At 64.7% G+C, this 57,187-nt stretch carries 49 protein-coding genes and 1 pseudogene (1 of these 50 cut by a window edge); 11 read left to right on the top strand and 39 right to left on the bottom strand.

Going from position 1 to position 57,187, the window contains the following annotated elements; genetic code table 11:
• Positions 1-309 precede the first annotated feature (309 nt).
• Complete coding sequence (locus ACVWZM_RS02700) at positions 310-684, top strand: hypothetical protein (RefSeq protein WP_141339930.1); 375 nt, start codon at positions 310-312, stop codon at positions 682-684.
• A 62-nt stretch (positions 685-746) separates the two neighbouring features.
• Here ACVWZM_RS02700 and ACVWZM_RS02705 read toward each other — a convergent pair whose 3' ends face one another.
• Positions 747-1,010, bottom strand: a complete 264-nt coding sequence (locus ACVWZM_RS02705; RefSeq protein WP_018270873.1) for a hypothetical protein — start codon at positions 1,008-1,010, stop codon at positions 747-749.
• A 115-nt stretch (positions 1,011-1,125) separates the two neighbouring features.
• Here ACVWZM_RS02705 and ACVWZM_RS02710 point away from each other — a divergent pair, with 115 nt between their 5' ends.
• Both ACVWZM_RS02710 and ACVWZM_RS02715 read left to right on the top strand, forming a co-directional pair.
• A complete protein-coding gene (locus tag ACVWZM_RS02710) occupies positions 1,126-1,443 on the top strand; it encodes a helix-turn-helix domain-containing protein (protein WP_456851753.1) in 318 nt (105 codons plus the stop codon).
• Positions 1,434-2,519, top strand: a pseudogene (locus ACVWZM_RS02715) (ISNCY family transposase); the annotation flags it as partial. The gene ACVWZM_RS02710 and the pseudogene ACVWZM_RS02715, both read left to right, overlap by 10 nt.
• A gap of 142 nt (positions 2,520-2,661) precedes the next feature.
• On the opposite strand, the gene ACVWZM_RS02720 reads toward ACVWZM_RS02715, so the two are convergent.
• Genes ACVWZM_RS02720 through ACVWZM_RS02735 form a run of 4 tightly spaced genes read right to left on the bottom strand, consistent with a single transcriptional unit; the run spans position 2,662 to position 7,152 of the window.
• Entirely contained in the window at positions 2,662-3,432 is a 771-nt protein-coding gene (locus ACVWZM_RS02720; protein WP_456851755.1) for an SDR family NAD(P)-dependent oxidoreductase, read from the bottom strand.
• 53 nt (positions 3,433-3,485) lie between these two features.
• Positions 3,486-4,283: an SDR family oxidoreductase gene (locus ACVWZM_RS02725; RefSeq protein ID WP_456851757.1), complete on the bottom strand. Its 798-nt coding sequence runs from the start codon at positions 4,281-4,283 to the stop codon at positions 3,486-3,488.
• Positions 4,283-5,671 (bottom strand): transaminase, encoded by a 1,389-nt coding sequence (locus tag ACVWZM_RS02730; protein WP_456851759.1) that lies wholly within the window; start codon positions 5,669-5,671, stop codon positions 4,283-4,285. The genes ACVWZM_RS02725 and ACVWZM_RS02730 overlap by 1 nt, the downstream gene beginning before the upstream one ends.
• Positions 5,668-7,152 (bottom strand): aldehyde dehydrogenase, encoded by a 1,485-nt coding sequence (locus ACVWZM_RS02735; protein ID WP_456814237.1) that lies wholly within the window; start codon positions 7,150-7,152, stop codon positions 5,668-5,670. The genes ACVWZM_RS02730 and ACVWZM_RS02735 overlap by 4 nt, the downstream gene beginning before the upstream one ends.
• A gap of 217 nt (positions 7,153-7,369) precedes the next feature.
• Here ACVWZM_RS02735 and ACVWZM_RS02740 point away from each other — a divergent pair, with 217 nt between their 5' ends.
• From ACVWZM_RS02740 to ACVWZM_RS02750, 3 genes are all read left to right on the top strand, one after another.
• Positions 7,370-8,632, top strand: coding sequence for a Tm-1-like ATP-binding domain-containing protein (locus ACVWZM_RS02740; RefSeq protein ID WP_076826172.1), 1,263 nt, complete (start codon positions 7,370-7,372; stop codon positions 8,630-8,632).
• Positions 8,629-9,294: an HAD family hydrolase gene (locus tag ACVWZM_RS02745; protein WP_456835211.1), complete on the top strand. Its 666-nt coding sequence runs from the start codon at positions 8,629-8,631 to the stop codon at positions 9,292-9,294. The genes ACVWZM_RS02740 and ACVWZM_RS02745 overlap by 4 nt, the downstream gene beginning before the upstream one ends.
• A 119-nt stretch (positions 9,295-9,413) precedes the next feature.
• Positions 9,414-10,766, top strand: coding sequence for an aminotransferase class III-fold pyridoxal phosphate-dependent enzyme (locus ACVWZM_RS02750; RefSeq protein WP_076826168.1), 1,353 nt, complete (start codon positions 9,414-9,416; stop codon positions 10,764-10,766).
• On the opposite strand, the gene ACVWZM_RS02755 is transcribed toward ACVWZM_RS02750, so the two are convergent.
• From ACVWZM_RS02755 to ACVWZM_RS02800, 10 genes are all read right to left on the bottom strand, one after another.
• Positions 10,752-11,069, bottom strand: a complete 318-nt coding sequence (locus ACVWZM_RS02755) for a hypothetical protein (RefSeq protein WP_076826167.1) — start codon at positions 11,067-11,069, stop codon at positions 10,752-10,754. The two genes, ACVWZM_RS02750 and ACVWZM_RS02755, sit on opposite strands and share 15 nt — an antisense overlap.
• Positions 11,066-13,021, bottom strand: coding sequence for a copper amine oxidase (locus tag ACVWZM_RS02760; RefSeq protein ID WP_456851761.1), 1,956 nt, complete (start codon positions 13,019-13,021; stop codon positions 11,066-11,068). The genes ACVWZM_RS02755 and ACVWZM_RS02760 overlap by 4 nt, the downstream gene beginning before the upstream one ends.
• 126 nt (positions 13,022-13,147) lie before the next feature.
• A complete protein-coding gene (locus ACVWZM_RS02765; RefSeq protein ID WP_076826677.1) occupies positions 13,148-14,167 on the bottom strand; it encodes a branched-chain amino acid ABC transporter permease in 1,020 nt (339 codons plus the stop codon).
• A 5-nt stretch (positions 14,168-14,172) separates the two neighbouring features.
• A complete protein-coding gene (locus ACVWZM_RS02770) occupies positions 14,173-15,039 on the bottom strand; it encodes a branched-chain amino acid ABC transporter permease (RefSeq protein WP_456851763.1) in 867 nt (288 codons plus the stop codon).
• Between the two features lie 16 nt (positions 15,040-15,055).
• Positions 15,056-15,754: an ABC transporter ATP-binding protein gene (locus ACVWZM_RS02775; protein ID WP_076826162.1), complete on the bottom strand. Its 699-nt coding sequence runs from the start codon at positions 15,752-15,754 to the stop codon at positions 15,056-15,058.
• A complete protein-coding gene (locus tag ACVWZM_RS02780; RefSeq protein ID WP_076826160.1) occupies positions 15,741-16,472 on the bottom strand; it encodes an ABC transporter ATP-binding protein in 732 nt (243 codons plus the stop codon). The genes ACVWZM_RS02775 and ACVWZM_RS02780 overlap by 14 nt, the downstream gene beginning before the upstream one ends.
• Before the next feature lies 1 nt (position 16,473).
• A complete protein-coding gene (locus ACVWZM_RS02785) occupies positions 16,474-17,787 on the bottom strand; it encodes an ABC transporter substrate-binding protein (RefSeq protein WP_310884971.1) in 1,314 nt (437 codons plus the stop codon).
• Between the two features lie 42 nt (positions 17,788-17,829).
• Positions 17,830-18,918 carry a CobW family GTP-binding protein gene (locus tag ACVWZM_RS02790; protein WP_456851765.1) on the bottom strand — a complete coding sequence of 363 codons (1,089 nt, stop codon included), beginning with the start codon at positions 18,916-18,918 and terminating at the stop codon, positions 17,830-17,832.
• The gene (locus tag ACVWZM_RS02795; protein WP_076826155.1) at positions 18,918-20,585 is read right to left on the bottom strand and encodes an amidohydrolase; all 1,668 of its coding nucleotides are present in this window, start codon (positions 20,583-20,585) and stop codon (positions 18,918-18,920) included. Before ACVWZM_RS02795 ends, ACVWZM_RS02790 begins: the two co-directional genes overlap by 1 nt.
• A 331-nt stretch (positions 20,586-20,916) precedes the next feature.
• Positions 20,917-22,494 (bottom strand): gamma-glutamyltransferase family protein, encoded by a 1,578-nt coding sequence (locus ACVWZM_RS02800; protein ID WP_456851767.1) that lies wholly within the window; start codon positions 22,492-22,494, stop codon positions 20,917-20,919.
• Positions 22,495-22,990: 496 nt separating this feature from the next.
• Between ACVWZM_RS02800 and ACVWZM_RS02805 the strand changes: the two genes are divergently transcribed.
• A complete protein-coding gene (locus tag ACVWZM_RS02805) occupies positions 22,991-23,917 on the top strand; it encodes a D-alanyl-D-alanine carboxypeptidase family protein (protein ID WP_456851769.1) in 927 nt (308 codons plus the stop codon).
• A gap of 916 nt (positions 23,918-24,833) precedes the next feature.
• Here the strand turns inward: ACVWZM_RS02805 and ACVWZM_RS02810 are convergent.
• Positions 24,834-25,508, bottom strand: coding sequence for a helix-turn-helix transcriptional regulator (locus ACVWZM_RS02810; protein ID WP_028345120.1), 675 nt, complete (start codon positions 25,506-25,508; stop codon positions 24,834-24,836).
• A gap of 234 nt (positions 25,509-25,742) precedes the next feature.
• On the opposite strand from ACVWZM_RS02810, the gene ACVWZM_RS02815 reads away from it, so the two are divergent.
• Complete coding sequence (locus ACVWZM_RS02815; protein ID WP_456851771.1) at positions 25,743-26,945, top strand: serine hydrolase domain-containing protein; 1,203 nt, start codon at positions 25,743-25,745, stop codon at positions 26,943-26,945.
• Between the two features lie 22 nt (positions 26,946-26,967).
• Complete coding sequence (locus ACVWZM_RS02820; RefSeq protein ID WP_456851773.1) at positions 26,968-28,557, top strand: ABC transporter substrate-binding protein; 1,590 nt, start codon at positions 26,968-26,970, stop codon at positions 28,555-28,557.
• A 6-nt stretch (positions 28,558-28,563) separates the two neighbouring features.
• Here the strand turns inward: ACVWZM_RS02820 and ACVWZM_RS02825 are convergent, their stop codons facing one another.
• The 9 genes from ACVWZM_RS02825 to ACVWZM_RS02865 all read right to left on the bottom strand — a co-directional run bounded on the left by ACVWZM_RS02825 (position 28,564) and on the right by ACVWZM_RS02865 (position 38,035).
• Positions 28,564-29,967, bottom strand: coding sequence for an amidase (locus ACVWZM_RS02825; RefSeq protein WP_456851775.1), 1,404 nt, complete (start codon positions 29,965-29,967; stop codon positions 28,564-28,566).
• A gap of 86 nt (positions 29,968-30,053) precedes the next feature.
• Positions 30,054-30,815 (bottom strand): SDR family NAD(P)-dependent oxidoreductase, encoded by a 762-nt coding sequence (locus tag ACVWZM_RS02830; RefSeq protein WP_038376099.1) that lies wholly within the window; start codon positions 30,813-30,815, stop codon positions 30,054-30,056.
• Between the two features lie 63 nt (positions 30,816-30,878).
• Positions 30,879-31,589, bottom strand: coding sequence for an ABC transporter ATP-binding protein (locus ACVWZM_RS02835; RefSeq protein WP_456851777.1), 711 nt, complete (start codon positions 31,587-31,589; stop codon positions 30,879-30,881).
• On the bottom strand, positions 31,579-32,298 hold the full coding sequence (locus ACVWZM_RS02840) for an ATP-binding cassette domain-containing protein (protein ID WP_456851779.1): 720 nt from the start codon (positions 32,296-32,298) through the stop codon (positions 31,579-31,581). The genes ACVWZM_RS02835 and ACVWZM_RS02840 overlap by 11 nt, the downstream gene beginning before the upstream one ends.
• Before the next feature lie 3 nt (positions 32,299-32,301).
• A complete protein-coding gene (locus ACVWZM_RS02845; protein ID WP_038382048.1) occupies positions 32,302-33,375 on the bottom strand; it encodes a branched-chain amino acid ABC transporter permease in 1,074 nt (357 codons plus the stop codon).
• A 13-nt stretch (positions 33,376-33,388) separates the two neighbouring features.
• Positions 33,389-34,255 carry an ABC transporter permease subunit gene (locus tag ACVWZM_RS02850; RefSeq protein WP_456851782.1) on the bottom strand — a complete coding sequence of 289 codons (867 nt, stop codon included), beginning with the start codon at positions 34,253-34,255 and terminating at the stop codon, positions 33,389-33,391.
• Between the two features lie 93 nt (positions 34,256-34,348).
• Positions 34,349-35,563, bottom strand: coding sequence for an urea ABC transporter substrate-binding protein (locus tag ACVWZM_RS02855; protein ID WP_141339913.1), 1,215 nt, complete (start codon positions 35,561-35,563; stop codon positions 34,349-34,351).
• Positions 35,564-35,621: 58 nt separating this feature from the next.
• Positions 35,622-36,617 carry an acetamidase/formamidase family protein gene (locus tag ACVWZM_RS02860; protein WP_057015930.1) on the bottom strand — a complete coding sequence of 332 codons (996 nt, stop codon included), beginning with the start codon at positions 36,615-36,617 and terminating at the stop codon, positions 35,622-35,624.
• Positions 36,618-36,634: 17 nt separating this feature from the next.
• Entirely contained in the window at positions 36,635-38,035 is a 1,401-nt protein-coding gene (locus ACVWZM_RS02865; protein WP_229189292.1) for an amidase, read from the bottom strand.
• A gap of 423 nt (positions 38,036-38,458) precedes the next feature.
• Between ACVWZM_RS02865 and ACVWZM_RS02870 the strand changes: the two genes are divergently transcribed.
• Positions 38,459-39,622, top strand: a complete 1,164-nt coding sequence (locus ACVWZM_RS02870; RefSeq protein WP_028345130.1) for a transporter substrate-binding domain-containing protein — start codon at positions 38,459-38,461, stop codon at positions 39,620-39,622.
• Positions 39,619-40,206, top strand: coding sequence for an ANTAR domain-containing response regulator (locus tag ACVWZM_RS02875; protein ID WP_057015927.1), 588 nt, complete (start codon positions 39,619-39,621; stop codon positions 40,204-40,206). Before ACVWZM_RS02870 ends, ACVWZM_RS02875 begins: the two co-directional genes overlap by 4 nt.
• A gap of 10 nt (positions 40,207-40,216) precedes the next feature.
• Here ACVWZM_RS02875 and ACVWZM_RS02880 read toward each other — a convergent pair whose 3' ends face one another.
• From ACVWZM_RS02880 to hutH, 14 genes are all read right to left on the bottom strand, one after another.
• Entirely contained in the window at positions 40,217-42,505 is a 2,289-nt protein-coding gene (locus ACVWZM_RS02880; RefSeq protein WP_456851785.1) for a VWA domain-containing protein, read from the bottom strand.
• Positions 42,506-42,519: 14 nt separating this feature from the next.
• Positions 42,520-43,347, bottom strand: a complete 828-nt coding sequence (locus ACVWZM_RS02885; RefSeq protein WP_456851787.1) for an AAA family ATPase — start codon at positions 43,345-43,347, stop codon at positions 42,520-42,522.
• A 34-nt stretch (positions 43,348-43,381) separates the two neighbouring features.
• Positions 43,382-44,401: an alpha/beta fold hydrolase gene (locus ACVWZM_RS02890; protein ID WP_057015925.1), complete on the bottom strand. Its 1,020-nt coding sequence runs from the start codon at positions 44,399-44,401 to the stop codon at positions 43,382-43,384.
• A gap of 34 nt (positions 44,402-44,435) precedes the next feature.
• A complete protein-coding gene (locus tag ACVWZM_RS02895) occupies positions 44,436-45,770 on the bottom strand; it encodes a purine-cytosine permease family protein (RefSeq protein WP_225647403.1) in 1,335 nt (444 codons plus the stop codon).
• Between the two features lie 94 nt (positions 45,771-45,864).
• A complete protein-coding gene (locus ACVWZM_RS02900; protein WP_028331418.1) occupies positions 45,865-46,902 on the bottom strand; it encodes an aliphatic amidase in 1,038 nt (345 codons plus the stop codon).
• A gap of 33 nt (positions 46,903-46,935) precedes the next feature.
• Positions 46,936-47,628 carry an urea ABC transporter ATP-binding subunit UrtE gene (gene urtE, locus ACVWZM_RS02905; protein ID WP_057015923.1) on the bottom strand — a complete coding sequence of 231 codons (693 nt, stop codon included), beginning with the start codon at positions 47,626-47,628 and terminating at the stop codon, positions 46,936-46,938.
• The gene (urtD, locus tag ACVWZM_RS02910) at positions 47,621-48,373 is read right to left on the bottom strand and encodes an urea ABC transporter ATP-binding protein UrtD (protein WP_253624090.1); all 753 of its coding nucleotides are present in this window, start codon (positions 48,371-48,373) and stop codon (positions 47,621-47,623) included. The genes urtE and urtD overlap by 8 nt, the downstream gene beginning before the upstream one ends.
• Positions 48,370-49,509, bottom strand: a complete 1,140-nt coding sequence (urtC, locus tag ACVWZM_RS02915; protein ID WP_057015921.1) for an urea ABC transporter permease subunit UrtC — start codon at positions 49,507-49,509, stop codon at positions 48,370-48,372. The genes urtD and urtC overlap by 4 nt, the downstream gene beginning before the upstream one ends.
• A gap of 16 nt (positions 49,510-49,525) precedes the next feature.
• Positions 49,526-50,395, bottom strand: a complete 870-nt coding sequence (gene urtB, locus ACVWZM_RS02920) for an urea ABC transporter permease subunit UrtB (protein ID WP_057015920.1) — start codon at positions 50,393-50,395, stop codon at positions 49,526-49,528.
• A gap of 129 nt (positions 50,396-50,524) precedes the next feature.
• Positions 50,525-51,775, bottom strand: coding sequence for a transporter substrate-binding domain-containing protein (locus ACVWZM_RS02925; protein ID WP_057015919.1), 1,251 nt, complete (start codon positions 51,773-51,775; stop codon positions 50,525-50,527).
• Between the two features lie 127 nt (positions 51,776-51,902).
• Positions 51,903-52,544 carry an ANTAR domain-containing response regulator gene (locus ACVWZM_RS02930; RefSeq protein ID WP_456827289.1) on the bottom strand — a complete coding sequence of 214 codons (642 nt, stop codon included), beginning with the start codon at positions 52,542-52,544 and terminating at the stop codon, positions 51,903-51,905.
• Positions 52,541-53,695, bottom strand: coding sequence for a transporter substrate-binding domain-containing protein (locus tag ACVWZM_RS02935; protein WP_028331424.1), 1,155 nt, complete (start codon positions 53,693-53,695; stop codon positions 52,541-52,543). The genes ACVWZM_RS02930 and ACVWZM_RS02935 overlap by 4 nt, the downstream gene beginning before the upstream one ends.
• Positions 53,696-54,058: 363 nt before the next feature.
• Positions 54,059-55,726 carry a urocanate hydratase gene (gene hutU / locus ACVWZM_RS02940; RefSeq protein WP_456851790.1) on the bottom strand — a complete coding sequence of 556 codons (1,668 nt, stop codon included), beginning with the start codon at positions 55,724-55,726 and terminating at the stop codon, positions 54,059-54,061.
• Positions 55,727-55,753: 27 nt separating this feature from the next.
• A protein-coding gene (gene hutH / locus ACVWZM_RS02945; protein ID WP_456851792.1) for a histidine ammonia-lyase crosses the window boundary here: on the bottom strand, positions 55,754-57,187 show its 3' portion. It continues 126 nt past the right edge of the window; only the last 1,434 of its 1,560 coding nucleotides appear in the window; its start codon lies beyond the right edge, outside the window — the gene reads right to left on this strand; it ends in the stop codon at positions 55,754-55,756.

Consider the following 57,187-nt stretch of genomic DNA (forward strand, 5'->3'; position numbering starts at 1 on the left):
CGAATGCGTTCGTGATGCGATCCGGTCAGCGCATTGAAGCAATCTCCGGAATACGACTCAATACATCACACCACTTGCAGGGCGAATTGTGGCCAGTAAAGGCGCATTAACGCTACCGGGCAGCTTGCAGCCGAATTCAGACTTACTGCAGCAAACTTGCAACACCTGACACGCCATTCGCGATGGCGCCGGCCGATCTCCCCCGCACCGCATTGGGCAGAGAGGTTTGACCTCAGAGGTTTTTTTTGCTCATTTAGCGCGAGATATTTTCTTCAATTACTTAGCCTATCGCTGGACGAGGGGGCACTGATGCGTATTCGGTTTGGCTACACGGTCGCAGGCATTTTGGCGTTGGGTGCAACGTCGTTCGGCAGCTCCGGGCCGGCGGCGGCAGCGGACCTTGGCCTGGTCACAAAAGCACCGGTCGGCACCTGCACCGAGATCGTCTTCACCTGCGAGAACGGCCATCAATATCCGCTGTGCCCGCGCGCTGTGTCGGTCGAGGGCGAAGTGGTCACGGCCTCCCTGCTCACCGGCCGTGGCGGCATCCATGTACGGCACGTTCCGATGGGCGTCGGCTATCGCTATGCGGGCCGCGGCGTCTGGCTGGACGGCTTCCGGGAAAACGCGCTGCTCAACTTCGGCAAGCGCCACCAGGTGGCGTGCACCATCGCGCATTCATGAGTGCGCGCTCTGCGTCGCTGCAACGGGCGCGACGCAGAGCACCTCAAGCAGCCGAACTCTCCTCACCCCTTGGTGCGGAGCACGGCGCGCGACGAGCGCGAGAACATATATGCCTTCGGATTGACGTAGACCGGGCAGTAGTCCTGCCACTGGTACAGCTGCCAATTCCATTTCCAGCAGCCCGATACGATCTGGGGCTCTTGCACGTAGTCCAGCCGGTACGGCGGATCGCCAAACGGATAGTAGTCGCCGCATCGCGCCGCCGTCGAAGACAGAACGACGATTGAAGCGGCCGCGGCAATGATCACAGAAAATGACTTGTTCATAACGCCCCTCGATCGAATGACGTGACCGCGCGAGAGTGCCAAATCCGCCGGTCGTTATCAAGGTGGCGGCCGCCTGCCTGTCAGTAGCTCGTGATCTGTCGCCTGTTTGTAGCTCGTGAAGTGTCGTGTTTTCGGTGCTCCGGAACAAGGGGGGCACGATGGGCACGGCATCCATTCACGAGGGTGTACGACGGATGCGGTTTTCAGATTTGCTGGATCGGACGGAGGCGAAGGAACTGACGCAGGAGGCAGCATCGGAGGTTCTTGGGATAGTGTTCGGACGTTTCAACGCTGGGCGGAGCGCTATGAGGCGGAGGGCGACGACGGGCTTGTCGACCGCCGGCTGGGGCGTCGTTCGCCACGGCGGGCGCCGGAGGAGGAGCTGGAACGGATGCTTGCGCTGTACCGGGACAGTACGCGGACTTCACGGTGAAGCACTTCCACGAGCAGATGCAAAAGCGGCACGACTATGTGCTGGGCTATACGGTGACGAAGCTGGCGCTGCACGCGGCGGGGCTGGTGCGGAAGGCTCCGAAGCGTTCGGCGCACCGCAAGAAGCGGCCGCGGCGGCCGCTTCGGGGCATGCTGCTGCACCAGGACGGATCGCGCCACGTTTGGATCGAAGGCCTGCCCGCGAGGGACCTGATCGTCACGATGGACGATGCGACCAGCGAGATCTACTCGATGGTGCTGGTCGAGGAAGAAGGAACGGCCTCGACCTTCCAGGCCTTGCGCGAAGTGATTGGCGAGCATGGCCTGTTCTGCGCGCTCTACACCGACCGCGGCAGCCATTATTTCCTGACCCCAAAAGCTGGCGAGAAGGTCTCGAAGACGCAACAAACCCAGGTGGGACGGGCTTTGTCGCATCTTGGGATCGAGCATATCGCAGCCTATTCGCCGCAGGCGCGCGGGCGTTCCGAGCGGGTGTTCGGCACCTTGCAGGATCGGCTGCCGAAGGAGCTGCGGCTTGCCGGGATCACGACGGTTGAGGCTGCCAACGCGTGGCTGAAGGCGCATTACATCCCCGGGCACAACGCCGCGTTTGCGATCAAGCCCGAACAGGAAGGCACGGCATTCGTGGCCGATCGGCATGAGGCCTGGCGCGAGGCGCTGTGCGTGATCGAGGAGCGAACCGTCGCCAACGATAATACCGTTGCATGGAACGGTCGGCGGCTGCAGCTGCCGCAGAGCCGGCTCAGGCCTCACTTCGTCAAGGCTGTGGTGCGGCTCCATGAGTATCCCGATGGCACCGTCAGCGTGTTCCTTGGACCGCATCGGTTGGCGATGTTTAGCGCCAACGGACAGCAGATCAGCCCCGACGCGCTTCAGCCTGGCGGCGTGCTCGGAGCCGTCAAGGACAAGCCCTGGCGGGCGCGCAAGCGCGCGTCCTTGACCGCTCCTGCGCGCGCCGCCGTCGAGAAAGCGCGGGTCGGGACGGAGAAACGGGCTTCAAGTCGAACAAAGAAACTCACCCACAGGGCTAAAACCGCCACAACAGCCGTGGCATGATCAATCAGGGAAAGCCGTCCCCGCCTTCCGGCTCCCCTGCAAATCAGAAACGAAGGCGACAGATCACGAGCTACAAAAACACGACATCTTCACCCGCTACGGACAGGTGGCGGCCGCCTGCCCCGAGACGCCAACCGGCCGCCTACACCGCGCGATTCTGCGTCGGCGCGCGGCCGCCGCCATCGGCGACCAGCACTGCGCCCGTCACGAAGGACGCCTCGTCGGAGGCCAGGAACAGGCAGCACGCGGCGATCTCGGCAGGCTCGGCCATCCGTCCCAGGGCAATGCGTCGTTCGACGCCGCGAATCTCGGCATCGGGCGTGGTGCCATTCTGGTCCGCAAGCAGCTGCATTTCATGGGCGCTCATCGGCGTGCGCACCCAGCCCGGCGCCACCGCATTGGCGCGGATGCCGTCGGCGCCGTGCGCATAGGCCAGCGAGCGCGTATAGGCGACGACGGCCGCCTTGCTGGCGGCGTAGCTTGCGCTGTCCGGGCTGGCATTGAACGCGGCAACCGAGGCGACGTTCACGATCGCGCCGCCGCGCTGCCGGAGCAGCGGCAGCGATGCCCGGCAGACCCGCATGGTCCCCGTGAGGTTGACATCGAGCGTCCTGACCCAGACCTCGTCGGAGACGCTGGCGGGCTGATCCGGCACGATCAGACCTGCGGCGTTGACCACGATGTCGAGCCACGCCCCGCAGGCGGCGACGGCGTTGGCGATGTCGTCCGGACGCGTGACGTCGCCATGGACCGCCTGCCCTCCGCACTCCGCCGCGGCGGTCTGGAGCTCTGCCTCACCGAGCCCGAACAGCACGACGCGCGCGCCGCTCAACGCCAGCAGCGCCGCCGTCGCCCGGCCGATCCCCGTGGCTGCGCCGGTCACCAGCGCCGTCTTTCCGTCGAGCCGCGGCATCAGGGCATGATCGGGAAAAGTGGAAACCGGTTTTCCGAAAAGACCATGCTCATCTAGACTCCCCACTGCCGTTCGACGGCAAATCCGGTCTCCGGCAGCGTCGAGCCGCCATCGACGACGATGGTCTGCCCGGTGACGTATTTGGCCTCGGTGGAGGCGAGGTAGAGCATCGCGCAAGCGATGTCGTCGGCGCTGCCCATGTGCCCCATCGGAATGAAGCGCTCGAGCTTCGCCTTGTTCTCCGGCGCGCTCATGGTGCCGCGGCCCGGCTTTTCGATGAAGCCGGCCTCGACGCCGTTGACCGTGATGCCGTCGCGCGCGAGCTCGAAGGCGGCGCCGCGGATGAATGCGTTGACGCCGGCTTTCGCCGCCGAGTAATGCGCGCCGCCGCCCATCGCGACGCGCGCGGAGACCGAGGATGTCACGAGGATGCGCCCGAACCTGACGGCACGCATGTGCGGAATTGCGGCCTGTGCGAGCCAGATGCTGGCGTTGAGGTTAAGCGCCAGCGTGTCCTCGAGCTTGGCTTCATCGAGCTCCTCAAGCGATGACCACGGACAGCCGCCGGCATTGTGCACGACGATATCGAGCCGGCCGTATCTCGCGGCCACACCGTCAACCAGCGCCCGCAAGCTGCCCCGATCGAGCCTGTCGAACGGAACGCAATGCGCCGCCCGTCCATCGGCCGTCAGTTCGCGCGCCAGCGCCTCGGCCACATCAAGCGTCCGGTTGGCGATCACCACGGTCGCGCCGGCCTCCGCGAGCCGTCTCACGATGGCGGCGCCGATCCCCCTGCCCCCGCCGGTGACGATGGCGATGCGGCCGTCAAGATTGAACGGAGGCACCTGCATCAGATCGCTCCTGCGCCGCGCAGCAAGTCGATGAACCGCGCCAACACCGCCGTGTGTGTGTCGACGTCGCGCGCGGACGTCGCCGGACACATCAGCAGCATGGTGTGGAACGGGGTCACCAGAATGCCCTCGTTGATGTAGAACGCATGCAGCAGGGTCTCGAGATCGGGTTGCCGGCCGGCAATGACGTCGGCGCCGCTGCGTGGCGGCTGCGGCATGAACATGATCTCGGCGCGCGCGCCGATCTGCGTGACGTGCCAGGGCAGACCGGCCGCCGCGATCGGCCGGCGCGCTTCCTGCGCAAGCCAGGTCGCGGTTCCGATCATCCGCTCGTAATTCGCAGAGGTCAGCACCTTCTCCAGCACCGCGCGCATGGTCGCGACCGTCAGCGCGTTGCCGGCAAGCGTGCCGCCGAATCCAAGATGCGCCGACTGCCGCTCGCGCGGATTGACGTGGGGAACGAGTTTCCAGAGCCGCTCGGCGATCTCCTGGCTGAGACCGAATACGCCGGCAGGGATGCCGCCCGCGATCGCCTTGCCCGCGACGAAGATGTCGGGCTCGAGTCCATGGCTCTTCGTGTAGCCACCCGGCCCGCAGGACAGCGTGTGGGTCTCGTCGATAATGAGGACGGTGCCGGCGCGGCGCGTCAGCTCCCGCAACGCTTGGTGAAAACCGGGATCGACCGGGATCATGCCGAAATTTGTCATCAGCGGCTCGGTCAGCACGCAGGCGACGTCGCCATGGGCAAGTGCCGCCTCAAGGCCCGCGACATCGTTGAACTCGACGACCCTGCTCACCGCATCATGATCGATGCCGTTGGGATGGATCATGTTGCGCAGGCCGACCCGGCCGTCGCGGATCTCGACATGCGCCTCCTCGACGCCGCCATGATAGCAGCCGGAGAACACCAGCACCTTGCGCCGGCCGGTGATCATGCGCGAGATGCGGATCGCGGCACGGTTGGCGTCGGTCGCCGACGTCGTCAGCGTCCAGTATTTCGGGCCGAAGCGCCGCGACAGCTCAGCGCCGACCCAGATACTGTCTTCCGTCGGCAGCATCATGGTCGCGCCACGCTTGAGCTGAGCGAGCGCCGCCTCGGTCACCGCCTCGGGCGCGTGCCCACACATGCCGCCGGTGTCGCCAAGGCAGAAATCGATGTAGTCGCGTCCGTCGATATCCCTGATATGCGCGCCCTGCGCCTCCTCGGCATAGACAGGGAAGCCGCCGGCCCAGCGCCGCATCCAGTGCGACGGGCCGCCATAAAGATAATGCTGCCTTCCCTCCTGCCAGGCCGCGGCCGAGCGCGGGTGCAGCGCGCGAAAGCGCTCCTGCTCGGCATCGAGCAATCGGTTCAGAACGCCCGTGCGTTCGGCAGTTGCAGCTGTCATAGCGCGATCCAGGCGGTCTTGAGGTCGGTATAGGCGTCGAGGGCGTGCAGTGACTTGTCGCGTCCGAAGCCGGATTGCTTGAAGCCGCCGAGCGGCACCGTGATGTTGGCGCCGCCATAGGCGTTGACGTGCACGACGCCGGCCTTGATGGCGCGCACCATACGATGCGCCGTCGACAGACTTGCGGTCCACACCGCCGACGCAAGTCCATAGGGGGTCGCATTGGCGAGCGCTGTGGCATCTTCCTCGCCCTCGAACCGCGTCACTGCCAGCACCGGGCCGAACACCTCATCGCGCCAGACCTGCATCGACGGCGTCACGTCGGTGAGGATCGCGGGCGCCATGAAATTGCCGCCGCTCTCGACGCGGATCTGCTCGCCGCCGATCAGCCGCGTCGCGCCCTGCGCTTCCGCGCCGGCAACGGCATCCAGGTTCTTGCGCAACTGCGGCTTGCTCGCGATGGCGCCGATATCCGAGGTCAGTTCGAGGGGATCGCCGACGCGGAGCTTCGCGGTGGCGTCGCGCAGTTCGGCCATGAAGCGATCATAGATCGAGGACTGCACCAAGAGCCGCGATCCGGCCACGCAGACCTGGCCGGAGTTTCGGAAGATCCCGCTCGCGGAGACCTTGGCCGCATGCTTGATGTCAGGCACATCGGCGAACACGATGTTGGGCGACTTGCCGCCAAGCTCCAGATGGACGCGCTTCAAGTTCGATCGCGCCGAGCATTCCAGGAGACGACGGCCCACCGCACCCGAGCCGGTGAAGGCAAGCACATCGACATCCATGTGCAGCGCAAGCGCCTCGCCGGCCGATGCGCCGCGGCCGGTGACGACGTTGAGCACGCCGTCGGGCAACCCCGCCTCGGTCGCGAGCTCGGCAAACCGCAACAGCGTCAGCGAGGCAAGCTCCGGCGGCTTGACCACGACCGAATTTCCGGCGGCGAGCGCCGGGCCGATCTTCCACGCTCCGATCATCAGCGGGAAATTCCACGGCACGATCACGCCGACGACACCAAGCGGCTCGCGATGCACGAGCCCGAGCACATCGCCTGAGGTCGGCGCGATCTCGCCATAGACCTTGTCGATCGCCTCGGCGTAGTACCGGATGGTGCCGGCGGCCGAGAGCGGCTCGGCCTTGTAGGCCATGCTGATCTCGGTGCCGTTGTCGCGCACGCCGAGCACCGCAATCTCGAGCGCGTGCCGCTCGATGAGATCGGCGAACCGAAGCAACACCTTCTTGCGTTGCGCCGGCGCGGCGCGCGACCAGCTGCCCTGATCGAATGCCTGCCGCGCATGTCTGACCGCGGCGTCGACATCGGCCACGTCGCCGTCAGCTATGCTGGTCAATACCTTGCCGTCGATCGGCGACACGACATCAAGCCGTGCCTCGCTGATCGCCGGTGTCGGCCGGCCGCCGATGAAGAGCTGCTGGGCCGGAATGATGGCCGCGCGTAGTCGATCGATCTGGGCTTGCTGCATGCGAGACAATTATGACGATGACAAAGGCGGCTTCCGAGCGAGACCGCTGGCACCGCGCAATCCTCGCCAAATCAAGGCTTTGGCAGCAATCAACCGATAGGTGGATGTCACGGCAAGGCACGCCCCAATAGCGTGATCGCACGATGGCCGAGCGCTCCGCCTGCGTTATCCAAACCGGTTGTCACCATCCCTTACGCCTGCCGGCGAGCCGAAGGTCATGCCTGAGATGACGCAGCCCCGCATTCTCCTGATCGGAACGGGAGACACCAAGGCCGACGAACTGCTGTTCATGAGCGAGTGCATCGCCCGCGCCGGTGGCCGAACCATCATGATGGACATCAGCGTGCTCGGCGATCCGCCGTACCAGGCGGCACATGACAAGCACGCGGTGGCGGCCGCCGCACAGACCACGATCGAGGCGATCGCATCGAGCGGCGACGAGAATTCCGCGATGTCACTGATGGCGGTTGGCGCCGCCAATCTGGCGCGCGCGCTCGCGGAGCGCGATACCATCGACGGCGTGATCGCGATCGGTGGCACGATGGGCACCGACCTTGCGCTCGACGTCGCGCAGGCGCTGCCGCTCGGCCTGCCGAAGCTGATCGTCTCGACCGTCGCCTTCTCACATCTGATCCCGCCCGAGCGCGTCGCCGCCGATCTGATGATGATCCTGTGGGCCGGCGGTCTCTACGGCCTCAACGGCACCTGCACCGCCGTGCTGTCGCAAGCCTGCGGCGCGATCGTCGGCGCCGCCAGAAGCGCAATCAGGCCGCGCAAGGACCGGCCGGTCGTTGCGATCACCTCGCTCGGCAAGAGCTGCCTACGCTATATGGTCGAGCTCAAGCCGCAGCTCGAGCGGCGCGGCTACGAGGTGGTCGTCTTCCACACCACCGGCATGGGCGGCCGCGCGATGGAATCGATCGCCGCGCAAGGCGGCTTTGCCGCGGTGCTGGACCTCAGCCTGCAGGAGGTCGCCAACCAGCTCACCGGCTCGGTGGTCAATTCCGGCGCTGACAGGCTGGAGAATGCGGGCAGAGCCGGCATTCCACAGATCGTCGCGCCGGGGGCGATCGACATGGTCGACTTCCCGGCATGGCTTGGGGTTCCGAGCGAGCTGTCGGATCGTCCATTCCACGCGCATAACCGGCTGCTTGCGTCGGCAACGTCGGGATCCACCGATCGCCAACGGATCGCCCGCGCGATTGCCGGGAAACTGTCCCAGGCCAACGCTCCCGTTGCCTTCGTGCTGCCCGCCGGCGGCATCCAGCAATGGGATCGCGAAGGCGAAGCGTTGCACGATCCTGACGCTCTCGCCGCCTTCGTCGACGCCATGCGATCGGCGATCAAGGCGCCGGTCGAGCTGCACGAGATCACGGATCACATCAACAGCGCCGCATTCAACGAAACGGTGCTCGGCGTCTTCGACCGATGGGTCGCTGCCGGCATTGTTCCTCGCGGCCGCACCACGGTTGCCGCATGAGGAGGCCGCTTGCCCAGGCGCTGGTGCTCGACTTCGGCGGGGTAATCTCGAAGACATTGTTCGAGACCCACGACCTGACCGAGCGCACGCTCGGACTCGCCCCCTGCACACTGAAATGGCTCGGACCGTTCGCGCCCGACAGCGATCCGCTCTGGACGAGCATGCAGCTCGGCGAGATTTCGGAACGCGACTACTGGCTGACCCGCAGCCGCGAGGTCGGGCGCTTGGTCGGCGAGGACTGGCGCGACATGGAGACCTTCGTGAAACGCGCGCGCGGCGCCGATCCCGACACCGTGATCCGCCCTGAGGCAGCGCGCGCGATCACCCTCGCCGCCGATGCCGGGTTCCGGCTCGCTATCCTCTCGAACGAGCTCGACCTGTTTTACGGCACCGATTTCCGCAGCCGCCTCTCCATCCTCAAGCGCTTCGATACCATCGTCGATGCCACGCATACCGGCATCCTGAAGCCCGACCCCCGCGCTTATCAAAGCGTGCTGGACGAACTGGCGCTGGAGGCAGACAATTGCGTCTTCGTCGACGACCAGCGCCGCAACATCGCAGGCGCCGCCGCATGCAACATGCGCACGGTGCTGTTCGATGTGCGCAATCCTGCCACGTCCTACAGCGAGGCGCTGCGGCATTTCGGGCTGCAGTTCGACTAAAGCGCTTTCGAGCGAAGCGGGTACCGGTTCGCGTGAAGAAAACGCGTCAAGACCAGAATCTGGAGCTCGGTCCCGATTCCATCGGAACGAAAAAGGCTCCAACCGGACAGGGAACGATCATGCGCGACAGAAACTTCCTGGTTGAGAACAACGCCAAGCCGATCTGGCACCCGATGGCTCATCCCGCCGAGATGCGGGCGCAGCCGCCGCGGATCGTGATGAAGGGCGAAGGCGTCGAAGTCACCGATATCGACGGCAAGACCGTGATCGATGCGGTCGGTGGATTGTGGAATGTCAATCTCGGCTACAGCTGCGATCCGATCAAGCAGGCGATCGCGGACCAGCTCAGCGCGCTGCCGTATTATTCGGGCTTCCGCGGCACCTCATCCGGCCCCTCGATCGAGCTCGCCTACGAGCTCACCGAATGGTTCAAGCCGGAAGGCATGGTGCGCGCTTTCTTCACCTCGGGCGGATCGGACTCAGTCGAGACCGCGCTACGGCTCGCGCGGCAATACTGGAAGATCAAGGGCCAGGCTGATCGCACCAAGTTCCTGGCGTTGAAGAAGGGCTATCACGGCACCCATTTCGGCGGTGCCTCCGTCAACGGCAACGCCAATTTCCGCCGCAACTACGAGCCGATGCTGCCCGGCGTGTTCCATATCCCCGCGCCGTCGACCTATCGCAATCCCTTCAACGAGACCGATCCCGCAAAACTCGCGCAGCTGTGCGGGGCGACGATGGAAGAGGAGATCGCGTTCCAGGGCGCCGACACCATCGCGGCCCTCATCATGGAGCCGGTGCTCGGGGCCGGCGGCGTGATCGTGCCGCCGGACAGCTTCATGAAGCTGGCCCGTGAGATCTGCAACCGTCACGGCATCCTGATGATCGCGGACGAGGTCGTCACCGGTTTCGGGCGCACCGGCGCATGGTCGGGTTCGCGGCTCTGGGGCGTGAAACCCGACATGATGACGATGGCCAAGGCGATCACCTCGGGCTATTTCCCACTCGGCGCGACGCTGATCGGCGAGCAGGTTGCGGAAGCTTTCGAGGCCGACACGACCACGTTCGGCTCGATCGGCCACGGCTACACCTATTCCGGCCATCCGGTCGGCTGCGCCGCGGGCCTTGCGGCGCTCGCCGAGACCCGCCGCCTCAAGCTGGACGAGAATGCCGCCGCACGCGGCGAGGACCTTGCGCGGGCACTTGCCGCGCTCAAGGCGAAGCACGCGCTGGTCGGCGACGTCAGAGGCAAGGGTTTGATGGCCGCACTCGAGCTGGTCGCCGATCGCGACAGCAAGAAGGCCGCCGACAAGAAGACGATGGCGAAGGTCGCCGATGCGGCCTACGAGGCCGGGGTGATGCTGCGCGTCTCCGGCAACAACCTGATCCTGTCCCCGCCCCTGATCCTGACGTCGGCCGACGTGCGGCGGATCGCCGAAGGAATCGACGCCGGCCTCTCAGCGGCCGGTTGACAGCACGCTGACGCAAGCCATGGCGCGCTCAAACAGCGCGCCATCCGCCTTGTCGCGGTCGAGGCAATCGGCCAGCGACGCGGCCGACATACTCTGGTCGGTGCAGAAGATGCGCATGAAATCGGCCGCCAGCGCGACCTTGCGCGGCTCGGATTGGCGCTCCCAATCGTTGCTGCTCAGATAGAGCAAGGACGCATCGTCAACGCTGCTTTCAGCCGCCACGCCACGCGCGACCGGTCCGGTCGCCAATAGCGCCAGCAGCGCGCCGGCCACCGCTCCGATGCGATGCGCGCGGCCGCTCATTTCGTCTCCCTGGCATTCACCATCGGCGGCACGTCGAGCGCGGGATTGCGATCGAAGAAGTTGAACGGACGCAGCCGGAAGCCATGCCACAGGCCGGGCATAACCGGCCAATCCTCGGCGCGCGGCACGTGGCGGAAGCCGACCGTGTACCACAGCACGAGGTCGCGGTCCTCGATCGGCCGCTTCGCCGCCGTCCATTTCGGCAGGCCGTCGACCTCGGGGTTTCCGTTCGGATACATGCCCGCGGCGTAGCGCTCGTCCTTGGCGTAGGCCGAGGTCCATAGCGTGTAGGCGCTGAAACCCGCGCGCAGCTGGATCGGATCGTCCTTGGCGAGCAGCGAGACGTCGGAGTGACCGGGCATCAGCTGATAGCTCGTGCGATAGCCGCGGCTGTTGGTCTTGCCTGTGCTCTCGATCCTGAACTGTGCCGCGTTCAGCGGCATGGTGATCGGCCCTTCGGTCGCAACCGGCCTGGTGTCGACCTGCCAGAGGCTCTTGCGCTGACCCTGCTCCAGCCTGCGGACATTGAAGCGATCCTCGACCAGCCGGTTCGAGGTGCCGTCGACGTCCATGTCGATCCGGAACGTCATGTAGTGATCGTGATTGACCGCGAGCAGCCGTTCGTCGACCAGCGTCCCAAAGGCGGTATCTTGCGCCGCCGTCGGGTCGCTCAGTGTCTTGCTCGCGACGCCCTTGGTCGCATCGATGCCGTAGGCACCGAGCCGCACATCGATATTGCCGGCACGGTCGAACACGTAGTCCACCAGATAGTCGTAATTGCCGACCACCGGCGCCATCCGCACCACCAGCTCGTTGTTCGGCCGCACCTCGGCGGTGTTGTTGATCAGCTCGCTGTGGCGCCAGATCGGATCGCCGGTCGGGCGCTCGAAGATGCAGACCGCGCCCTTGGAAACGACCGGCGCACCCTTGGTATCCGAGATCGTCAGGTCGAGATAATGCGCGCCTTCGGGACAATCCGCGCCGCGCTGCAATTCGCTGGAGAGCACGCCAAAGCCATACTCACCGATGTCCATATAGGCGCGGAACGACCAGGTCGGCGCCGGATCCATATAGGGCACGAACATCTCGCTCGCCGAAATCTGGTAGGCGATGTCGCGAAGCGTGCCGTGGTCGTCGTAGCGGATCAGCGACAGCACGGCGCCGACGCGCGGCTCGAGACGGACATGGAACAACCAGTTGTCCCAGTGGACCTGGCCGCCCTCCACCTTCACGTTGCTGCCTTCAGGCGCGGTGATTTCGATCGGCTTCGGTGGCTTGCGATATGTTCCGGAGTCGGCATAGGCGTGCGAGGGCGTCTGCGGCGGTGGCGGCACCACGCCGAGATCGGTCACCGACAGCACCGTTTTGCTCTTGAGATCGACCTGAGCGAACAGGTTCTCGATCGGCTTGCCCCAGAGATTGTTGGCGGCGCCCGTGGTGTCGACACAGGGAACGTTGAGCAGGCGGCGGCCTTTCAGGACCGGGTCGCTCACCGGACCGACCGTCAGCGGCAGACACATGACGTTGCGGAAATCGGTGATGCCGCGCTTGGCCATCGCGGCGATCCAGCGCGGGTCCTGCTTCGGCAGGTCGCCGGCGGAGATCAGCTCATCGATGGTCAGCGCAGCCTCGTGATCCCTGACTTCCTGCCAGCCGAGCAGGCTGCGCGCGGCGAGATCGACATGGGCCTCGTAGAGATGCGCGCCGCTCAGCAGCGTCGCGCTGGCCCGCCGCGTGAAGGGCTGTCCGGGCTTCCACGCCCGTACCTCGTCCTTGGGATCCTCCTCGACCGACATCGAGACGACCCGCGCCGAATCGTCGAGCTTGCCGGCGCCGCGCAGGATATCGGAGACCGAGCGGATTTCGTCGGTGGTGAGCCCGTCCATCGGGTGCGTTGCGGCCGCTTGCGGCCACATCCGCCGCTCGGCCTGCGCCGGCAGCGGCGCCGCCAATGGTCGCGACCATCAGACCGGCCACTGCCCACACGCCATGCCGGGATATCAGAGCCATTCCGCCCTCCACTCAAAGCCAGAACTGTCAGAATACAAGCAACGGTGGCGACGTGAAGGCCCGCTTCTTCATCCGGTAACCTGTTCCGACGCCGCCGGCAGGATCGCGGCGGCGGCCGGGCGTGGCGCGGCGCGGTGTACATCGAGCAGCCGCACGCCGAAGCGATCGCGCAAGGCCGGCCAGAGGCCGCGCGGCGCCACGATCATCACCACGACGGCGATGATGCCGAGCCCCACCAGATACCAGCCGCCGGACAGGCCGAGTGGGCCGGTCATCAGCTCACGCAGGCCGAAGAAGATGATGACGCCGAGGATAGGGCCTTCCAGGGTTCCGATACCGCCGATGATCACGATGAACATCATGTAGACGGACCAGTTGACGTCGAAGGCCGCCAGCGGCGCGATGAACAGATTGCCCATGAAGCTGAGCGCGCCGGCTAGCCCGCATCCCGCCGCCGAGAGCACGAAGGCGACGAAACGATTGTGCCGGACGTCAACGCCGACGCTCATCGCGGCAAGATCATTGTCGCGCACGCTCATCAGCCCGAGCCCGAAGCTCGACGTCATCATCCTGTACAGCGCCGCGATGGTCACGAGCGTCAGGCCGCCGGCGAGCCAGAACATCGTCGGCTCGAACCAGTCGAAATCGATCAGCTTGCTGGTCGCGAGCGGCACGCCCGACGTGCCGCCGACGGCCTGCGACTTCATCGTAAACGCGCCGATGATCTCGGCGAACACCCAGATCGCAATCGAGAAATAGGCGTCGCGAAGCCGAAACAGCGGAAAGGCGATGATCGCTGCAACGGCGCCCGCCACCAGCGGCGCGACCGGCAGCACCCAGATCGGCGTAACCTCGAGCCAGCCCGAGGTCAGGAACAGCGCATAAGCGCCGAAGGCGATGAAGACCTGGTGGCCAAGCGAGACCAGCCCGGCATAACCCGCCAGCAGGTTCCACATCTGCGCCATCGTCAGCAAGAGTAGGCACTCGGTCGCGAGCCGCAGGAATCCCTCGTTCAGCACGAAGGGCGCGCCGGCAATCACCGCGACGAGCACGATGGCAGAGGCCGCAAGAATGGTACGTGTCGGCATCGGCATCACACCCTGCTCGACACGAGACCCGACGGGCGGATCAGCAGCATGATGAAGAACAGGAGGTGCGCATAGAGCAGCCCGGCATTCGGATCGATTTTCAGCCCGATCAATTGCGCCATGCCGAGCGCGATGCCGCCGAGCAGCGCGCCCCAGAACGAGCCGAGCCCGCCCAGCACCACGACCTCGAACGCGATCAGGAGCCGCTCGGCACCCGAGAACGGCGTGAAGCTCGAGCGCACCGCCAGCAGCACGCCGCCGATCGCGCCGAGCGCGAGCGACAGGCCCATGACATAGTTATAGACCCGGTCCGGCTTGACGCCGGACAGCCGAACGATATCGCGGCGGTCGGCGGTGGCGCGCACGATCCGGCCGAACTCGGTATGACGCAACACGCGCTGCAGCGCCATGAACAGCAGCGCGGCCAGCACCAGTGTCAGCAGCGGCATGATGCCGATATTGAGGCCCGCGATCTCGAGGCTGGCGCGCGAGAGCTCGCCGACCTGGAGGCTGCGCACGTCGGCGCCGAACACCTCGACCATCACGTTACGCAGAATGACAGAAACGCCGAAGGTCAGCAGCAGCGGCGATAGCGGATCGGGCGAGGTCACCACCCGGTTGACGATGGCGGCCTGGTAGAGCCATCCGACCGCAAAGGACAGCGCGATCACTGGGATCAGCATCAAGAGGGGCGAGACCTGCGGAAACAGGTTGGCCAGCAGCACGGCGCAGAACGCGCTCAGCACCATGAACTCGCCATGGGCGATATTGACGACGCGCATCACGCCGAACACCAGCGCGAGCCCGATGCCGAGCAGCCCATAGAGCCCGCCGAGCAGAGCCCCGTTGATCAATGTCTCAACCCAGATCATGTCGTGCCAATCCTGGCTAGTTACCGAAATAGGCGTGCGTTAGCTGCTCCGGCTGCAACCCTTGCGCCGGGCCGGTCAGCGACACCCGCCCCTTCAACAGGCAATAGATCCGCTCCGAGGTCGCGAGCGCACGCTTGACGTCCTGCTCGACCAGCACGACCGCGGTGCCCTCGCGGCGGATGTCGGCAAAGGAGCGGTAGATCTGCTCGACTACGACCGGCGCGAGCCCGAGCGAGATCTCGTCGCACAGCAGGAGCCGCGGGTTCGACATCAGCGCGCGGCCGATCGCCGCCATTTGTTGCTGGCCGCCGGAGAGCTGGCCGGGAAACATCCGCCGCCGCTCCTCGAGGATCGGGAACAGGTCGAACACCCGCCGCAGGGTCCAGCTGCCTTTGCGCCGATTGACGCTGCCCATCAAGAGGTTCTCCTCGATCGTCAGCGAGTCGAACAGCAGGCGGCCCTCGGGCACCATGATGAGGCCGAGCCGCGACACATCTTCGGCCGGCATCTGCGAGATATCGATGCCGTCGAACTGCACGGCCCCGCGCCGCTCCTCGTTGAGACCGACCAGCGCCTTCAGGAACGTCGACTTGCCGGCGCCGTTGGCGCCGACCAGCGCCACCGCCTCGCCGTCCGCGACGGTGAAGTTCATGTCGAACACGGCTTGCAGGTCGCCGTAGAAGATTTGCAGGCCGTTCACATTAAGCAACGCCATCGGCCTTCAATCCCATGTAGATCTCGCGCACCACGGCGCTGTCCATGACCTCGGCCGGCGGTCCCTCCAGCACCTTGCGGCCGAAGTCGAGCACCAGGATGCGATCCGACACCGCGCGCAGCGCGTGCGGAATGTGCTCGATCCAGATCGTGGCATGGTCGGCCTTCACCGACTGGATGATGGCAACGAGGCGCTCGACCTCGGGCTCCGTGAGACCGGCCGCGATCTCGTCGAGCAGGATCAGTTTCGGCTTCGAGGCCAGCGCCTTGGCGAATTCCAGCCGCTTGCGGTCGATCAGCGGCAATGCGCCGGCGAGCTTGTCCGCCTTGGCGTCGAGCCCGGTGCGCTGCAGCACCTCCATGGTCCAGCTCGATGCCGCCTCGCCGGTGAGGCCGGCGCCGTAGGATGCCGCGACCAGCGCGTTCTCATAGACCGACAGATGCGGGAACGGCTGCGGAATCTGGAACGCTCGCCCGAGCCCCATCCGCGCCCGGCGGTGCGGCGGCAGGCCTGATATCTCCCTGTCGTCGAGCATGATCGAGCCGCCGTCGGCCGTGAGCAGGCCGACGATCAGGTTGAGCAGCGAACTCTTGCCGGCGCCGTTCGGGCCGATCACGCCGAGGCACTCGCCGCGCGCCAGCGCGAAGCTGACATTGTCGGCGACCACGATCTCGCCGAAGCGCTTGGACAGCCCGCTGACGCGCAGAAGCGGTGCCATCTCAGGCCAGCTTGGAGAGCAGCTGGAGATCGGCCTGCTTCGGGATGAACGGTGCCGTTCCGTTGTGCACGATCAGGAGCTCGTATTTCGACTTGCCGCCCTTGGCCTTGCGCCATTGCCCGCCCGACAGCGAGGTCACCGCGACGTTCTTGATCGGGCTGTCCTTGAACTTGACCCGGCCGACCACGGTCTCCATGTCGAGGCCGGCGATCGCATCTCGCAATGAGTTCTTGTCCTTGGGATCGCTGTTCTGCAACGCCGCGAGCCCGACCTCCCACAGCGCATGGGCGTAGCCGATCGGCTGGGTCCACTGCTTGCCTGTCGTCTTCTCCCACTCCGCGGCGAGCTCGCCAGCGCTCTGCCCGGTCAGCGAGGACTTGAACGGATAGGCCGGCGTCCACCACACCTCGGTCGACATGCCGTCGCCGCGATCGCCGAGCGCATTCACCGCAGCCGGGAACAGGAAGGCCGCCGCCACCGTGCAGATCTGCGGCTTGAAACCGGCCTGCGCCGCCTGATTCCACAGCGTCACCCAGTGATTGCTGAAGGTGAAGCCGGAGACGATGTCGACGCCGTTGTTCTTGAACAGCGCGATCTGGTTGGTGAAGTCGTCGGTCGCGATCTGGAATTTGCCGGCCGAGAACTCCTGATAGCCCGCTCCCGAGATGCCCGCCGGCAGGCCGAGCTTCGGATCGGAGAACGCCTGGCCCGGCGGGTTGTCGATGTAGAGCGTGCCGACCTTCTTGTTGGTGTCGACCGACTGCCACATGCCCAAGAAATTTTTCGCAACGTCGTCGGCGCCCCAGAAGAAATGGTAGCTGTAGGGAAAACCCTTGTCCGGCGTCGACTTGCGCGGGAACATCCAGCCCTGCCACGGCACCATGGTCGAGATGGTGGGAATGCCGCGGGCGTCGGCGAGCTCCTGCACCGGCGGCTGGGCGTCGCCGTCCTCGATCAGGATCAGGTCGCACTTCTCACGCAGCACCAGCTCGCTCGCGATCACCGACGAGCGGTTCGGATCGGATTGATTGTCCTTGAACACCAGCTCGACCTGATAGGTCTTGCCGCCGATCTTCAGACCATCCTTCAGCCGCGCCTTGATGCGCTCATGGATCCAGGGATCGGGCTCGGCGAACTGCGCGCGGACGCCGGAGAGGCAGCCGACCCAGCCGATCTTGATGGTGTTGCCGGCAGCCCGCGCGACATTGACCAGCGGCACGTTCATCGCCGATGCCAGACCGGTGGCACCGGCCGCTTTCAAGAGCGTGCGCCGATTGAGCCGGCCGGATGCCGTATTGTTCTTTGTCTCAGTCATGTCCCTCTCCCTCCACAACCAATGAAAATGCCTGACCGCGGCTCACGCAGCAGATCGCTGGATCGCCGCACGGCTCACCGCGGCGAATTTGCACAAGGTGTTTTCGATGATCTGGCGCGGGATGCCGCGCACGATGAAGACGAGCCGCGAGCGCCGGTCCGCCGACGGCCAGCCGGCAAGCGCGATCGGCGGATGGAACACGTGCTGCACGCCGTGCACCACCATGGGCGCGTCGGGCTGCCCGGCGACATGCACGATCGCCTTGAAGCGCAGCAGGTCCTCGCCTCTAAGCGCCGCGACATAATCGAGCCAGCGCGCGAACGCCTCCCGCTGGATCGGCTCGTCGATGATCAGGCTGTAGGACGATACGCCGGTGTCGTGCGCGTGGTGACTGTGGTGGCTGCACGCCTCGCCGTCGCAATGGTGATCCCCGTGATGGTGCGGCGTGTTCGCCGCCTGCGCTGCCAGATCGAACCAGCGCACCACATCAGCGGAGCGCGCCGCCGGATCGAACAGCCCGGCATCGAGGACTTTTGCCGGATCGACGATCCCGTTCCGCACGTGTGAGCGCGTTGCGACCGGATTGATCGCCGCAAGCTGCGCATCGAGCCGCGCCAGTGCATCATCGGCGGCAAGGTCGGTCTTGGTCACGAGCAGCCGGTCGGCGACGGCGATCTGCCTGACGGCTTCGCTGTGCGCCGCAAGAGTGTGCGTACCATTAACCGCATCGACGGTCGCGACCACGCCGTCGATCCGGTAGCGGCCGACGATATCGGACGCCGTCATCAGCGTGTGCAGCACGGGCACGGGATCGGCGAGCCCGGTGGTCTCGACCAGCACCCGGTGGAATGGCTGGATCGTGCCGTCAGCGCGGCGCGATGCGAGGTCGGCCAGCGTCTCGATCAGGTCCTCGCGCACCGAGCAGCAGATGCAGCCATTGTCGAGCAGCGCCAGGCGGTCCTCGCTGCTCTCGACCAAAAGGTGATCCAACGCCACCTCGCCGAACTCGTTGATGATGGCGACGACGCCATTGAGCTCTGGCTGGCGCAGCAAATAGTTCAGCACCGTGGTCTTGCCGCTGCCGAGGAAACCGGTCAGCACCGTGACCGGGATCTGATCCGCCGTGCCCATCACGAGCCCCGCTCGTAAACCTTGCGGCCCTCGAAGAAGGTCAGCTCGACCCGCGTATCGGCCAGTTGATCCGGCGGGATGTCGAAGATCATCTGGTCGAGCACGATGAGGTCGGCGGATTTGCCGACCTCGATCGAGCCGATCGACTGGCCGAGGCCGGCCGCGCGCGCGGCGTCGATTGTGTAGATGTCGATCACGGTTTTGAGGTCGAGCGCCTGCTCCGCCCACAGCGACTTGCCCGGAAAATCTCCGGTCGGATTCTGCCGCGTCACCATGCCCTCGATGCCCTGCCAGGGGTCGGGGATCGGGATCACCGGCCAGTCCGAGCCGCCGGCCATCAGTGCGCCGGCTTCCTTCAAATCCTTGTTCGGCCAGAAGCGCTGCGCGCGCTCCTCGCCCATCGCGGCCTTGTGCGCCTCGAGGAAGATGGTCGGATACCAGATGATCGGCGACAGGTCGGCGGCGACGCCGAGCTCGGCGAAGCGCTTGACATCGTCGGGCGCGATATAGCTCGCATGCGCGATCTGATGGATCAGATGGGTCGGGCCGTTGAAGCTGCGCACGACATCGATGGCGTCGAGCGCCTGCGTCACCGCGGCGTCGCCCGCGCAATGGATCTTCGCGGCAAGGCCGAGCTTCTCGCAGCGCCCGAGCCAACGGATCAGGTCCGGCACGGTCAGCATGGTGGAGCCGCGGAAGCAGCAGCCGCGCACCGGGTCGGCCACATACGGCTCGTGGAAGGCCGCGGTCTTGGCGCCCGGCACGCCGTCGAGGAACACCTTGACATAATCGGGCTTCACATGCGCACCGCGGTAATCCTCGCGCAGCGCGAACAGCTCCTCGCCAGCCTTGCCGAACATGAAGCCCGGCTCGACCACCGGCATCGCGCACACCGCCCAGGCGGTCAGCTCACCGCGGTCGTCGAGCCCCTTCAGCGCCGCCATGATCGGCTGCATGCTGGCAGCGTCGATGAAGGCGGTGACGCCATAGGCGTTCAGCACCGAGATCGAGCGCGCCACCGCCGCGCGGTCCATCTCGGCCGTGTAGTGGCCGGAGGCCGCGAGCGCCCGCTCGACCAGGCCGGAGGCGGCCTCGATCATGATGCCGGTCAGCGTTCCGGTCTTGAGGTCGCGGCCGATTTCGCCGTCGGTCGGATCAGCCGTGTCGGCCGCAACGCCGGCCAGCCGCAGCGCCGCCGAGCTCGCCCAGCGATTATGATAGGTGTCGTCGCGCAATACGACGGGATGCCCGAGGCAGGCAGCGTCCAGCAGCGCGCAGGACTCCGCGGTGTTCATCTCGTTCAGGAGATTATTGCCGAACTGCCCGCCGACGATCCAGGCGCCCGGCGCAGCCGCTGACGCGGCCTTGTGCAGGGTTTCGGCGATCCTTGGAATGCTGTCGGCGTTGGAGAAGCGCAGCTCGTAAAGATCGGCCTGTCCACCCATCATGATGTGATTGTGGATGTCGACGATCCCCGGCATCGCCATGCGTCCGCCGAGATCGACGGTCGCCGTTTCCTCGCCGATGAGCGCCGCGACGTCGCGTTCCTCGCCCACCGCGATGAACCGGCCGGCCTTGACGGCTGCGCAGCTTGCCCAGGGCTGCCCGCGGTTCGACGTGTAGATCCGGCCGTTGCGGAAGACCGTGTCGGCGAATGTCCTGTTCATACAGATCAAACTTCTCGATTGGGAAAGCCTGGAGCGATCAGCCTCTCACCGTGCGGTGCACAAGGCTGAACCGCGCACGACGCCGGCATGATGGCCAAACGTTCGGCATGTCGGCATTTGGAACAATCCACCGTCCGGTGGATGCTCCGCCGCTTCCCCGCGAGCGCAGGGCTATTGCGTATTGCCTGCCTCCGCAGGGGCGCACTGCCAAAACATCGAAAACAACCCCATGCACAGTAGCCGGCGGCGTGCCGGCACTCGACATGGCGACTTTGACATGTCGGGCAAATCAGCGTTACTATTCTATTATTCCGAAACCGCGCGACGCGCCTCAGAACCCTAGCGCCAGTCCGTCCTTGCGGTGGTCCGAAGCGCCGAACAGGACGCCGCGGGCGTGGTCGATGCGGATCGCCTGGCAGCCGCCGATCGGCTCCTCCGAGAACCGCGCATCGTGGCCGCGGGCGCGAAGGTCGTCGCGTATCCCGGGAGAAATGGTCGTCTCCAGCGACAGCGCGCCGTCGAAGGCAAAGGAGCGCGGCGCCTCGGCCGCGGCCTGGATGTTCATCTTCATGTCGAAGATGTTCGACAGCAGATTGGCGTGGCCCGCGGCCTGGTAGTGCCCGCCCATCACGCCGAACGACATCACGGTCTTGCCGTCCTTGCGCAGAAGGCCCGGAATGATCGTATGCATCGGCCGCTTGCGCGGCCCGAGCGAATTGGGATGTCCCGGTTTGGCGCGAAAGCTCCAGCCGCGGTTGTGCAGCAGGATGCCCGATTTCGGCGCGTAGATGCCGCTGCCGAACGGATAGAACAGCGAGTTGATCAGCGAGACGGCGTTGAGATCGCGGTCGACCACCGTGACATAGACGGTGTCGCGATGCTCGATATCGTCCCAGGTCGCGGGCGCGGATGCGCGGCGCATGTCGATTTTTCCACGGATTCTCTCGATATAGTCGTCGGCAAGGAATGCGGCCGGATCGACCTTGCTGGTGGCGGGATCGCAAAAGAAGGCGTCGCGCGCGCGGTAGGCCGCCTTGGTGGCTTCAGCCAGCAGATGGATGCGATCGGCCTCTCCGAGCTTGCCGACATCGAAGCCTGCAAGCGTCCGCAGGATCATCAGTGCGGCCAGGCCCTGCCCGTTCGGCGGGCACTCGACCACGTCGTGGTCGTGGTAGCGCGCCGAGATCGGGTGCACATAGTCGGAGGCTTGGGCGGCGAAATCGTCGGTGCTGTGGGCGCCGCCCAGGGCACGCAAGATAGCCACCATCTCGTCGGCAGCCTCGCCCGTGTAGAACGCGTTGCGTCCGTGCTGCGCGATCCGGCGAAGGGTGCGGCCGAGCGCGGGTTGCGTACGGATGTCGCCGACCTCAGGCGCCTTGCCGCCGGGCAGGAACTGCGCCGCCGCATTGCCGTCGATCTCGATCCGGGCCCGGAAGCGGCGCCAGTCCTCCGCGACGCGGGGCGTCACGCAAAAGCCCCGCTCGGCAGCCGCGATCGCCGGTCGGAAGATCTCCTCCAGGGACCTGCTGCCATGATCGGCGACCAGCCGGCACCACGCATCGATCGCGCCGGGCACGGTGACGGCCTCGGGCGCGGTCGGCGGAATGTCGCGCGCGCCGCTTGCGGCAAATTTCTCGGCATCGGTTGCGGCCGGCGTGCGGCCCGAGCCGTTCAGCGCGATCGGCTCGCCGGCGTCAGGTGAATACAGCGCGAAGCAGTCGCCACCGATCCCGGTCATCTGCGGCTCGACGACGCCCTGCACCGCGACCGCCGCCACCGCGGCATCGACGGCATTGCCGCCGGCCTTCAGCATCTCGACCGCGGCCAGCGTCGCCTGCGGGTGCGAGGTCGCGGCCATGCCACGCTCCGCAACCGCCACCGAACGGCCGACGGCCATGAAATCGCGCATGTCGTTTCCTTCAATGTTGTGAGCGGCCGCCGCTCGCCAACATTGTCGAAAACGACACCGGTCCTCGCGGAGGACTCTCGTTTGGCCACCGGGCAGGCAGCAATCCACCCAACGGTGGATCGGTGAATACGGACGAGGGTTGTCACACCTCTCGGACGCGGCGAATTGATCCGGCGGCAACCGGGCAAAACCTGTCAAACCTGCGCGTGAGGAATTCTTTCGGCCTATCTGAATAGTTGCGTGCTCGGCGGCAATTCTGTGGTGGGTAACTGGTTGCCAAGCCCGGAGCGCGATGGCACGCTGCCACGATCAATTTAGCTCATGTCGATTGCCAATGCCGATGTCATCTCTCAGAGAGCTTCATGGCGCCAGGCGAAGTCGGTTCGGTTGGGGGGCTGGTTGGTTACGCATTGCCTCGTCTCTGGTCTCACTGTCATGCTGCGCCGTCGTTCACGACGTGCGTGCGGCGTCGCCCAATGAGGAGTCGAGCCGACCCGTGACGGCATCCGAACCGTCGGCTCAATCCGATGCCGACGGAGGTGTATTGCCGGACGCGGACCGAGCGTCGCCCGAGGCTCCGTCGACGACGCCAGGCGAGAAGCAACCTGAGCAGGTATCCACGGCCAACGTTGCCGGCTCGTTCAAGGTCGCCCCGGACAATATTGATACAGTTCTGGTCCTGGACGAATGCTTTGTTGCCGAGGCGTGCATCGACCGGTTCCTTGGCGCGCTCTACACGCGAGCGCCGAAGACCGACTGGATCGTCGTGTACGAAAAAAAGGACGTGATCATCAAACGGAAGCGCAAGCTGATCACGGTCACGCGCAGCATCCCGAAGCGGGTCGAAAATGACTTCGGATGGAAGGACCCCAAGGCGGCAGAAAGAGCCCGCATGCCTCTGATGGATTACGTGATCGGAGGGATGGATCGAGCCTTCAAGCAAAAGCTGTTCTATATGCTCCACGCAGCGGAGCAGGCCGGACTGGCACCCGGGATCACAAGCGGATTTCGCGATGACTACCGCCAATCGATTGCAAGCGGGCTGAAGGCCGCAAATGACAAGTCCTATCACGGCGGCAGCTCGCGTGGAGGCTATGGTCACGGGCTCGCCGCAGACGTCGTCAGCATGAATGGCGGGAGCAAGGAGGAGCGTGCAACCGAGACCAAGCGATTATGGAAATGGATCGACGAGCACGAAAAGCAGTTCGGAGTCGGACGTCCATACTTGAATGGAGACCCAGCGCATCTCGCACCGGTCGATGGTCGGGAGTATGCTGCTCATCGTACGGTATCAAGGCACACAAAGCTGGCCGGCAAGCGACATACCCGAATCGCAGCATCTTCCAGACATGGCGTGACGACGCGCGCAAAGTCAAAGGCAGCGTCGAAGGCCGCGACGACGAAACTCAGCTCGCGCCTCTGATTGGCCTACCCCTCCTGCGCTTCGTGCGCTCCGGCGCCCCAGCTCAGGGGGTGAGCTGGGGCTGACGGCGGCTTCGGAGGCCGTAGCGGCCAGCCTCCACCCATGACGTTATGCCTCTCTCCGGACTCTCATCTACCAGGAACCGCGATTGCTGCGCCGCGCTACTACTTCTGCGCTGTGGAGCATGCTTGCCGCTGAATCTGTCACTCGGGGCTAGTCCAGAATGGCAATTGCCGCGTGCGCTTGTCGATCTATCATGTCCCCAGTCGTGCGGATTGGCCGACATTTTGCCCACACCCGACCATGCACCTCGCGCGATCAGGGATCGCCGCTTCGGCCCACGGAGCGACGGTCCCGCCCAATTCCGGAAGCGACAGATCAGTTCGACGGGCAACTCAGCAAATCCTGTCAAACCTTCACGCGAAGAATATTTCGCTTTGTCAGAAGCGCCACTCGATCACCCGCATGCGCATGCGCGGGTGATGACACCGAAGAAGGGTGCGCAGTAGCGGTGCGTTGTCTCGCGCGAGAAGCATCCTTATCGGCGTCCCGGCGCAGGCCGGGACGACACGTGGAGGGAGCTGTGTGCTGGCATATTCTTCGGCGTCATCGCCCGGCTCGACCTGGCGATTCAGTGTGCCGCGGCCTCTCGATTCAAGCACAGGCATCTCTGGAATACTGGATCCCCCGCATGCGCGCATTCGCGGGTGATGACACCGCGCCGTTTGACATCTTGAATTGCGATTCATCCTCATCGACGTCCCTGCGAAAGCAGGGACCCATAACCACCGATGTTTATCGTTTCACGACGCTGGAGTAACGAATCCCGTTCACAATCCGCCGCAGCGTATGAGTCCCTGCTTTCGCAGAGACGACGTGCTGGAAGAGCCGCGGGCTCTAATCGACAGCCCGCGCCTCAATGCGGCCGCGACATCATCGCCACGACGGCGGAGCGGGTCTCGACGCCGAGCTTTTCGAAGATATGGATCAGATGCGTCTTCACCGTCGCGAGGCCGATGTTCAGGCACTCGCCGATCTCGCGGTTGGTTCGGCCGCAGCACAACAGCTCGACGACTTCCATCTCGCGCGAGGTCAGGCCAAAGCGCGCCGGCTCGTCGGCATTCGACGACAGGCGACTGGTCAGGTTGAACTCGAGATAGTCGTGGATCTTCTCCGCAATGTGCATGCTGCCGTCGGGGATCGCGCAGCCCGGCGCCCACAGCACGCTCATTCCGGCGACGATGCGGTCGTTGCGGCGGAAGAAGAACTCGATCATGTCGGCGACGCCGCATTGGCCGGCGAAGGCGCGGTAGGTCGCCGCCTCCTGGGTCGCGCATTGGTCGAGCGCCGTGCTCAGCCGCGCAATCGGCCGGTTGCTCGCCGAGCGCGGATGCAACGGATCGAGCCGGTTCATGCCGGCAAGATACTGGTCGTGGAAACTCGGCGGCACGTTGCTAGAGAGCACGAAGCGGTTGAGGGTCAAATTGCCGTCGACCTCGTAGAACGCGGTCGCCGACCCCTCGAGAATGCCGCGCGCGAACTGAATGGCCTGCGTGGTTGCCGGATCCGGTCGGCCCAGAAGCGCGATCATGACCTACCTCCCGATGTTTCCCGATGGCGAACGTCTGCGCGTCGCGTAACCGTCACGCTGAGGCACGCGCGAGCCATAGTCAAGCAAATTGCGGGCCAAACGCACGAAGCGCACATCCGGGGAAACGGTTACGCCGAAGTAACCCAACGGCCCCCTCCACCATCCGGTTGATTGCGAGCGACGCGAGCCATGCGGAACTTTCGCGCATCATCCGATGTCATTGCTGGATCAAGAATGAATTCGCGTCGCATCATGGCCGCCTTCCCGTCGGCGGCCGACGAACAGGTCACGCTCGCCAACTGGCGCCAACATCCCTTCAACGAGTGGGCATTCCGCAATGTCCGCGAATTGCTGCCCACCGCGAACATCGCGCGCGCCGCAGCGCCGGCGCCACTGTCCTTTGCGCCGCGCTATCTCGACGACCTCAGCTTCGCCAACCCGCGCGGCGAGACGGTCGGCGTCGGCGAGGCGCTGCGCGCCAGCCACACCGACGGCATCGTGGTGTCGCATCGCGGACAGGTCGCGTTCGAATGGTATGCCCATGGCCTGACGCCCGATACCCCGCACCTGATCTTCTCCGTCAGCAAGTCGGTCGCCGGAACGCTCGGCGGCATCCTCGCCGATCAGGGCAAGCTCGACCCCGACGCGCCGGTGATGCGCTACATCCCGGAGATGGAGGGCTCGGTCTATGGCGGCAGCTGCACGGTGCGGCATCTGCTCGACATGAGCGTCGGCATCCGCTTCGACGAGGATTACATGGCGCGCGACGGCGACGTCATCAACTACCGGCGCTCGACCGGCTGGGAGCTGCCCGATCCGGCGATTCCGCCGAGCAATCTGCGCGACTATCTGCGCACGCTGCGGCCGAACGGCGCACCGCATGGAGAGACCTTCCACTACGTCTCGACCAACACCGACGTGCTCGGCTGGGTCTATGAGCGCGCCTGCGGCATGTCCTACGCAAAGATCCTCTCCCACTATCTGTGGCAGCCGATGGGCGCCGAGCACGACGCTTACATCACGGTCGATTCACGCGGTGCCGGCCGCGTCGCCGGCGGCATCTGCGCGACACTGCGGGATCTCACCCGGTTCGGCGAGATGATGCGCAATCACGGCATCAGCAACGGACGACAGGTCGTCCCCGGCTGGTGGATCGACGACATCAGGCAGAACGGCAATGCCGAGGCCTGGTCGCGCGGCGACCTGACGAAAGTGTTTCCAAACGGCAATTACCGCAACAAGTGGTACACGCTCGATCGACGTGAAACGCCGTTTGCCGCGGTCGGCATTCATGGCCAGTGGATCTACATCGATCCGGCCAATGAGACCGTGATCGCACGCGTCTCCTCCCAGCCGCTGCCGATGGATCTCGATCTCGATCACATGTGGATGCGCGGCTATCGCGCGATCGCGGCCATGCTTGCCGGCAAGAGCTGACCGATTGCGACAGGGGGACACCATGGGACCACCGATCAACCGCCGCCGTCTGTTGCAGATCAGTGCGGCAGCAAGCCTCGGCATTGCGATGCCGCGCATCGCGCGGGCCAGTTCGAAGACGATCACGGCCGTCATGCACGCGCCGCTGCGCGCCACCGACCCGATCATGACGACGGCGTGGACCGCGCGCAACCACGGCTACATGATCTACGACACGCTGTTCTCGACCAATTCGAAATTCGAGATCAAGCCGCAGATGGTCGAGGCCTGGGAGGTCTCCGCCGACGGCCTGACCTACACTTTCCGCCTGCGGCCCGGCCTCAAATTCCATGACGGCAGCGCGGTGACGTCGGCCGACGTCATCCCTTCGCTGCAGCGCTGGGCCAAGCGCGACACGATGGGCCAGAAACTGTTCGAATTCGTTGCCGAACTGAAGGCGGTCGACGAGCGCAGCTTCCGCATGGTGCTGAGGGAGCCATGCGGCTTCGTGCTGGCGGCGCTCGGCAAGCCAACCGCCAACGTGCCCTTCATCGTGCCGGCGCGGATCGCCGCGACGCCCGCCGACCAGGCCATATCAGATCATCTCGGCTCCGGACCGTTCCGCTTCGTGACGGCGGAATTCCAGCCCGGCGTCAAGGCCGCCTATGAGAAGAACCCGGACTACGTTTCCCGCGACGAGCCGTCCGACGGCACCGGCGGCGGCAAGGTCGTCAAGATCGGCCGCTATGAATGGATCAGCGTGCCGGACTTCCAGATCGCGACCAACGCGCTTGTCAACGACGAGATCGACTATTTCGAGGTGCCGCCGCACGACCATCATCCGATGCTTGCGCGCGCCTCCAATGTCGAGCTGACCGATTACAACACGCTCGGCTTCTCCGGCATGTGCCGGATGAACTGGCTGGTGCCGCCGTTCGACCGGCCGGAGATCCGCCAGGCCGTGCTGCACGCGGTGAACCAGAAGGACTGGCTCGACACCCAGATCGGCAATCCCGATTACTACAAGATCACGCCGGCAATCTTCGTCGCCGGCACGCCGTTCGAAAGCGCGGTCGGATGGTCGACCAAGGCGGACACCGCGAAAGCCAGGGAGTTGCTCAAGCAGGGCGGCTACAAGGGCGAGCAGATCACGATCCTGCACGCGACCGACGCCCCGATCATCACCGCGCTCGGCACGGTCACGGCCGAGGCGCTGCGTTCGATCGGCATGAACGTCAGCCTGCTGGCGATGGATTGGGGTTCGGTGGTGGCACGCCGCGCCAAACAGTCGATGCCGGCCGAGGGCGGCTGGTCGCTCTACCATTCGACCTGGGCCAGCGCCGACCTCGTCAATCCGATCGGCAACGCCTGCGTCAACGGCAAGGGCAAGAACGGCGGCTTCTTCGGCTGGGTCGAGGACGCCGAGCTCGAGCGGCTGCGCGACAGCTTTGCCCGAACCGCGGCGCCGCCGGACCAGAAGGCGCTGGCCGACAAGATCCAGGCACGCGCCTACGAGGTGGTCACCCACGTCCCGACCGGGCAGTACAATCAACCGGCCGCGACGCGCAAGGCGCTGAAGGACATCGTCCGCGCGCCGGTGCCGCTGTTCTGGAATGTCGACAAGACAGGCTAGCGGTGCCTATTCGATCGGCGGCCGCCGCGCATGCCAGTCCGTCACCGACTGGAACGCGGCGCCGGCGCGGACCAGCACGTCTTCGGACAGATGCGGGCCGACCAATTGCATGCTGAGCGGCATCTGGTCCGAGGCCATGCCCATCGGCAAGGTAATGGTCGGGCTGCCTGAGAAATCGAACACCGCCGTGAAGCGCAGAATGCTCAGGAGGACATTGGGGTCGGCACCGTATTCGCTCATCTTGGTGAGCGTCGGGATCGGCACCGGCATCGTCGGGATCAGCAGCAGGTCGATATCTTCGAACATGGCGACGAGGCTGCCGCTGAACTTCTGCCGTTCATGATGGATGGCCGCGATGTCGACGCCGCTCGTCGCCCGGCCCTGCTCGATCAGCTGCGCGAGGTCGGGTCCGTATTCCGACTTGCGCGACGGGTAGGTGTCCAGATGCGCCTCTGCCGTCTCCACCGAGCACATCGCAATCCACTGGCTGACGAGTTTCTGGTAAGGCGGGAAATGCACCTCGCGGATGTCGGCGCCGAGATCGGCGAGCGTGCGCTCGGCTTGCACCAGCGCGGCCACGACCTGCCGATCGATGCCCTCCTGGGTGTACCTGCGGTCAACACCGATCCTGAGGCCCCTGATGCCGTCGCCCGCTCCAGCCAGATAGTTCGGCACCGGAGCCCGCAAGGCGGTCGGGTCGTTGATATCAGCGCCCGCGATGACGCCGAGCATCGCCGCGGCATCCGCAGCGCTTCGGCACATCGGCCCGACGTGATCGAGCGAGTCGGCCAGCGGGAAGACGCCGTAGCGGCTGACCCGCCCCCAGGTCGGCTTGATCCCGGTCAACCCGCAGGTCGCCGACGGAAAGCGGATCGAGCCGCCGGTGTCGCTGCCGATCGAGCCGTAGCAGAGCCCCGCTGAGGTCGCGACGCCCGATCCGGTCGATGAGGAGCCGACCCAGTAGTTCACATTCCACGGGTTGAGCGGGGCCTGGATTGCAGGATGGTGGCTGGTATAGGCGCCCTCCGTCATCTTCAGCTTGCCGAGCGTCACCGCGCCGGCGACTTCGAGCCGGTCCACGATCGTGGCATTGAAGGACGGCACGAACTTGGCGTGGATCGTCGTGCCGCCCGCGGTCGGTGCAAACGAGGTGTAACAGAGGTCCTTCAGCCCGATCGGAACGCCATGCAGCGGGCCACGCCAGACACCCTTGGCGATCTCCGCGTCGTACTGCTTGGCCTGGGCCATCGCCCGCTCCGCAAGGACCAGCGCATAGCCGTGAAACTGTCCGTCCAGCTTCGCAATCCGGCCCAGCATTGCCTCGGTGATCTCCGACGGCTTCGCCTCCTTGCGGCGAATGAGCTCGGAGACTTCGATGATGGATTTGTAGTGCAATGAATCCGCTGACATCTGACGCCCTGCTGTTATCGGAATATGCCTGTCCGGACCGCCGCCGCGGGCGGCGATCACGCGGCTCTGCTGACGGCGCGCCCCGCCTAGAACTGGACGCCGCGCGTCAACGCGCCGTCCACCACGAGGTTGGTCCCGGTGATGAAGCTCGCCGCCTTGCTCGCCAGGAACACAGCGGCGTTCGCCATCTCCTGCGGCGTGCCCATGCGGCCGGTCGGGTTGAGCGCCAGTGCTGTCTTGTACAGTTCGGGATTGCCGTCCTTGATCATGTTCCAGACGCCACCCTCGAAGTAGGTGTTGCCCGGTGATACCGAATTGGCCCGGATGCCCTTGGCCGCGAGCTGGTAGGCAAGGCCCTGCGTGTAGTGGATGATCGCCGCCTTGAACGTACCGTAGGGACCGCTGGCAAAATCGACCTCGCGTCCCGACACGCTCGAGATGGTGACGATCGCGGCGGCGCCGCTCTTCTCCAGATACGGCATCGCCGCGTTGACGAGGCGCACCGTCCCCATCATGTCGGTGGAGAATTCCTTCTCCCAGCTCTCCTCGTCCTGCCCGATCGACAGCGCGCTGACATTGGCGACCACGACATCGATGCCGCCGAGCTTGGACGCCATGTCGGCGACCCAGGCCTTCAGGGCCGGCCCGTTTGAGACGTCGACGGCACTACCGAACGCCGCAACGCCCTTGGCCTTGAGCGCTGTGACCGCAGCGTCGACGTCGCCCTGGTTGCGCGCACAGATGCCGACATTGGCGCCCTCGGCGGCGAACGTGTCGGCGATCGCCCTGCCGATGCCCTTGGTGCTGCCGGTAACGAGAACCTTTGCTCCCTTGAGTCCGAGATCCATGTCCATTCCCTCCATTATTATCAATTATGCAACGCACTGATCTTCACCGCATCGCGCGGTCGATCACAGTAACAGCTGCGCGCGAACGTTGTCCGCGTTGACCTCCTCACCGGCCAGCGATCGCGTGATCTTGCCTTTCTCCATGATGTAGCAGCGCTGCGCGATCTCCAGGATGGTGTCGAGGTTCTGCTCCACGAACACGATCGTGGTCCCGAGCTCCGCTCGGAACGATTTCAGCGCCTCGCAAATATGCTGCACGATCGACGGCTGGATGCCCTCCGACGGCTCGTCGAGGATCATCAGCGCCGGATTGCCGATCAGCGCGCGGCCGATCGCAAGCTGCTGCTGCTCGCCGCCCGACATGGTGCCCGCGATCTGGCGCCGGCGCTCCCTCAGGCGTGGAAAATACTCGTAGACGAGCTCGGGCAGCTTCTTGCCTTCGGGCCCGCCGATCAACTCGCCGACCTGCAAATTCTCCTCGACGCTCATTTGCGGAAACACGTCGCGACCCTGCGGGATGTAGCCGAAGCCGGCGCGCGCCCGCGCATCGGCCTCGAGCTGCGTGACATCCTGATCCATGAAGCTGATGGTGCCGCGCCAGGTCTGCAGCAGACCGATCAGGCACCGCATCAGGGTCGACTTGCCGACGCCGTTGCGGCCGATCACGCCGACGATCTCGCCGCGCGAGACCGACATGCTGACGCCTTGCAGGATCGGCGTCGCGCCGTAGCCCGCCCAAAGCCCCGACACCTCCAGGAGGCGATCAGTGGGCATGAGTCTTACCCAGATAGATTTCCGCGACCTTCTCGTCTTCCAAAATCGCCTCCAAGCTGCCGCGCGCGAAGATCTTGCCAAGATGCAGAACGGTAACGCGCTGGGCGACCTGACGCACGAACGCCATGTCGTGCTCGACGACCAGGACGGTCATGCCCTCGGCATTGAACGACTTGATCAGCTCGCCGGTCTTGAAAGTCTCTTCCGGCGACATGCCGGCGGTCGGCTCGTCCAGCAGCAGCAGCTGCGGCTGCAGCGCCAGCGCCATCCCGATCTCCAGCCATTGCTGCTGGCCGTGCGAAAGCGCACCGGCGAGCTTGCCGCTATCGTCAGCCAGATTGAGCAATGCGAGCAGCCGCTCCTCTTCAGCACGGCATTCCGCGCCCGAAATGCGTTCCTGCAGCGCGATCTGGATGTTCTGCCGCACCGGCAGCTCCTTGAACACGCTCGGCGCCTGCATCTTGATGCTCATGCCGCGCTGCACCCGCGCGTAGGGCCGCTCGGCGGTGATATCGATCGAGTCGAAGAAGATGCTGCCCGTGGTCGGCGGAAAGAGCCCGACGATCAATTTGAACAGCGTGCTCTTCCCGGCCCCGTTGGGCCCGATCAGGCAGTGCACCTCGCCGGCATTGACCGTCAGGTCGACGTCGGAGACGGCGGTCAAACCACCGAAACGCTTGGAGACACCTTTCACATCGACCAGCGCCATGATTCAGGTCTCATCCGATTGCAGGCGGGCGGTATCGGCCAGCGCGGGGGCTTCGTCGCGGCGCCGACGCCTGGTCCACCAATCGACGACGAGCTTGCCGATGCCGAGCACAAAGCCCTGCGGCGCCAGCATCACGGTGGCGAGCAGCAGCACGCCCATCAGCACCAACGCCGCCTGCTGGCTGTAGACCGTGATGGTCTGAAAGCCGAACAGCAGCAGGAACGATCCGACCAAGGTCGCGGTCAGATCGTTGCGTCCGGAGAACGCCACCCACACGATCGGCATCGCCGCCGCCGGCAGGCCGATGCTGGATGGCGTGATGAACTGCCCCCACGACGTGTACAGTGCGCCGCTGAGGCCTGCGAGCCCGCTGCCAATCACGAAGGTCAGAAGCTGATACTTGCGGACGTCATAGCCGAGCATCTCGGCGCGCTGCGGATTTTCCCGCGTGGCCACGATCACGTTGCCGACGCTCGAGTTCACCAGCATGCGCAGCGCGATGTAGACGATCACGATCAGCGCGATCATGACGTAATAGAGCGCCGAGCCCTCGATGTCGAAGTTGCCGACCGTGAGCGGGTCCATCCCCTTCATGCCGTTGAAGCCGTTCAGCCGGGCTGGACCGATATGCCATTCGGGTCCCGCGGTCTGCCCGAGGAAGAAGGCAAGCACCAGTGTCGCCGACAGCGTCACGATACCGAAGAAAATCCCGCTGATGCCGCCCCAGATCATGAAGTAGCCGAGGATCCCGGCCGCGATCATCGCGATGACCACGGAGAGAACCAGCGCGGCGATCGTGGTCGTTCCCCCGCCCATATTGATGGCGAGCACGCCATAGCCGTAGCCGGCGATGCCGAAGAAGAAGGTCTGGCCGAACGACAGCATGCCGCCGTATCCCCACATCAGACAGAGACCGAGCGCCATGAATATCCAGATCAGGAAGTAGGCGAAATTGCCGACGTCATAGGAATCGGCGAACAGCGGATAGATCAGCGCCCCCGCCAGCACGGCGAGGAAACAGGACCAGAAGATCTTCCCGCGTCCGAGCGTCTGCGGGCCCTCGAGCAGCTTCAACATCAGAAATTCCCGTCTAGCGCCCACGACGAACCAGCACGCTGGATAGTCCCTCGGGCAGCACACGTATGATCAGAATGACAGCAAACAGCATGCCGATCTGGCCGATGATCTGCCCGTAGCTGGCATTCAATGCCATTCGGATCATCGCCAGGAACACCGCGGCCGGCGCGGTTCCGAGCAGGACATTGGCGCCGCCGATCACCACGGTGACGAAGCTCTCGACCACAAAGGTCGCGCCCATGGTCGGGATCAGCGTCATGGTCGGCGCGTAGAGCGCGCCGCAGAGCCCCGCGAGCGCGGTGCCGATGCCGAAGCTGATGGAATAGATCCGCCCGGTGCGCGCGCCGAGCGCCTTGGCCATCGCCGCATTCTGCATCGTGGCGCGCGCGATCACGCCAAAGCGCGTCTTCATGAAGATGATGTAGAGGCCCGACAGCACCGCTACCGCACAGGCAAACAGCACCAGCCGGTAGGTCGAAAACGTGTAGCCTCCGATCGCAAAGCTTCCTTCCGGCGTACCGATACCGCGCACCGCGGAGCCGACGATCAGCAGCATCGACTGCGTCACGATCAGACTGAGGCCCCAGGTCGCGAGCAACGAGTCGAGCGGTCGCTTGTAGAAGCGCCGCACGACGAGGTACTCGACGATCATGCCGATGATCCCCGCCGTCAGCGCGGCCATGATCTGCGCGATCGGAAGCGGGACGCCGAGATTCACGAGCCCTACGGTGACGTAGGCGCCGCACATGATGAACTCACCATGCGCCATGTTGATGACGCCCATCATGCCGAACACGATGGCCAGGCCCGCCGCCGACAGGATGAGGAACGCGAAGACATCGGCGAACTGATAGAATACCGAGAAGAGTTCAGCCGACATTCCGGTCTCCCTGATCGCGGCGCCGCATCATTGCGGCGCCGGCTCGCCTCAAAGCCGCGGTGCAAACACGAGCAAGATTCGTGCCTGCGCGCATCACGACTTGCTGGGAAGATGACTCGGCGTGTACTGATCCTTGTCGTTCTTCTTGGTGAGGTCGCAGCCGATCTCGCCAAGCCAGTATGGCTGGATCGTGCCGTAGTCCTTCTCTACCGTCACCTCATGCTTGGGCCCGACCGAGATCAGGCGCATGCGGTGCGACGTATGCTGGCTCTTCGGGTCGATGCAGACCTTGCCCTCGGGAGCCTCGATGCAGGCATCCCCCGTTGCGATCACCTTGCGCATGTCCTCGAGCTTGGTCGACTTGGCCTTCTCGACCAGCGCCTTGTACATGTAGAGCGCGTTATAGGCGTTGTAGCCCATGTCGTTGATGTAAAGCTCGTCGGGGAATTTTGCGTGCCAGCGCTTCTTGAAGTCGTTGGCTTCGGGGGTATCGATCTCCTCGAACCAGTTCGCGGTCGCATGCATGTTGTTGAGCGCCGGCGGCTTGAACCGCTTGTGCTCGAAGCCGAGCATGATCTTGATCGAAGAGCCCATCGGCAGGTTGAGGTTGGCCGCGGCTGCCTGTTCGAAGAACGAGTCCTGCGCCGCGCCGACATTGATCGTCAGCAGCCAGTCCGGCTTCGCCTTCTGGATGTTCTGGATCGTCTGCGCGAACTGCGACACGCCGAGCGGGATGAATTCCTCGCCCACGACCTCGCCGCCGAGGTCCTTCATGATCTTGCGGTTCCACTCCGCGGAGATCTGGCCGAAATTGTAGTCGGCTGCGATGACGTAGACCTTCTTGCCGAACTTCTGGACCATCCAGGGGATCAGGGTCGAGAACTGCTGCTCCGGTACCGCACCCATGCTGATCATGCTGGCATCGCAGACACCGCCTTCATACTGGTTCGTATAGAAGTACGGCGTGGTGGTGCGATCGACGATCGGACGCAGCGCCTCGCGCGATGCCGAGGTGATGCCGCCGATCAGCACGTCGACCTTGTCGCGATTGAGCAGCCGTCGGCCGAACTCCTGATAGCGGGCATTGTCACCCTGGGGATCGAGATGGATCAACTCGATCTGCCGGCCGAGAATGCCGCCGCTCTTGTTGATCTCCTCGACCGCCAGCTGCGAGCCGTGCAGCTTCGGCATGCCCATGAAGGCGAGATCGCCGGAGACGTCCTCCAGCAAGCCGACCTTCAGCGGCGGCTCCGCCGCCTGGGCGGCACCTATTGCCGCGGTCCCGAGCATTGCACCAAGCAAAGCCATTCCGACTATACGCCCCGAATACATCGCGATGTCCTCTGTCGTTGAAGGATGTTTGAAGTCACGCCTTGAGGTAATTCTTCAGGATCGACGCCCCCATCGTGTATTTGGGATCGACCATGTTGCCGAGCCGCATGCGGCCGGCCTGGCTGAGCAGCATGTAGGCGTCGATCTCGTCGAAGCCGTAATCGGCGCTCATCCAGCGCACGAGCTCGCGATAGGCGATGCGCGCCGCGTCCTCGAGCGGGCGCGCGCTGCCGATCGTCATGATGAAGTCGCGCGTCTCGAGCCGCGGCCAGGCGAAGCTCCAGTTCTTGATCAGATCGATCTGCAGCGTCACCGTCGCGCGCTGCTCCAGCGCGACGCCCGAGAGTTCGCCGTCGCCCTGCGTGGCGTGGCAGTCGCCGACATAGAGCAGCCCGCCTTCGGCATGCACCGGCAGATAGATGATCGCGCCCGGTGCAACGTCGGGCAGGTCCATGTTGCCGCCGTGATAATCGGGCTGCAGCGAGGAGATCGCCTCGATCTCTGGCGAGACGCCGATCGTGCCGATGAACGGTTCATAGGGCAGCGTGATCTTGTCGTTCCAACGCACGCCGTTGCGGTCGACATGCAGCTTCCTGACGCGTTCCGGCAGCGGCGGGTTGAGCAGCGCCGTGGATGCGGTCCCGACCAGGCCGCCGAACTCCGGAATGATGCAGGTCGTTCCGGCCGGCTGCGCGCCGCGGGTCTCGACGTCGCGGATATAGACGGCGAGGCAATCGCCCTTCTTGGCGCCCTTGACCGCGATCGGCCCGCATTGCGGGTTCAGATAGGGGAAGTTCAGCTTCGCCGTAGGGCTGTCGCTTTCGCTGGTGAGCACGCCGCCGAAGGCGTCTTCGGTTTCGACAACGACGACCCCGCCCGGATCGATCGACAGGGTCGGCTTGGCATAGGGTCCATAGACGTAATGAAAGCCGCCCTGCTGCTCGATCGTCAGGCTATGGGTCGTACCGGTCGCGCCCTTGGCAAGGGCGCGCTTGGCCATGATGGAACTCTTCAACCAATCTTCGGTCATGCGGTCGGCTCCTCAATTCAGATCGCGGGATGGCGCTTGTGCCAGTCGGTGACGCGCTGGAAGGCATCGCCCGCGCGAACGAGGCTTGTTTCGTCGAAGTGACGGCCCACGAACTGGAAGGCGACGGGCCCGCCGTTCGGCGCGAAGCCACCGGGAAGCGTCACGGTCGGGCTGCCGGTCATGTCGAACGGACAGGTGAAGCGCAGCAGCCCGGTAATCAGCGACGGATCCTCACCCAGCGCCGCCATCTTGGCCAATGTCGGCGCAGCGAACGCCTGGGCCGGAACGGCGATCAGATCGACCGTCTCGAACAACAGCCGCACCGCGCCGCGGAACGCTTCGCGCCGCAGCACGATCTTCTGGTAATTCATGCCGGATTGCGCCCGGCCGAGATCGAGCAGGCCGGCGAGCGCCGGACCATATTCGTCCTTGCGTGCGGGATAGGTCTCTTCGTGCGCGACCGCCACTTCGATGCCGCACAAGGGGAACCAGTCCTCGATGACGGCCTTGGGATCAGGAAACGTGATGTCCTTGATCTTCGCGCCCAGATCGGCAGCAACGCGCAGCCCTTCGCTGAGCACCTTGCCGGCAGCCTCGTCGGTGCCTTCGATGGTCCAGCGCCGATCAACCCCGATCGTCACGCCGCGCAAATCGCCGGACAGGCCGGCGAGATAGTTCGGCACAGGCAGCGGCACGGAGGTGGTGTCCTTGGGATCCTGGCCGGCAATCACGGCGAGGATCGCGCCGCAATCGGCCGCGCTGCGCGCCATCGGCCCGATGTGATCGAGCGTTGCCGCGAGTTCGAACGCGCCATAACGGCTCACGCGTCCCCAGGTCGGCTTCAGCCCGGTGATGCCGTTGGCGGCCGATGGAAAACGGATCGAGCCGCCCGTATCGGTGCCAAGCGAGCCGAAGCAAAGCCCCGCGGCGGTGGCGACGCCGGAACCGCTCGACGATGCGCCCGACCACAAATCCGCATTCCACGGATTCTTCGGCGGATCGATCTTCGGGTGATGGTCGGCATAGGCGCCCTCGGTCTGCTGCAGCTTGCCGAGGATGACAGCGCCGGCATCCTTCAATCTCGCGACGACCGTGGCATCCTCGCTCGGCCGGAAGTCCCGGTGAATGGTCATGCCATGCGCGGCCGGAGCGCCCTTGGCCCAGCACAAATCCTTGACGGCGATCGGCACGCCGTGGAGCGGTCCCTTGATCTTGCCGGACGCGATGTCCTTCTCGGCTGCCGCCGCTTCGGCCAGCGCCGCCTCGCCCATCACACAGGCGTAGCTCTTGAGCTTGCCGTCGAGCTGCTCGATCCGCCCGAGCATCGCCTTGGTCACCTCGACCGGCGAGAGCTTTTTGGCCTGGATTTGCTGCCCGATCTCAATGAGCCCGAGATAGTGAAGATCCGTCGTCGGCATCGTTTCTCATCCCCGCACTTGACATGACGCAAGCGCAGGCACTGCCCATCACCGCGCATGCGCCTCCGGCTTGGCGGCACGGACGTGTCGCCAATTTGTTTAGCGGCAAAAGCAAAAAACCACCCGCTCCTCCGAAACGAAGGTGACGAATGGCCCAAATGCCGCGGCTATGAACTATCGCATGGGTCCGGAGTCGAACGGAGCACTCTGCGCGGCGATCGGGACGTCATCGGCCAGATCGACGCACGCAAGGTTCGACAGGAAGCCCTGTAGGAGAAAATTCTAAGGAGGTGTGCAGCGCGTTGTCAACGAGGCTGGCTGCACAAATTTCGCGAGGTGCATGCGCAGCAAATCGGCATGACCTCTTGCACCGACCTCTGCGAAGATGATCTCCTTGATGCGTTGCGCGGCCGAAAGTACTCAATGACCAAGCCCTCCATTCCAGTCGGCATCATCTGCTCGCAGCACGGGCCCTATCAGGCCATGGGACGCGAGATCCTGAAGAGCGCCATGATGGCGGTCGACGAAATCAACAATCAGGACGAATTCGACTTCGCGATATCGGCGCATGTCCGCGATCCCCGCGGAATCATTTCGGAGTACCACACGGTCTGCGACGACCTCATTCGCAACGTCGGCGTCGAGCATATCATCGGCTGCTACACCTCGGCCTCGCGCAAGCAGGTGCTTCCGATCGTCGAGCGTACCGACCGCCTGCTCTGGTATCCGGCGCGCTACGAGGGGTTCGAATGCTCCGACAATGTCATCTATGTCGGCGCCTCACCCAATCACAACGTACTGCCGCTGGTGCGTTACGTGCTCGATAATCTGTCGCGCGAGATCTTCTGTGTCGGCTCCAACTACGTCTGGACCTGGGAAACCAATCGCGTCACCCGCGAGCTGGTGACGGCGGCCAAAGGACGCATTCTCGCCGAACGCCTGCTCGAACTCGGTGAAAGCGCGGTCACGCACATCGTGGACGAGATCGTGCGGCGCCGGCCGCCGGTCGTCTTCAACACCTTGGTCGGCAGTTCGAGTTACGACTTCATCCGCGCCTTTCATGCGGCGACCGCCGCGGCTGGCCTCGACATCCCGATGCTGAGCTGCAGCCTGTGCGAGCCCGAGCTCAAGATCGCGGGTCCTGCATCGGCCGGATGCATCACATCGTCGGCCTATTTCGAGAGCATTCGCCTGCCCGAGAACCGGGCCTTCGTGGCGCGCTGGAAGGCGCGCCACGGCGAGCACAGCAGCCCGTCCGTCGACGGGCAATCCGCCTATGTCGCGGTCTATCTGCTGGCCCGGGCGCTGCAGCGCGCGGGCACATCCGATATCGGCGAGGTGCGGCGCGCCGCGGCCGGCCATCGCTACAATTCGCCGCAAGGTCCGGTCTGGATCGACGGCAGCAACAACCACTGCGTCCTGACGCCGCGGCTGGCCGTCTCGAACGCCGAAGGACAGTTTGACATCTTCTGGGAAGCTGAAGCGCCGGTTAGACCGGATCCCTATCTGACGCAGCTCGACATCGCCGCCAGCCCGGCAAGGGATGGAACGTTGCCGAATGCGCCGCATTTGCGGGTTGTGAAATGAGCAAACCGTCTTCATTTTCGCTGCGGGGCCGCAAGGCGCTCGTCGCCATCAAGGATGAGCGCGATGCCTCGATCGTCAGGCGGCAGTTCGAGCGCCTCGGGATCGAGATCGTCATATGGGAGCCCGGTGCCAGTATCGACTGCCGTCCCGACGTGACGCTGATCGATGACGAGTTCCTGCCGCTCACCTCGCCGGCACAGCGGACGTCGCTTGGACGAAGCCCGGTCATCGCCCTGCTCGGCACCGAGACGCCAAGCCGTCTGAAGCTGGTGCTCGACCTCGATCCGGCGTCATTCCTGGTGAAGCCACTGCGATCGGCCGGCATCTATGCCGCGCTCGTCCTGGCTTTCGAGCGAAGCGAGCGCACCAGCGAGCTCAAGCAGCAGGTGCTCAAGCTGGAGCAGCGGCTGCGATCCCGCCGCGTCGTGCTTGCCGCGGTCCTTCAGGTCATGCACAGCCATGCGCTGGCCGAGCCGGCGGCCTTTGCGCTGATCCGCCGCGCCGCCATGGAGCAGCGCAAGACGATCGAGGAACTTTCGGCGGAGATCACCGCGAAGGGCTCCCTGCCCCGGGCAACGGGCTAGAGCCGGTCGTCTATTTCTTCAGTTCCGCGTAGAGCTGCATCACCCGTTGCGGCAACACCTCGATGCGCGGCACCCGGGGCGCATAGCGCTCGCCGAAAATCCGATCGAGCTGGGGAAATCTTTGCTCACCGATGCCGAAGGCAAAGATATCGGTGCCGCGCCGCCGCAGCTGCTGCGCGGCCCGGCGGGCGTCCTCGACGAGATATTGCCTGTCCGGCACGTCGACGTCGGACGGCTCGCCGTCAGTCAGAACCAGCAGCACTTTCCGGAACGCGCGTCGTTCCGCGAGGTAGCCCCCGGCATGGCGCAATGCCGCGCCCAGCCGCGTGGAATGGCTGCTGCCAAGACCCGCGAGACGTGAACGAACCACGGCATCCATCGGCTCCGCAAAGCCTTTGATGCGCAGATAGCGCACGCGCTCGCGGCCGTCGGAGCTGAAACCATGCACCGCGATCGCATCATTGGCGGCCTCGACCGCCGCCGCCATGATCGCAGCCGCCTTGCGTTCGACGTCGAGGACCGTCCGGCCGCGGCGGTCACGGTCGGCGGTCGATTGCGACAGGTCCAAGAGCAGCAGGATGGCGAGATCGCGCGGTCCCGGCGCATCGCGCTGGTAGACCCTGGGCTCGCTGATATTGCCGGTGCGCCGCTCGATCGTCAGGGCGATCGCCGCGTCGATGTCGAGTGCGTCGCCGTCGCGCTGGCCCTTGTGTCTGATCCGGCGGCCGATCGACGCGTCGCGGGTCAACTCCGTGATCCAGCGCATCGCGTCGGCGTCCGTCGAGGAATCGAAGGGCTGCGCGGAAACGGCTGCATCGGCTTCCAGAATCGTGGTCCAGTCCGGCCGCTCGGTACGCGCCGCATAGTCCCATTCCGGGTAGGTCGCGACCGGAAACCCGTCCAGCAGCGTTACCGCGCTGGCCTTCGCGCGCAGCGTCTCGTCCGGCCTGGCGTTGTCGTCGGCCGGCTGACCACCCGCATCGTCGCGCCGCTCGATCCGGACGGAATCGACGGCAAGTTCGATCGTCTCGGCCGGACTGTCCCGCTGGTCGCCGAAATCCCACAGCGCCAGATTGTCGTCGCGATAGGCAGGTTCGACGACGTAGCTCTTGGCGTTGAACTGCAGCCGCATCTGCCCGATGTCGTTGCCGAGCAAACCACCGATCTCGCGGCTGATGGCGGGATCGGTCCAGCGGCCGGCGGCAGCGGCAAACAGCGTCCGCCCCTTGGTCACCCACGCATCCGGATCCTGATAATCGGGATCGATCAGCGCCCGCGCCAGCCGCATCATCAGTCCGGCTGCGGTTGCCTGGCCGGCTGGCGTCGCGCTGTGAAATGGCAGCCACAGCCGGCGCAGCCCCGGCATCCGGTGGAGCGCCAGCGCCTCGACCCGGGCATCCTCGATCAGCGAGACCAGCGCGATCTGCAGCGCCTTCAGTCGCCTCACCGGAAAGCGGACGGTGGAATGCACCAGATGCGCGCCGGCATGCGCGACCGCCGCGAGATAGACGGCGTCGGCCGCCTCGCCCTCGAAGCCGGGAAAGGTCTGCGGAAGACCGACGAGGCCGGCGGCGAGCGAGGTCCGCCGCGGCACCGGCGTCGGTGCAACGGCAAGTTTGCGGAAACGCGGCTTTCTGTTCCACAACGCGATCGTGGTTGCAGCGAGGCGCTTCTCCAGCCGCGCGAAATCATCCCCGCTCCGACCGGCTGCGAACAGCTGCGCCGAAAGCTGATCGTCGAGCGCGAAATAGGCGCGGCGGCGCGATGCGCGACTGCCACTGGCGCGCAAGCCAGCGGAGACCCACGCCGCAAACTCCTCGCCGCCGGCATGCGTCAGAAACTGCCCCAGCCGGCCGATCGCGAGCCCCGCCGACTCCGGCCCGGTGGCTGCGAGTTCGTCGAGCGCGGCGAGAACCGCGGTGAGTTCTCCTGCACCCGCAAGCCGGGGCAGCACCTTGGACAATTCGGTCAGCAAGGCATGGGCGACGCGGCTTCCGGCACCGCAGCCGATGTCCCTGACCGCGCGGCCGATCGCGATCAGATCATCGGCCGATCGCTGCGCCGGCCATTGCTCCGATAGACGCAGAAAACCCTGCACCACGGCTTGACCGAGATTGGCCTCGAACAGGGCGTGCACGGCCTCGTCCCAGACCGCCAGGTGATCGAACCAACCAGTTCGCTGCAGAGCGGTACGCGCTGTCTGCACCGCCGCAGCTACATCGTCATGGCCGCGCAAGAGTGCCGCAAGCCGACGTCCGGACCGGAAGCTATCGAGCGAACTGATTTGCGCGACCGCCACCTGCAATCTTCCACTTACCCACAGGCCGAGATCACGTCGCGCAACGTGTTCCTGGTGTCCGCATCATCGGTCAGGGGAACGACGATCGTGGTCTCGCAGGCCTTTTCGAGGCTGATGCCGCATCCGATCAGTCGGCCGGCATTGACCAGCATCCGGGTCGAGGCACCTTCGTCGAGCCCCTGGCCTTTCAGGTTGCGGCTGTGCTGGGCGATCTTCACCAGGAGATCGGCGAGGTTCGGCTCGATACCGGCTTCGCGCGACACCACCTCGGTTTCGGCCGGCCGATCAGGATAGCCGAAATCCAGCGCCGCGAAGCGCTGCTTGGTGGATTCCTTGAGGTCCTTGATCGCGCTCTGGTAGCCCGGATTGTAGGAAATCACGAGCTGGAAGTCGGAATGGGCGTGGATCAATTCACCGCGCTTTTCCAGCGGCAGCACACGACGATCGTCGGTCAAGGGATGGATCACGACCGTCGTGTCCTGGCGCGCCTCGACGATCTCGTCGAGGTAACAGATCGCGCCAAGGCGCACCGCTGTGGTGAGCGGCCCGTCGCTCCACACCGTGCCCTCTGCGTCGAGCAGCCAGCGCCCCACCAGATCCGCCGCCGTCATGTCCTCGTGGCAGGCCACCGTGATCAGCGGGCGGCCGAGCCGCCACGCCATATATTCGATGAAGCGGGTCTTGCCGCAGCCGGTGGGCCCTTTCAGCATCACCGGCATGCGGTTGGCATAGGCCGCACCGAACAGTTCGACCTCATCCTTGAGCGGCCGGTAAAACGGCTCTTCCCGGATGCGGTATTGATCAAGCAGCAAAGCGGGATTGGACAAGCTCACGCCTCCCATGATCGCGCAGGCAGCCGTTCGCAACCGGTCGATATCACGATGCGAGCAGCTCCTTGAGCTTGCTGTCGATGAAGTCGACATCGACCGGATTGGTCCCCGGCCCGCCGGCGAAGTGGCCCCAGATCGACGGTACCGGCACGAACTTGGCGTTCGGCATGTTCTCGACCTCGAACTCGCTATCCTCCGGCGGGAAATAGAGATCGGTCTGACCCGGCATGACATAGGCCTTGGCCTTGATCGCCCGCAGCGCGGCCTTGAAGTCGCCGTTGTAGATTTCGTTGTCGCTGATGTCGCCGTGCTGCCAGGTCCACAGCATGGTCAGCAGGTTGTTGGGATCCTTGGGCAGGAAGAAGCCTTCCCAGAACGCCACCAGGAAATCCTCCAGCGACGAATAGCCCAGCGTCTTGATGTCGAGTTGCTCGCGATAGAAGGCCTGTGAAAAGCCCCAGCCGGCATAGACACGCGCGGCGGCGCGCAGGCCGCGGGCCGGCTTGTCGGTGTACCAGCCCTCCTTCCACGCAGCATCCGCGGTGAGTGCCGCCTTGACGCCTTCGAGAAACACGAAGTTGTGCCGCGAGCATTTGGCCGAGCCGCAGAACGGCGCCAGGAGATCCATCATATCGGGATAGAGCGCGCCCCAATGGAACGTCTGCAGCGCGCCCATCGACCAGCCGACCACCAGACGGATGTGCTTGATGCCGAATTTCTCGGTCACCAGCCGGTGCTGGGCGCGCACATTGTCATAGGCCGTCACCTGCGGAAAACGCGGTCCATTATACGGTTCCGGCGTGTTGCTCGGCGACGACGACAGCCCGTTGCCGAGCATGTTCGGGATGATGATGAAGTACTTTGCCGGGTCGAGCGCCCTGCCCGGTCCGATCAGCCATTCATTGTCGTAGTGCTGGCCGGAGTACCAGGTCGGATAGACGATGACGTTGTCCTTGGCTGCGTTGAGCTGGCCATAGGTCTTGTAGGCGAGCTTGCAGTCGCGAATGGTCGCGCCGCGCTGCAAGGTCAAATTGCCGAGATCATGGATCTGATAGTCGACGCTCATTGATGTACCCTTCTTGCTTGATCGAGCTGATCGCTTACGCCGGACGCGCCACCTTTTCAGTCGGAGACTCCACCCGTGCGATCGCACCGTACACGATGCCTGCGACCACCGCGGCGGAGATCGCAGTGGACAGTCCCGGCATCAGGTTTTCAACCGCAAAGGCAAACAGCGACCCGATGCCCCAGGCGATGAACGGCTTCGCACGCCAGTCGACGTCCGCACGCGCCTCGGCCCGTAGCAGATACTGATCGACCAGAATGATCGCACCGATCGGCGGCACGAGGATGCCGAGCAGCGACAGCCACTGTATGAAGAACGCCCAGACATTGCCGGCAGCAACCAGGATGCCAAGCGCGCCGAGCACCACCGCCATCAGCCGCATATTGGTCCCGAGGATGCGCGACCAGCCGGTGGCCGCGTTGTACAGGCAATGCGAGCAGACCGAGCCGAGATTGGCATAGAGGAAGATGAATGCGAGGATGCTGAGCCAGGTGAGCTGCTTGCCGTTCATGTAGCCGAACATGTTGTCGACACCGAACGGGTTGGCGTTCGGCACGGCGAGCGCCGCCGTCATCACGCCGCCGACCAGCATCGCGACCAGATTGGCGAACGGAAACGCGCTGAACGTGGCAAACAGCGAGGACCGCGTGCTCGGCGCCCAGCGATTGAAGTCCGCCGTCACCGTGCCTGCGTCGATGAACAGCGCGAGCACCACGGTAAGCCCGACGCCCATCGACATGCTGGCGACGCCATTGTTGCCGGCATAGCCGAAGATCGCCGCTGACGTCGTGGTCGAGGCGGCATCGGCCGCGACCCAGAGGCCAAGCACGACAAACAGCGGCACCGACGCCAGCCCGATCCAGTGCAATCCCTTCACGCCGACGAAGGTGATCCCGATATAGAGCACGCCGGCGACGATGGTCATCGCCACATAGTTGAGGCCGTAGGTCGAGGAGATCAATGCGCCGGTGATGCCGGTCTGCACCGCATACCAGCCGAGCAGCAGGGTCGACAGCAGGCCCGACGCCAGCACGTAGCCCTTCTTTCCGAACACGATGCTGGCGATCAGCGCGAAGTTCATGCCGCGCCGGGTGCCGATCAGGCCGAGCGCGCCCACATAGGCGAACATGATCAAATTGCCGACGATCATCGCCACCAGTGCATTCTTGAACCCCATGCCCAGCACCAACAGCGATCCGGTCATCGCGCCGGTGATGATCATCGGAAAGCCCAGCCACACCATCGTGACCGAGAAGGCGCTGCGCCGGGCGCTCATCGGCACCGGCTCGTGCTCGAATTCATGGCCGAGAAGGTCGTCGATCTGCCCTTCGGTCTGCTGAACCAGCCCGCTATTCGATTGACCGCTCATGATGTCCCCCTGTTTCCTCCGCGAGGAAGTGTCCGCCGTTGCATCGAACCACGCCGGCGCGAAACATCGCGCCGGCGCCGATCATCGATGTCACTCAACGATGTGCGACTTTCTGGTTCGGAATGCCCTCGATCGGGCATTCGTCGGTTCCGACGGTCGGACGGGTCATGGCCTCGACCATTTCCCGGGTGCCCTCGGGGTCCGTGATCCAGTTCTTGTAGAAGGTGTAGGGGCAGACCGCGTGCCCCCGATCGCCGTCGCCGGAGTTGATCAGGCCGGTATAGCCGCGGTGCATCAGCTTGAAGAGATGGTTCTGCGACTGCATGTTGCGGCGGGCGTCGCGGATCAGCGACACCGAGAGCTGCGCGTACTGGATGCCGTTCTCCTCCGTGCCGCACTCGCCGAGCGTCCTTCCGTCGAAACCGATGAGCGCGGAATGGCCGAAGTAGGAATAGACGCCGTCGAAGCCAGAGGCGTTGGCGACCGCGACGTAGCAGTTGTTGGCCCAGGCCATCGACTTCGATATCTGGATCTGCTGCTCCTTGGCCGGATACATGTAGCCCTGGCAGCGCACGATCAGCTCGGCACCGCGCATCGCGCAGTCACGCCAGATCTCCGGATAGTTGCCGTCGTCGCAGATGATCAGGCTGATCTTCAGCCCCTTCGGCCCGTCCGAGACGTAGGTGCAATCGCCGGGATACCAGCCCTCGATCGGTACCCACGGCATGATCTTGCGGTACTTCTGGACGATCTCGCCCTTGTCGTTCATCAGGATCAGGGTGTTGTACGGCGCCTTGTTGGGATGCTCCTCGTGGCGCTCGCCGGTCAGCGAGAACACACCCCAGACCTTCGCTTTGCGGCAGGCGTCCGCGAAGATGCGGGTCTCCTCGCCCGGCACGGACGACGCCGTCTCGTACATCTCCTTGGAGTCGTACATGATGCCGTGGGTCGAGTATTCCGGGAATATCACGAGGTCCATGCCCGGAAGGCCGAGTTTCATGCCCTCGACCATCTTGGCGATGTTGCGCGCGTTATCCAGCACCTCGGCCTTGGTGTGCAGGCGCGGCATCTTGTAGTTCACCACGGCAACGCCGACCGTGTCCTTGCTGCTCGATATGTCTCCATGCAACATGTCTCGACTCCCTTTCCTGAGCGATAATTCCCGCTACACGGCCATGTGCAGCTGGATGAGATCATCGGTGAGCTCACCGATCGCGCCCTTGGCGACGACGCGTCCCTTTTCGAGCAGCGCGAAGCGGTGAGACGCGCGCCGCGCGAACGCGACATTCTGTTCGACCAGCACGACCGTGATGCCGCGCTCGCGATTGAGACTGACGATCACGTCCTCGATCTGCTCGACGATGTTCGGCTGGATGCCCTCGGTCGGCTCGTCCAGCAGGATGACCTTGGGCTTGGCCAGCAGCGCCCGCGCGATCGCAAGCTGCTGCTGCTGGCCGCCGGAGAGATTGCCGCCATAGCGATTGAGAAAGTCCTTGAGTACCGGAAACAGCTCGAGCACCCACTCCTCGATGCCGTTGGCAGATCTCGCGGCAAAGGTCCCGAGCGTCAGGTTTTCCCGCACAGTGAACTTCGGCAAAATCCCGCGGCCCTGCGGCACGTAGGCAATACCGGCCTTGGCGCGCTGATAGGTCCGCAGCGGCGAGATGTCGGCACCGTCGAGCGATAGCCGTCCGGTGCACCGGTCCATCAGGCCGAGGATGCTTCGCATCAGCGTGGTCTTGCCGACGCCGTTGCGGCCGAGCACCGAGAGGAATTCGCCATTGCCAACCATCAGGTTGATGCCCTGCAGGGCGCGGCTGTTGCCGTAGAAGGCGTCGACGTCGGTCAGCTCAAGCATGGCTGATGCCTCCCGATCCGAGATAGGCGCGGCGCACTTCCGGATGCGCCTCGACTTCTGCCGCGGTGCCCTCGGCCAGCATCTGGCCCATATGCATCACGGAGATGATGTCGCCGATCGCCTTGACGAAGCCCATGTCGTGCTCGACCACGATCAGCGTGTGCTTGCCCTTCAGCCGTGCGAACAGTTCGGCGGTCTTGCGGGTTTCCTGCGCCGTCATGCCCGCGGTAGGCTCGTCCATCAGGATCAGCTCGGCGTCCTGGGCGACCAGCATGCCGATCTCCAGCCACTGGGTCTGACCGTGCGACAGATAGGCGGCCGGCCGGTCGAGCTGCTCGGTGAGCCCGACCAGCTCGGCCAGACGCTCGACCTGCTCGCGTCCTGAATTGCCGATGTTCCAGCGCAAATTGCCAAGCACGGAGGTGCGACGCGCCCGCGCCACTTCGAGGTTCTCGGAGACCGACAGCTCGCGGAACACGCTCGGCACCTGGAATTTGCGGCCGACGCCGGCGCGGGCGATTTCGTATTCCTCAAGATCCTGCAGCGCGGTGCCATCGAAGCTCACCGTGCCGGCGCTCGGCTTGACCTTGCCGCAGATGATGTCCAGCGCGGTGGTCTTGCCCGCGCCGTTCGGCCCGATCAGGCAGCGCAGCTCGCCCTTGCGCACGCTCATGTTGAGTGAATTGAGCGCCTTGAAACCGTTGAAGCTGACCGACACGTCGCGGAGATCGAGATGGGAGCTCATGTGCTGCCCTCCGTCTGGCCGACGCCTTGCGCCACCCCGCCCGCGGCCGCATGGCGGCGCTGCACGATCCAGCGCAGCACGACCTGCGCAAGGCCGGCGAGCCCCTTCGGCAAAAACAGCACCACGAGCACGAACAGCGCGCCCATCACCAGCGTCCAGGTTTCCAGGAACGCCGCTGACTCCGACAGCGCGCCCTGCATGCCCGCCACCAGCACTGCGCCAAGGAACGCACCGACCAGGCTCTGCCGGCCGCCGACCGCGCACCACACCACCACCGAAAGAGAGAGCTGCACGCCGAGGAAGGTCGGCGAGGCAAACTCCATCACCACCGTGTAGAGCATGCCGGCAAGGCCCGCGATCGCCGCCGACAGCGCGAACACGAAGATCTGGTAGAGCGCGACGTCGTAGCCGAAGTAGCGCACCCTGCTCTCATGGTCGCGGATCGCCTGCACGATCAGTCCGGCCTTGGTTCTCGTGAAGGCAAAGGCGACAAGCAGGCTGAGCAGGACACAGCTGGCCACGAGATAATAGGTAGCCCGGCCATAGGCATCGAACGCGACGCCGAAGATCTCGAGCTGGGCGAGATCGGTGATGCCGTTGAAGCCGCCGGTGTAGCTCTGCTGGTCGATGATCACGAGATTGATCACCACCATGGTGGCGAGCGTGATGATCGAGACATAGACGCCGGTGACGCGGCCCCGGAACATGAACCAGCCGAGCGCCGCCGCAACCAGCGCCGGCACGATCAGGCCCGCGGCGATCGCGAAGGTCAGCGAGCGGAACGGCTCCCAGAACCACGGCAAATGCTGGACATTATTCCAGACCATGAAGTCCGGCAGTCCGCTCGCTCCGGTATGCACCGGCACGGTCTTGAGCTTGAGCGCCATTGCCATGGCGTAGGAGCCGAGCCCGAAGCTCATCGCCTGGCCGAGATTCAGGATGCCGCCGAATCCCCAGGACAGCCCGAGCGACACCGTGAGGATGCCCAGCACCAGATAACGCGCGACCTTGTTGAGCAGGAAGTCGTTGTTGAGCATCACCGGCAGCGCGAACACCACGGCGCAGACGATCAGCAGAGGCGCAAGCTGCGCGATCAGGCGCTGCAATCCGCTGGAGTTAGAAACATGCGACGGCATAGATGAGCGATCTGTCTCAGGCCCGCACGCGTGCGGTGAAAAGCCCCTCGGGGCGGAAACGGATGAGCACGACGATGGCGAGCAGCACGATTGCCTTGGCCACCGTGTCGTTCTGCAGGAAGGCAATGCCGCCGGAGAGCTCGCCGAGGATGAAGGCGCTCGCCACGGTGCCGGCGAGGCTCTGCACGCCGCCGAGCACCACCACCATGAAGGCATCGACCACATAGCCGGTGCCCATATCGGGCGACACGCTCTTCAGCGGCGACACCAGCGCGCCAGCCAGTCCCGCAAGGCCCGCACCGTAGGCGAAGGTCAGCGCATAGACCCGTTTGGCGTTGATTCCGAACGAGGCAGCGACGGAACGGTCCTGGATGATCGCGCGTAGCTTCATTCCGACCGTGGTGCGGTTCATCAGCAACCAGGTCGCCACGAACAGTGCGATCGACACCACGAACAGGAACACCCGATAGGACGATACCGAGATGCCGAACACGTCCATGCTGTCGGACAGCGCCGGCGGCAGCTGCACGTAGCGCAGTTCGCTGCCGACCATCAGCCGCACCGCCTGCTGCAGCATGATGCCGACGCCCCAGGTCGCAAGGATCGTGTCCAGCGGCCGGTTGTTGAGCAGGCTCAGGACGTAACGCTCAATGACCCAGCCGAACGCGGCGACCACGAAGAAGATCGGCACCAGGCTCGCGAGCAGGCCGAGCCCGAGATAGGTATGGAACACCCAGGCCGCGTAAGCGCCCAGCATCACGAACTCGCCATGGGCGAGATTGATGATGCCCATCGAGCCGTAGATGATCGACAGGCCCAGCGCGACCAGCAGCAGGATCGATCCGATGCTGAGGCCGGTGACGATTTGTTCGATGAATTGGTCCACGTCGGGATCCGCTTTCGATGTTCGCGTTGTGCGCCCTGCCCCTCGCCCCCGTTCGTGCGAGAGGCAGCATTCGTTTCGGGACGCTGGCAGCCGGCGCCGCACGCCGACGGCCTTCGTCAGCCCCCGTCGTCAGCTCTTCTCGACCAAGCCCTTCTCGGTGCATGACTGTCCGGGATAGGCCGCGTAAGGCACCGGCTTCAGCCACTCCTTGGCCTCGACGAGAATCTCGAACTGTCCGTTCGACTTCGCCTGCGCGATCTTGGGCCACAGCCAGGTGTGCAGGTTCTCCGGCTCGATCCGGACCTTGCCCTGCGGTGCAATCACTTCCTGGCCCTTGACCGCGTCGCGGATGTTCGGCGGCGTGAGATCGCTGGTCGCGAGCTTCTCGACCGCCTGCTTGAACAGGTAGGTCTGGAAGTAGCAGGCCTCCGACACGAAATGCGTCACCTTGTCGGCGCCCCAACGCTTCTTGTAAGCCTCGACGAACTTCTCGTTCTCCGGCGACTTGTGCACCATGAAGTAAGGCGCCGAGGTGAAGTGACCGGCGGCCGCCTCGCCGCCCATCGCAGCGACTTCGTTCTCGGAGGTCGTGAGACTCGCCATCGGCATCTTCTCGGGATCGAGGCCGGCCGCCTTGTACTGACGATGCAGCGCGACCACGGAATCGCCGACCACGGTGGAAAAGATCACGTTCGGCTGAGTCGAGCGGATCTTGTTGATGACGGAAGAGAATTCGGAATGGCCGAGCGGCACATATTCTTCCGCCACGACCTCGCCGCCGAGTTTCTCAAGCAGCTTCTTGCAGTAGTTGTTCTCTTCCTTCGGATAGATGTAGTTGGAGCCGATCAGGTAGAACTTCTTGCCGAACTTCTTGACCAGCCAGGGCACGAACTCGTCCTGCTGCTGGTTCGGCACCGCGCCGGTGTAGATGACGTTCTTCGAGCACTCCCGGCCTTCATAGAGCGTCGGATACCAATAGAGATTGTTCTGCCGCTCGAACACCGGGAGCACCGCCTTGCGGCTTGCCGAGGTGTAGGAACCGAACACACTGACGCACTTATCGCCGACGACGAGCTTGCGAGCCTTCTCCGAGAAGGTCGCCGGATCGGACGCGGGGTCCTCGACGATCGGCACGATCTTGCTGCCCTTGATGCCGCCTGCGGCGTTGATCTCCTCGATGGCGAGCAGCGTCGCCTTGTTGAGCGATTCCTCGATGATCGCGGTCGTTCCCGTCAGCGAGAACAGCACGCCGACCTTGATCTCGCCGCCGGCGGCGTAAGCGAGGTCGGCGTTCTTGATCCAGATGTGCGGCAGTCCGGCGCCGGCAAACGCGCCCAGCGCCGCGGTATTCCTCAGCAAAGTCCGCCGTGAAATGCTCATCCCTAGCTCCCTTCAGGACTGAAAAAACAAAAAGCCCTCCCGATGCGCGCTTACGCGAGCATTGGGAGGGCTTTGTTGCCGGTTGTGTCGAAGGCGGCGCTGTCGCCGCCGGCCCCGCTATTGGGGCTTACTGTTGATGATCGTAGCCAAGCAGTTCGAACGAGTCAACAATCGCCGCGGCGACTGCACTTGCCGACACGCGACGATCCATCGCCTGTCGTCTGATGAAGCCATAGGCTTCGGTTTCCGGCATCTGCCGCGTCGCCATCAGGATCGCCTTGGCGCGCTCCACCGTGCGCATCGAGCGCAGATTGTCATCGAGCTTCTCGATCTTGCTGCGAAGCCGCCGTTCGTAACCAAATTGACTGCGCGCCAGCACGAGGCTCGACAACACGGCATTTTGCGTGAACGGCCGCGGCAGCACGGCGTTCGGCGTCGCATGACACAGCGCATCGGCGTGAACGGTTTCCGTCACCGGCAGGATCACAACCAGCGCCGAGCGCGCGTCGCCGGGAATCCACGGCAGGCGCCGCGCCAGGTCAGGAGAATATTCGCAGTACACCACGTCGGCATCGGCGGGCACGCTCTCGGGCATCGGCCAGACCTGCCGCACCCGCATCCGGAACCGCTGCAACTCGCGCAGCAACATGCCGACCTGATCGTCGACCGGCGCGACCACCACCGCCGACAGGTCGGCAAGTTCCTGAACCATGGTCTTGCGTCCGCCGACGTCTCGGCTCAGCGACGGCTTACGCGACATTTCGTTCATTGGACGCTTCCTGTTTGCGTTGCACGACCATATCCGATCAGGAACGGATCCGCATGCACCGGCTCCTTCGATTGGCTGACGACATCGAACTGCCCCTGGCGGTTGGCGCGCCCGATGCGGGTCCAGAGGTCGGTATGACCCGACATCGGGTTGACGGTGACGGCACCTTGCGGTGCATCAAAGCTGGTGCCGAACACCATCGAGCGGAGCACTTCGGTGTCGAGTGAATTGACCTGCTCGAGCGCTTTCGCGAACAAATGCAGCTGGAAATAGGATGCTTCGGCGCACATGTTGGTTGAGATATCGGCGCCGAACCGCTTCTTGAAGCGCTGCACAAACGCATTATTAGCGCTGCCCTCGACGCCCTGGAAATACGATGCGGCCGTGACGTGTCCCTCGCCGACGTCGAAGCCCATGGCGGCAATTTCCGCTTCCGTCGTGGTCAGGCTGGCGATCGGCACCTGCTTTGGATCGAGCCCGACATTCGCATAGGCCTGATAAAGGAACACCGTGCCCTCGCCAACGACGGTCGAGAAGATCACGTCGGGCCTGACACGCTTGATATCCTGGATGATCGGCACAAAATCCTGCCAGCGCGCGTAAACATTGACATAGCGCTCGCCGACCACCGAGCCGCCGTTGCTCTTGAGCAGCTCCCGCATCACCCGGTTGGACTCGCGCGGATAGATGTAGTCGGACCCCACGAAATAGAACCGCGTTCCGAACGTATCCATCAAATAGCGGCACAGCGCGAGGCTGTTCTGGTTCGGCGACGCGCCGGTGTAGATGACGTTGGGCGACGCCTCGAACCCTTCGTAAAGCGTCGGATACCAGAGCAGACCGTTCAGCCGTTCGACTACCGGCAGCACCGCCTTGCGGCTCGACGAGGTGTAGCAGCCGAAGATCGTGCTGACCTGATCCTCGATCATCAGCCGCTTGGCGTAATGACCATAGGCGGCAGAGTCCGATCCGGGGTCATAGGCAACGGGAACCAGCTCGCGGCCGCAGACGCCGCCCGCTTCATTCACCTCTTCGATCGCGAGTTGCGTGCCCTGATACTGGGTCTCCTCGATGACCGACATGAAGCCGGTTCGCGAGAACAGCACTCCTATCCGCCACGGAGCGGATGTCGTTTGGGTAAGGTTCGACATGATCAGGCCCTCGACAGAATTGGAGGGACGAGAGGGATTATTGTTCTTGTTGCTCTCGAACAGCATTGCCGGCTGCGGAAGATTGCATGCCATCTGCCGCGAGACAAGGACCCTGGCCGCTCATCCTGTCAGCGAAGGTGACGCGAAAGCAGGCAGGCTAATGTGTCACCCGCGACGGGTCACAGGCGCAGCGCTCCACGGACCACCTATCTCCGGTAGCTGCACCGCCGATTTCCCGTATCAAGGCATGTCCGGCCGGTCACCTCGCGTACATCAACCGGAAGGTTGAGAGCTGCAACGGGATTGCTCGTTAAGCTGCGCCCCGGTCGGGAGATGCCGCAACTCCCGATCGAGGAGGTCCCATCAGCGCAGGCTAGGCAGATCGAGCCGGTTGGCGCGCGCGCATTCGACCGCCGTGTCATAGCCGGCGTCGGCGTGGCGCATCACGCCTGTCGCCGGGTCGTTCCATAGCACACGCTCGAGCCGGCGCGCGGCCTCCGGCGTGCCGTCAGCGACGATCACCATGCCGGCGTGCTGCGAATAGCCGATGCCGACGCCGCCGCCGTGATGCAGCGACACCCAGGTGGCGCCGCTCGCGCAGTTGAGCAGTGCATTGAGCAGCGGCCAGTCGGACACCGCGTCGGAGCCGTCGCGCATCGCCTCGGTCTCGCGGTTCGGGCTCGCCACCGAGCCGCTGTCGAGATGATCGCGGCCGATCACGATCGGCGCCTTGAGCTCGCCGCGCGCCACCATCTCGTTGAAGGCAAGGCCAAGCCGATGGCGGTCGCCGAGCCCGACCCAGCAAATTCGCGCAGGCAGTCCCTGAAACTTGATGCGCGCCTTGGCCATGTCGAGCCAGTTGTGCAGGTGGCTGTCGTTGGGCATCAGCTCCTTGACCTTGGCATCGGTCTTGAAGATGTCCTCGGGATCGCCCGACAGCGCCGCCCAGCGGAACGGCCCGACGCCGCGGCAGAACAGCGGACGGATATAGGCCGGAACGAAGCCTGGAAAATCGAACGCCTGCTTCAGGCCCATGTCCTTGGCCATCTGGCGGATGTTGTTGCCGTAATCGAGCGTCGGGATTCCCTGCGCGTGAAAATCCAGCATGGCCTGGACGTGATCGACCATCGAGGTCTTGGCTGCCGTCTCAACGGCCTTCGGGTCGCCCGCGCGTTTGGCATCCCAATCGGCGAGTGTCCATCCCTTCGGCAAATAACCGTTGATCGGATCATGCGCGCTGGTCTGGTCGGTGACGATGTCCGGGCGCACGCCGCGGTGCACCAGTTCGGGAAAGATCTCGGCCGCATTGCCGAGCAGGCCGACCGACACCGGCTTCTGGCTCTTGACCGCCTCAGCAATGATCGCGAGCGCGTCATCGAGCGTCGCCGCCTGGCGGTCGAGGTAGCCCGTCCGCAGCCGCATCTCGATGCGGCTCGGCTGGCATTCGACCGCGAGCATCGAGGCGCCGGCCATCGTCGCGGCCAGCGGCTGGGCACCGCCCATGCCGCCGAGGCCCGCCGTCAGGATCCATTTGCCGGCGAGACTGCCGCCATAATGCCGGCGGCCGACCTCGACGAACGTCTCATAGGTCCCCTGCACGATGCCCTGGCTGCCGATATAGATCCATGAGCCTGCCGTCATCTGGCCGAACATCATCAGGCCCTGCCGGTCGAGCTCGTTGAAATGATCGAGCGTTGCCCAATGCGGCACCAGGTTGGAATTCGCGATCAGTACGCGCGGCGCGTCGGCATGGGTCCGGAAAATGCCGACCGGCTTGCCGGACTGCACCAGCAGGGTCTGGTCGCCTTCGAGCTTGCGCAAGGACGCGGCAATCCGATCAAAGCTCTCCCAGTCGCGCGCCGCACGGCCGATGCCGCCATAAACCACGAGCTCGCTCGGGCGCTCGGCGACATCAGGGTCCAGATTGTTCATCAGCATGCGCAGCGGTGCTTCCGTCAGCCAGCTCTTGGCGCTGATGTCGGTGCCGCGGGGAGCACGGATGATGCGTTCGTTATCCAGTCGGCGGTTCATGACGGATGTTCCTGCTAAGCAAGTCTTCTAAGTCAGTCTTGGAAATGGATCGGTCGGAAGCACCGCGATCGCAGCGGCGGGCAGCGCGTCGGCTTCGATCAGAGCGGCCGCCCTGGCGAGATCGTCAGCCATGTAGCGGTCGGCGGCGAGCGCCGGAACCTGCTCTCGGAGCGCGGCAATGACCGCAGCGAGCGGCGCGCTCGTTGAATGCGGCGCGCGCAGCGTGATGCCCTGCGCCGCGACCAGCAGCTCGATGCCGAGGATGGCGGCGAGATTGTCGGCCATGTCGGACAGCCGGCGCGCAGCATGCGCGGCCATCGAGACGTGATCCTCCTGATTGGCGCTGGTCGGCGTGGAATCGATCGAGCACGGCAAGGCGCGCTGCTTGTTCTCGGCATAAAGCGCCGCCGCCGTCACCTCGGCGATCATGAAGCCGGAATTGATGCCGGGTTCGGGCGTCAGGAACGGCGGCAGGCCGAAGTTCAGGGCGGGATCGACGAGGGTCGCGATCCGGCGCTCGCTGGTCGCGCCGATTTCCGCGAGCGCCAGCGCGATCTGGTCGGCGGCGAACGCCACCGGCTCGGCGTGGAAATTGCCGCCTGACACGATTTCGCCGGTCTCGACCAGGACGAGTGGATTGTCGGTGACGGCATTGGCCTCAACGGTCAGCCCGCGGGCGGCTTGCGCGAGCAGGTCGAGCACAGCACCCGCGACCTGCGGCTGGCAGCGCAGGCAATAGGGATCCTGCACGCGCTCGTCGCCTTCGAGATGCGATTGCCTGATGTCGCTGCCGTCAAGCAGCGCGGTCAGGGCGGCGGCCGCAGCGATCTGCCCGTCATGGCCACGCAAAGATTGAATCTCGGGACGAAACGGCACCGTCGACGCCATCGCCGCATCGACCGACAGCGCACCGGTCACCAGCGCGGCGCACGCCAGGCGATGCGCACGCAGCAGACCGGAGATGGCGTAGGCGGAGGAAAACTGCGTGCCGTTGATCAGCGCGAGCCCCTCCTTCGGGCCGAGCGTCAACGGCGCGAGGCCGGCAACCGCAAGCGCTTCGCGGCCCGGCACGACTTTGCCATCAAGGATTGCCTGTCCCTCCCCGATCATGACCGCGGTCATGTGAGCGAGCGGCGCGAGATCGCCGGAGGCACCGACCGAGCCCTGCTGCGGCACCAGCGGATAAACGCCGCGCGCCAGCATGCCCTGCAACTGCTCGATCACCTCGCGGCGCACGCCGGATGCGCCGCGACCGAGCGAAATCACTTTCAACGCCATCATCAAACGCACGATCGGCTCGGGCGTGTTCTGACCGACTCCACAGCAGTGCGACAAGATGAGGTTGCGCTGAAGCAGCGCGGTTTGATCGGGCGCAATGCGCGTCGATGCCAGCTTCCCGAAACCGGTATTGATGCCGTAGACGGGAACGTCGATATGCGCCGCCTTCGCCACGATCTCCGC

Source organism: Bradyrhizobium sp. USDA 4501 (genome assembly GCF_054062115.1).

What these genes read in the sequence shown, in the direction of transcription:
- ACVWZM_RS02700 (WP_141339930.1), top strand. Translation starts at nt 310, where the DNA reads ATGCGTATTCGGTTTGGCTACACGGTCGCAGGCATTTTGGCGTTGGGT.
- ACVWZM_RS02705 (WP_018270873.1), bottom strand. Translation starts at nt 1,010, where the DNA reads ATGAACAAGTCATTTTCTGTGATCATTGCCGCGGCCGCTTCAATCGTC.
- ACVWZM_RS02720 (WP_456851755.1), bottom strand. Translation starts at nt 3,432, where the DNA reads ATGCCGCGGCTCGACGGAAAGACGGCGCTGGTGACCGGCGCAGCCACG.
- ACVWZM_RS02725 (WP_456851757.1), bottom strand. Translation starts at nt 4,283, where the DNA reads ATGCAGGTGCCTCCGTTCAATCTTGACGGCCGCATCGCCATCGTCACC.
- ACVWZM_RS02730 (WP_456851759.1), bottom strand. Translation starts at nt 5,671, where the DNA reads ATGACAGCTGCAACTGCCGAACGCACGGGCGTTCTGAACCGATTGCTC.
- ACVWZM_RS02735 (WP_456814237.1), bottom strand. Translation starts at nt 7,152, where the DNA reads ATGCAGCAAGCCCAGATCGATCGACTACGCGCGGCCATCATTCCGGCC.
- ACVWZM_RS02740 (WP_076826172.1), top strand. Translation starts at nt 7,370, where the DNA reads ATGCCTGAGATGACGCAGCCCCGCATTCTCCTGATCGGAACGGGAGAC.
- ACVWZM_RS02745 (WP_456835211.1), top strand. Translation starts at nt 8,629, where the DNA reads ATGAGGAGGCCGCTTGCCCAGGCGCTGGTGCTCGACTTCGGCGGGGTA.
- ACVWZM_RS02750 (WP_076826168.1), top strand. Translation starts at nt 9,414, where the DNA reads ATGCGCGACAGAAACTTCCTGGTTGAGAACAACGCCAAGCCGATCTGG.
- ACVWZM_RS02755 (WP_076826167.1), bottom strand. Translation starts at nt 11,069, where the DNA reads ATGAGCGGCCGCGCGCATCGCATCGGAGCGGTGGCCGGCGCGCTGCTG.
- ACVWZM_RS02765 (WP_076826677.1), bottom strand. Translation starts at nt 14,167, where the DNA reads ATGCCGACACGTACCATTCTTGCGGCCTCTGCCATCGTGCTCGTCGCG.
- ACVWZM_RS02770 (WP_456851763.1), bottom strand. Translation starts at nt 15,039, where the DNA reads ATGATCTGGGTTGAGACATTGATCAACGGGGCTCTGCTCGGCGGGCTC.
- ACVWZM_RS02775 (WP_076826162.1), bottom strand. Translation starts at nt 15,754, where the DNA reads ATGGCGTTGCTTAATGTGAACGGCCTGCAAATCTTCTACGGCGACCTG.
- ACVWZM_RS02780 (WP_076826160.1), bottom strand. Translation starts at nt 16,472, where the DNA reads ATGGCACCGCTTCTGCGCGTCAGCGGGCTGTCCAAGCGCTTCGGCGAG.
- ACVWZM_RS02785 (WP_310884971.1), bottom strand. Translation starts at nt 17,787, where the DNA reads ATGACTGAGACAAAGAACAATACGGCATCCGGCCGGCTCAATCGGCGC.
- ACVWZM_RS02790 (WP_456851765.1), bottom strand. Translation starts at nt 18,918, where the DNA reads ATGGGCACGGCGGATCAGATCCCGGTCACGGTGCTGACCGGTTTCCTC.
- ACVWZM_RS02795 (WP_076826155.1), bottom strand. Translation starts at nt 20,585, where the DNA reads ATGAACAGGACATTCGCCGACACGGTCTTCCGCAACGGCCGGATCTAC.
- ACVWZM_RS02800 (WP_456851767.1), bottom strand. Translation starts at nt 22,494, where the DNA reads ATGCGCGATTTCATGGCCGTCGGCCGTTCGGTGGCGGTTGCGGAGCGT.
- ACVWZM_RS02810 (WP_028345120.1), bottom strand. Translation starts at nt 25,508, where the DNA reads ATGATCGCGCTTCTGGGCCGACCGGATCCGGCAACCACGCAGGCCATT.
- ACVWZM_RS02815 (WP_456851771.1), top strand. Translation starts at nt 25,743, where the DNA reads ATGAATTCGCGTCGCATCATGGCCGCCTTCCCGTCGGCGGCCGACGAA.
- ACVWZM_RS02820 (WP_456851773.1), top strand. Translation starts at nt 26,968, where the DNA reads ATGGGACCACCGATCAACCGCCGCCGTCTGTTGCAGATCAGTGCGGCA.
- ACVWZM_RS02825 (WP_456851775.1), bottom strand. Translation starts at nt 29,967, where the DNA reads ATGTCAGCGGATTCATTGCACTACAAATCCATCATCGAAGTCTCCGAG.
- ACVWZM_RS02830 (WP_038376099.1), bottom strand. Translation starts at nt 30,815, where the DNA reads ATGGATCTCGGACTCAAGGGAGCAAAGGTTCTCGTTACCGGCAGCACC.
- ACVWZM_RS02835 (WP_456851777.1), bottom strand. Translation starts at nt 31,589, where the DNA reads ATGCCCACTGATCGCCTCCTGGAGGTGTCGGGGCTTTGGGCGGGCTAC.
- ACVWZM_RS02840 (WP_456851779.1), bottom strand. Translation starts at nt 32,298, where the DNA reads ATGGCGCTGGTCGATGTGAAAGGTGTCTCCAAGCGTTTCGGTGGTTTG.
- ACVWZM_RS02845 (WP_038382048.1), bottom strand. Translation starts at nt 33,375, where the DNA reads ATGTTGAAGCTGCTCGAGGGCCCGCAGACGCTCGGACGCGGGAAGATC.
- ACVWZM_RS02850 (WP_456851782.1), bottom strand. Translation starts at nt 34,255, where the DNA reads ATGTCGGCTGAACTCTTCTCGGTATTCTATCAGTTCGCCGATGTCTTC.
- ACVWZM_RS02855 (WP_141339913.1), bottom strand. Translation starts at nt 35,563, where the DNA reads ATGGCTTTGCTTGGTGCAATGCTCGGGACCGCGGCAATAGGTGCCGCC.
- ACVWZM_RS02860 (WP_057015930.1), bottom strand. Translation starts at nt 36,617, where the DNA reads ATGACCGAAGATTGGTTGAAGAGTTCCATCATGGCCAAGCGCGCCCTT.
- ACVWZM_RS02865 (WP_229189292.1), bottom strand. Translation starts at nt 38,035, where the DNA reads ATGCCGACGACGGATCTTCACTATCTCGGGCTCATTGAGATCGGGCAG.
- ACVWZM_RS02870 (WP_028345130.1), top strand. Translation starts at nt 38,459, where the DNA reads ATGACCAAGCCCTCCATTCCAGTCGGCATCATCTGCTCGCAGCACGGG.
- ACVWZM_RS02875 (WP_057015927.1), top strand. Translation starts at nt 39,619, where the DNA reads ATGAGCAAACCGTCTTCATTTTCGCTGCGGGGCCGCAAGGCGCTCGTC.
- ACVWZM_RS02885 (WP_456851787.1), bottom strand. Translation starts at nt 43,347, where the DNA reads ATGGGAGGCGTGAGCTTGTCCAATCCCGCTTTGCTGCTTGATCAATAC.
- ACVWZM_RS02890 (WP_057015925.1), bottom strand. Translation starts at nt 44,401, where the DNA reads ATGAGCGTCGACTATCAGATCCATGATCTCGGCAATTTGACCTTGCAG.
- ACVWZM_RS02895 (WP_225647403.1), bottom strand. Translation starts at nt 45,770, where the DNA reads ATGAGCGGTCAATCGAATAGCGGGCTGGTTCAGCAGACCGAAGGGCAG.
- ACVWZM_RS02900 (WP_028331418.1), bottom strand. Translation starts at nt 46,902, where the DNA reads ATGTTGCATGGAGACATATCGAGCAGCAAGGACACGGTCGGCGTTGCC.
- urtE (WP_057015923.1), bottom strand. Translation starts at nt 47,628, where the DNA reads ATGCTTGAGCTGACCGACGTCGACGCCTTCTACGGCAACAGCCGCGCC.
- urtD (WP_253624090.1), bottom strand. Translation starts at nt 48,373, where the DNA reads ATGAGCTCCCATCTCGATCTCCGCGACGTGTCGGTCAGCTTCAACGGT.
- urtC (WP_057015921.1), bottom strand. Translation starts at nt 49,509, where the DNA reads ATGCCGTCGCATGTTTCTAACTCCAGCGGATTGCAGCGCCTGATCGCG.
- ACVWZM_RS02925 (WP_057015919.1), bottom strand. Translation starts at nt 51,775, where the DNA reads ATGAGCATTTCACGGCGGACTTTGCTGAGGAATACCGCGGCGCTGGGC.
- ACVWZM_RS02930 (WP_456827289.1), bottom strand. Translation starts at nt 52,544, where the DNA reads ATGAACGAAATGTCGCGTAAGCCGTCGCTGAGCCGAGACGTCGGCGGA.
- ACVWZM_RS02935 (WP_028331424.1), bottom strand. Translation starts at nt 53,695, where the DNA reads ATGTCGAACCTTACCCAAACGACATCCGCTCCGTGGCGGATAGGAGTG.
- hutU (WP_456851790.1), bottom strand. Translation starts at nt 55,726, where the DNA reads ATGAACCGCCGACTGGATAACGAACGCATCATCCGTGCTCCCCGCGGC.